At 35.9% G+C, this 57671-nt stretch carries 56 protein-coding genes and 1 rRNA gene (1 of these 57 running past the window's edge); 4 read left to right on the top strand and 53 right to left on the bottom strand.

Annotated features, from left to right (window positions below):
- The 18 genes from BKP45_RS08755 to BKP45_RS08840 all read right to left on the bottom strand — a co-directional run.
- Positions 1–397: ribosomal RNA gene (locus BKP45_RS08755) — 16S ribosomal RNA — on the bottom strand; the annotation flags it as partial.
- 1006 nt (positions 398–1403) lie between these two features.
- On the bottom strand, positions 1404–2900 hold the full coding sequence (gene lysS / locus BKP45_RS08760) for a lysine--tRNA ligase (protein ID WP_071389349.1): 1497 nt from the start codon (positions 2898–2900) through the stop codon (positions 1404–1406).
- 255 nt (positions 2901–3155) lie between these two features.
- Complete coding sequence (dusB, locus tag BKP45_RS08765) at positions 3156–4157, bottom strand: tRNA dihydrouridine synthase DusB (RefSeq protein WP_071389350.1); 1002 nt, start codon at positions 4155–4157, stop codon at positions 3156–3158.
- A 25-nt stretch (positions 4158–4182) separates the two neighbouring features.
- Complete coding sequence (locus BKP45_RS08770) at positions 4183–4389, bottom strand: helix-turn-helix domain-containing protein (protein ID WP_071389351.1); 207 nt, start codon at positions 4387–4389, stop codon at positions 4183–4185.
- A complete protein-coding gene (folK, locus tag BKP45_RS08775) occupies positions 4341–4874 on the bottom strand; it encodes a 2-amino-4-hydroxy-6-hydroxymethyldihydropteridine diphosphokinase (protein ID WP_071389352.1) in 534 nt (177 codons plus the stop codon). Before folK ends, BKP45_RS08770 begins: the two co-directional genes overlap by 49 nt.
- Positions 4867–5232 carry a dihydroneopterin aldolase gene (folB, locus tag BKP45_RS08780; RefSeq protein WP_071389353.1) on the bottom strand — a complete coding sequence of 122 codons (366 nt, stop codon included), beginning with the start codon at positions 5230–5232 and terminating at the stop codon, positions 4867–4869. The genes folK and folB overlap by 8 nt, the downstream gene beginning before the upstream one ends.
- 3 nt (positions 5233–5235) lie before the next feature.
- Positions 5236–6063 (bottom strand): dihydropteroate synthase, encoded by an 828-nt coding sequence (gene folP / locus BKP45_RS08785; RefSeq protein ID WP_071389354.1) that lies wholly within the window; start codon positions 6061–6063, stop codon positions 5236–5238.
- A gap of 4 nt (positions 6064–6067) precedes the next feature.
- A complete protein-coding gene (pabC, locus tag BKP45_RS08790) occupies positions 6068–6922 on the bottom strand; it encodes an aminodeoxychorismate lyase (RefSeq protein ID WP_071389355.1) in 855 nt (284 codons plus the stop codon).
- A gap of 1 nt (position 6923) precedes the next feature.
- Positions 6924–7502, bottom strand: a complete 579-nt coding sequence (gene pabA, locus BKP45_RS08795) for an aminodeoxychorismate/anthranilate synthase component II (RefSeq protein ID WP_071389356.1) — start codon at positions 7500–7502, stop codon at positions 6924–6926.
- Between the two features lie 12 nt (positions 7503–7514).
- Positions 7515–8861 carry an anthranilate synthase component I family protein gene (locus tag BKP45_RS08800; protein WP_084787777.1) on the bottom strand — a complete coding sequence of 449 codons (1347 nt, stop codon included), beginning with the start codon at positions 8859–8861 and terminating at the stop codon, positions 7515–7517.
- 290 nt (positions 8862–9151) lie between these two features.
- A complete protein-coding gene (gene cysK, locus BKP45_RS08805) occupies positions 9152–10075 on the bottom strand; it encodes a cysteine synthase A (RefSeq protein ID WP_071308252.1) in 924 nt (307 codons plus the stop codon).
- 184 nt (positions 10076–10259) lie between these two features.
- The gene (hslO, locus tag BKP45_RS08810; protein WP_071389357.1) at positions 10260–11138 is read right to left on the bottom strand and encodes an Hsp33 family molecular chaperone HslO; all 879 of its coding nucleotides are present in this window, start codon (positions 11136–11138) and stop codon (positions 10260–10262) included.
- Between the two features lie 78 nt (positions 11139–11216).
- A complete protein-coding gene (locus tag BKP45_RS08815; RefSeq protein WP_071389358.1) occupies positions 11217–11984 on the bottom strand; it encodes a type III pantothenate kinase in 768 nt (255 codons plus the stop codon).
- 479 nt (positions 11985–12463) lie between these two features.
- Positions 12464–14455 carry an ATP-dependent zinc metalloprotease FtsH gene (gene ftsH, locus BKP45_RS08820; RefSeq protein WP_071389359.1) on the bottom strand — a complete coding sequence of 664 codons (1992 nt, stop codon included), beginning with the start codon at positions 14453–14455 and terminating at the stop codon, positions 12464–12466.
- Between the two features lie 71 nt (positions 14456–14526).
- The gene (gene hpt / locus BKP45_RS08825) at positions 14527–15066 is read right to left on the bottom strand and encodes a hypoxanthine phosphoribosyltransferase (RefSeq protein ID WP_211272961.1); all 540 of its coding nucleotides are present in this window, start codon (positions 15064–15066) and stop codon (positions 14527–14529) included.
- 180 nt (positions 15067–15246) lie between these two features.
- A complete protein-coding gene (gene tilS / locus BKP45_RS08830; RefSeq protein ID WP_071389361.1) occupies positions 15247–16638 on the bottom strand; it encodes a tRNA lysidine(34) synthetase TilS in 1392 nt (463 codons plus the stop codon).
- A complete protein-coding gene (locus BKP45_RS08835) occupies positions 16622–17065 on the bottom strand; it encodes a threonine/serine exporter family protein (protein WP_071308258.1) in 444 nt (147 codons plus the stop codon). The genes tilS and BKP45_RS08835 overlap by 17 nt, the downstream gene beginning before the upstream one ends.
- Before the next feature lie 16 nt (positions 17066–17081).
- Positions 17082–17819 carry a threonine/serine exporter family protein gene (locus BKP45_RS08840; protein ID WP_407639588.1) on the bottom strand — a complete coding sequence of 246 codons (738 nt, stop codon included), beginning with the start codon at positions 17817–17819 and terminating at the stop codon, positions 17082–17084.
- Here BKP45_RS08840 and BKP45_RS23545 point away from each other — a divergent pair.
- Complete coding sequence (locus tag BKP45_RS23545) at positions 17760–17888, top strand: HNH endonuclease (protein ID WP_084787779.1); 129 nt, start codon at positions 17760–17762, stop codon at positions 17886–17888. The two genes, BKP45_RS08840 and BKP45_RS23545, sit on opposite strands and share 60 nt — an antisense overlap.
- Before the next feature lie 28 nt (positions 17889–17916).
- Here the strand turns inward: BKP45_RS23545 and BKP45_RS08845 are convergent, their stop codons facing one another.
- The 23 genes from BKP45_RS08845 to veg all read right to left on the bottom strand — a co-directional run bounded on the left by BKP45_RS08845 (position 17917) and on the right by veg (position 42328).
- Complete coding sequence (locus BKP45_RS08845; protein WP_071389363.1) at positions 17917–18879, bottom strand: protein kinase domain-containing protein; 963 nt, start codon at positions 18877–18879, stop codon at positions 17917–17919.
- A complete protein-coding gene (locus BKP45_RS08850) occupies positions 18851–19579 on the bottom strand; it encodes a VWA domain-containing protein (RefSeq protein WP_071389364.1) in 729 nt (242 codons plus the stop codon). Before BKP45_RS08850 ends, BKP45_RS08845 begins: the two co-directional genes overlap by 29 nt.
- Positions 19580–19741: 162 nt before the next feature.
- Entirely contained in the window at positions 19742–22180 is a 2439-nt protein-coding gene (gene spoIIE, locus BKP45_RS08855) for a stage II sporulation protein E (protein ID WP_245747415.1), read from the bottom strand.
- 441 nt (positions 22181–22621) lie between these two features.
- On the bottom strand, positions 22622–23095 hold the full coding sequence (locus tag BKP45_RS08860; protein ID WP_071308263.1) for a S1 domain-containing RNA-binding protein: 474 nt from the start codon (positions 23093–23095) through the stop codon (positions 22622–22624).
- 70 nt (positions 23096–23165) lie between these two features.
- Positions 23166–23546: an FtsB family cell division protein gene (locus tag BKP45_RS08865; protein WP_071389366.1), complete on the bottom strand. Its 381-nt coding sequence runs from the start codon at positions 23544–23546 to the stop codon at positions 23166–23168.
- A gap of 35 nt (positions 23547–23581) precedes the next feature.
- Positions 23582–24169 carry a spore cortex biosynthesis protein YabQ gene (gene yabQ, locus BKP45_RS08870; RefSeq protein ID WP_071389367.1) on the bottom strand — a complete coding sequence of 196 codons (588 nt, stop codon included), beginning with the start codon at positions 24167–24169 and terminating at the stop codon, positions 23582–23584.
- Positions 24166–24474 (bottom strand): sporulation protein YabP, encoded by a 309-nt coding sequence (yabP, locus tag BKP45_RS08875; protein ID WP_071389368.1) that lies wholly within the window; start codon positions 24472–24474, stop codon positions 24166–24168. The genes yabQ and yabP overlap by 4 nt, the downstream gene beginning before the upstream one ends.
- Positions 24475–24770: 296 nt before the next feature.
- Positions 24771–25046, bottom strand: a complete 276-nt coding sequence (locus BKP45_RS08880) for an RNA-binding S4 domain-containing protein (RefSeq protein WP_071308267.1) — start codon at positions 25044–25046, stop codon at positions 24771–24773.
- Between the two features lie 66 nt (positions 25047–25112).
- Positions 25113–26573 (bottom strand): bifunctional methyltransferase/pyrophosphohydrolase YabN, encoded by a 1461-nt coding sequence (yabN, locus tag BKP45_RS08885; protein WP_071389369.1) that lies wholly within the window; start codon positions 26571–26573, stop codon positions 25113–25115.
- A gap of 100 nt (positions 26574–26673) precedes the next feature.
- The gene (locus BKP45_RS08890) at positions 26674–28263 is read right to left on the bottom strand and encodes a putative polysaccharide biosynthesis protein (RefSeq protein WP_071389370.1); all 1590 of its coding nucleotides are present in this window, start codon (positions 28261–28263) and stop codon (positions 26674–26676) included.
- Between the two features lie 286 nt (positions 28264–28549).
- Positions 28550–29089: a stage V sporulation protein T gene (gene spoVT, locus BKP45_RS08895; protein WP_071389371.1), complete on the bottom strand. Its 540-nt coding sequence runs from the start codon at positions 29087–29089 to the stop codon at positions 28550–28552.
- 258 nt (positions 29090–29347) lie between these two features.
- The gene (gene mfd / locus BKP45_RS08900; protein ID WP_071389372.1) at positions 29348–32875 is read right to left on the bottom strand and encodes a transcription-repair coupling factor; all 3528 of its coding nucleotides are present in this window, start codon (positions 32873–32875) and stop codon (positions 29348–29350) included.
- A 161-nt stretch (positions 32876–33036) separates the two neighbouring features.
- Entirely contained in the window at positions 33037–33267 is a 231-nt protein-coding gene (locus tag BKP45_RS08905; RefSeq protein ID WP_071389373.1) for an anti-sigma-F factor Fin family protein, read from the bottom strand.
- 172 nt (positions 33268–33439) lie between these two features.
- On the bottom strand, positions 33440–33997 hold the full coding sequence (pth, locus tag BKP45_RS08910) for an aminoacyl-tRNA hydrolase (protein ID WP_071389374.1): 558 nt from the start codon (positions 33995–33997) through the stop codon (positions 33440–33442).
- Between the two features lie 240 nt (positions 33998–34237).
- The gene (locus BKP45_RS08915) at positions 34238–34870 is read right to left on the bottom strand and encodes a 50S ribosomal protein L25/general stress protein Ctc (RefSeq protein WP_071389375.1); all 633 of its coding nucleotides are present in this window, start codon (positions 34868–34870) and stop codon (positions 34238–34240) included.
- A gap of 243 nt (positions 34871–35113) precedes the next feature.
- Complete coding sequence (locus BKP45_RS08920; protein WP_071389376.1) at positions 35114–36064, bottom strand: ribose-phosphate diphosphokinase; 951 nt, start codon at positions 36062–36064, stop codon at positions 35114–35116.
- A gap of 28 nt (positions 36065–36092) precedes the next feature.
- Complete coding sequence (gene glmU / locus BKP45_RS08925; protein WP_071389377.1) at positions 36093–37463, bottom strand: bifunctional UDP-N-acetylglucosamine diphosphorylase/glucosamine-1-phosphate N-acetyltransferase GlmU; 1371 nt, start codon at positions 37461–37463, stop codon at positions 36093–36095.
- 641 nt (positions 37464–38104) lie between these two features.
- Positions 38105–38398: a septation regulator SpoVG gene (gene spoVG / locus BKP45_RS08930; RefSeq protein WP_071308276.1), complete on the bottom strand. Its 294-nt coding sequence runs from the start codon at positions 38396–38398 to the stop codon at positions 38105–38107.
- A 601-nt stretch (positions 38399–38999) separates the two neighbouring features.
- A complete protein-coding gene (locus tag BKP45_RS08935) occupies positions 39000–39374 on the bottom strand; it encodes a RidA family protein (RefSeq protein WP_071389378.1) in 375 nt (124 codons plus the stop codon).
- Positions 39374–40219 carry a pur operon repressor gene (purR, locus tag BKP45_RS08940; RefSeq protein WP_071308278.1) on the bottom strand — a complete coding sequence of 282 codons (846 nt, stop codon included), beginning with the start codon at positions 40217–40219 and terminating at the stop codon, positions 39374–39376. The genes BKP45_RS08935 and purR overlap by 1 nt, the downstream gene beginning before the upstream one ends.
- A gap of 57 nt (positions 40220–40276) precedes the next feature.
- Positions 40277–41140: a 4-(cytidine 5'-diphospho)-2-C-methyl-D-erythritol kinase gene (gene ispE, locus BKP45_RS08945; RefSeq protein ID WP_071389379.1), complete on the bottom strand. Its 864-nt coding sequence runs from the start codon at positions 41138–41140 to the stop codon at positions 40277–40279.
- A 549-nt stretch (positions 41141–41689) separates the two neighbouring features.
- Entirely contained in the window at positions 41690–41869 is a 180-nt protein-coding gene (locus BKP45_RS08950; protein WP_071389380.1) for a small, acid-soluble spore protein, alpha/beta type, read from the bottom strand.
- Between the two features lie 192 nt (positions 41870–42061).
- On the bottom strand, positions 42062–42328 hold the full coding sequence (gene veg / locus BKP45_RS08955; protein WP_071308281.1) for a biofilm formation stimulator Veg: 267 nt from the start codon (positions 42326–42328) through the stop codon (positions 42062–42064).
- Positions 42329–42644: 316 nt separating this feature from the next.
- Between veg and BKP45_RS08960 the strand changes: the two genes are divergently transcribed.
- A complete protein-coding gene (locus BKP45_RS08960) occupies positions 42645–43889 on the top strand; it encodes a PucR family transcriptional regulator (RefSeq protein WP_071389381.1) in 1245 nt (414 codons plus the stop codon).
- A gap of 115 nt (positions 43890–44004) precedes the next feature.
- Positions 44005–45135, top strand: coding sequence for an alanine dehydrogenase (gene ald / locus BKP45_RS08965; RefSeq protein WP_071389382.1), 1131 nt, complete (start codon positions 44005–44007; stop codon positions 45133–45135).
- Positions 45136–45253: 118 nt separating this feature from the next.
- Here ald and yabG read toward each other — a convergent pair whose 3' ends face one another.
- The 6 genes from yabG to metG form a co-directional block, all read right to left on the bottom strand.
- The gene (yabG, locus tag BKP45_RS08970) at positions 45254–46147 is read right to left on the bottom strand and encodes a sporulation peptidase YabG (RefSeq protein WP_071389383.1); all 894 of its coding nucleotides are present in this window, start codon (positions 46145–46147) and stop codon (positions 45254–45256) included.
- A gap of 396 nt (positions 46148–46543) precedes the next feature.
- Positions 46544–47419: a 16S rRNA (adenine(1518)-N(6)/adenine(1519)-N(6))-dimethyltransferase RsmA gene (gene rsmA / locus BKP45_RS08975; RefSeq protein ID WP_071389384.1), complete on the bottom strand. Its 876-nt coding sequence runs from the start codon at positions 47417–47419 to the stop codon at positions 46544–46546.
- Entirely contained in the window at positions 47412–47972 is a 561-nt protein-coding gene (gene rnmV, locus BKP45_RS08980; protein ID WP_071389385.1) for a ribonuclease M5, read from the bottom strand. Before rnmV ends, rsmA begins: the two co-directional genes overlap by 8 nt.
- Before the next feature lie 239 nt (positions 47973–48211).
- Positions 48212–49441, bottom strand: a complete 1230-nt coding sequence (locus BKP45_RS08985) for a G5 and 3D domain-containing protein (RefSeq protein WP_071389386.1) — start codon at positions 49439–49441, stop codon at positions 48212–48214.
- 230 nt (positions 49442–49671) lie between these two features.
- The gene (locus BKP45_RS08990; RefSeq protein ID WP_071389387.1) at positions 49672–50439 is read right to left on the bottom strand and encodes a TatD family hydrolase; all 768 of its coding nucleotides are present in this window, start codon (positions 50437–50439) and stop codon (positions 49672–49674) included.
- Between the two features lie 113 nt (positions 50440–50552).
- Complete coding sequence (metG, locus tag BKP45_RS08995; RefSeq protein WP_071389388.1) at positions 50553–52502, bottom strand: methionine--tRNA ligase; 1950 nt, start codon at positions 52500–52502, stop codon at positions 50553–50555.
- A gap of 886 nt (positions 52503–53388) precedes the next feature.
- On the opposite strand from metG, the gene BKP45_RS09000 reads away from it, so the two are divergent.
- On the top strand, positions 53389–53676 hold the full coding sequence (locus BKP45_RS09000; protein WP_071389389.1) for an AbrB/MazE/SpoVT family DNA-binding domain-containing protein: 288 nt from the start codon (positions 53389–53391) through the stop codon (positions 53674–53676).
- 201 nt (positions 53677–53877) lie between these two features.
- Here BKP45_RS09000 and rsmI read toward each other — a convergent pair whose 3' ends face one another.
- The 6 genes from rsmI to holB all read right to left on the bottom strand — a co-directional run.
- Entirely contained in the window at positions 53878–54738 is an 861-nt protein-coding gene (rsmI, locus tag BKP45_RS09005) for a 16S rRNA (cytidine(1402)-2'-O)-methyltransferase (protein WP_071389390.1), read from the bottom strand.
- Positions 54713–54994, bottom strand: a complete 282-nt coding sequence (locus tag BKP45_RS09010; RefSeq protein WP_071389391.1) for a GIY-YIG nuclease family protein — start codon at positions 54992–54994, stop codon at positions 54713–54715. The genes rsmI and BKP45_RS09010 overlap by 26 nt, the downstream gene beginning before the upstream one ends.
- A gap of 29 nt (positions 54995–55023) precedes the next feature.
- Positions 55024–55761 carry a tRNA1(Val) (adenine(37)-N6)-methyltransferase gene (locus BKP45_RS09015; protein ID WP_071389392.1) on the bottom strand — a complete coding sequence of 246 codons (738 nt, stop codon included), beginning with the start codon at positions 55759–55761 and terminating at the stop codon, positions 55024–55026.
- A 185-nt stretch (positions 55762–55946) separates the two neighbouring features.
- Positions 55947–56300 (bottom strand): DNA replication initiation control protein YabA, encoded by a 354-nt coding sequence (gene yabA / locus BKP45_RS09020; RefSeq protein ID WP_071308291.1) that lies wholly within the window; start codon positions 56298–56300, stop codon positions 55947–55949.
- Between the two features lie 7 nt (positions 56301–56307).
- Positions 56308–57141 carry a PSP1 domain-containing protein gene (locus tag BKP45_RS09025; protein ID WP_071389393.1) on the bottom strand — a complete coding sequence of 278 codons (834 nt, stop codon included), beginning with the start codon at positions 57139–57141 and terminating at the stop codon, positions 56308–56310.
- A 6-nt stretch (positions 57142–57147) separates the two neighbouring features.
- Positions 57148–57671, bottom strand: the 3' portion of a protein-coding gene (gene holB / locus BKP45_RS09030; protein ID WP_071389394.1) for a DNA polymerase III subunit delta'. The gene runs 463 nt beyond the window's last position; only the last 524 of its 987 coding nucleotides appear in the window; its start codon lies beyond the right edge, outside the window; it ends in the stop codon at positions 57148–57150.

The raw sequence follows: 57671 nt of genomic DNA on the forward strand, positions 1-57671 counted from the left end.
CGTCAGACTTTCGTCCATTGCGGAAGATTCCCTACTGCTGCCTCCCGTAGGAGTCTGGGCCGTGTCTCAGTCCCAGTGTGGCCGATCACCCTCTCAGGTCGGCTACGCATCGTCGCCTTGGTAAGCCGTTACCTTACCAACTAGCTAATGCGACGCGGGCCCATCCTGTAGTGTTAGGTAAACCCAACTTTCACTTTAGAACCATGAGGCTCCAAAGATTATCCGGTATTAGCTTCGGTTTCCCGAAGTTATCCCAGTCTACAGGGCAGGTTGCCCACGTGTTACTCACCCGTCCGCCGCTAATTTCAGGGAGCAAGCTCCCATCCATTCGCTCGACTTGCATGTATTAGGCACGCCGCCAGCGTTCGTCCTGAGCCAGGATCAAACTCTCCATAAAAGTGTTTGATAAAGCTCAAAATAAAACATTGACGAGATATTTACTATCTCTTTTAATTCGCTTGGCTGTGTGTTCAGTTTTCAAAGAACATTCTTCTAATTTCGACGTCACCCGACAGCGACTTAATTAATATATCATATCAACAACTCACTGTCAACAATTATTCAAAAACATTTTTTTGTAACTTTCGTTTAAAGCGACAAGTAATAATATAACATCATTAACCTATATTATCAACAACTTTTTAAAAAAACATTATTGATGAACTCATTATTTTTTCATCACACTATTTTTATAATAATAAAATCGTAAGCGCCACAGCTCTATACATATGGAAAAGGTACTTCTGCGTCTACTAACATCTCTTAAGTAGACTTCCTCCAACCAGCGTTATTTGCGATGAGTAATTAAGAGCAAAATTGCACGGAGCTACTCTAGGTTGTATTTCATGAAGTAAATAAAGCGGTAGCTCGACTGAGTCAAGCAAGAAAAGGATGCACCGAATGAAGATTGTCTTTCACTCCAGCACTACCGTATTCAAGCGAGGAATGCTTTTGGGATAGGGGCTGTAGATAGACAGCTTTCTAAATTCAAAACTTTATACTTTTCTTACAAGAAAAGCGCAAGCGCCTTGGTCACGAGCAGCTGCTCCTGTGCCACTCCGTTTGCGTCGCAAAGCAGCTTCGTAGTAATTCAAGTAGTAGCTTCACTGGGGCGACCTTTGACAGAAGTCGCTCTTTGGCTTCTTGCGTGCTTTCTGCGTCTTCTAGTAACGCTTCGTAGTAAGCTTCCTCGAAGCAGTGTTTTGTGCGACGAGTAACCGCAGGAGCAAAGCTGCATGTAGCTAATCAACGAAAGATTTCAAGAGGTAATTGAAGTCAGAAACCTGACTGAAGTGATCGAGCCGATGGCACCTGGAGCTAGACAGTTTCCAAGTTAGAAAGTTATAAATTCTGATACTGCAAAAAAGAGCAGACCGAAAATCGATCTGCTCTTTTAACACCAACTAGTCTATTTCTCTATGTCTCATTTGTGGGAATAAAAGTACGTCTCTAATTGACGGCGAATTAGTTAACAACATAACTAATCGATCAATACCGATACCTAAACCACCTGTTGGAGGCATTCCATATTCTAATGCTTCGACAAAATCATCATCCATCATATGAGCTTCATCATCACCTTGAGCACGTTCTACTAACTGTGCTTCAAAACGCTCACGTTGATCAATCGGGTCATTTAATTCAGTAAAAGCATTCGCATGCTCCCTAGCAACGATAAACAATTCAAATCGATCAGTAAATCTTTCATCCTCTGGATTTTTCTTAGCTAAAGGTGAAATCGCTACTGGATGACCATAGATAAACGTCGGTTGAATTAATTTTTCTTCAACAAAATGCTCGAAGAACTCATTCACCACATGGCCATATGACATCGTTTCTTTAATAGGAACATTATGCTGCCTAGCAATTTCCCTCGCCTCTTCATCAGACATTTCACGCCAGAAATCTACACCAGTGTATTCTTTAATTGCATCAACCATATGAAGTCTTTTCCATTCTGGCTTCAAATCTACTTCATATTCTCCATATTGAACTGTTGTTGTTCCTAACACTTCTTTTGCTATATGTGCGATTAAGTTTTCTGTTAGTGCCATGATATCCTTGTAATCTGCATACGCTTCATATAATTCAATCATTGTAAATTCCGGATTATGTCGTGTTGAGACACCCTCATTTCTAAACACGCGACCTATTTCATAGACCTTCTCTAGGCCACCAACTATTAACCGTTTCAAATGTAACTCTATTGCAATACGCATATAAAGCTGCATATCAAGAGCATTATGGTGAGTAATAAAAGGTTTAGCTGACGCACCACCAGCGATTGAGTGCATCATCGGCGTCTCAACTTCTAAATAACCTTGATTATCTAAATAATTCCTCATCGATTTAAGAATTTTACTTCTTGTTACAAATGTATTCCTTACTTCCGGATTCATAATTAAGTCTACATATCTCTGACGGTACCTCTGCTCAACATCTTTTAAACCGTGGAATTTATCCGGTAAAGGTCGTAGAGATTTTGTAAGTAACTGAAAATCCTTTACTTTTACAGAAAGCTCTCCTACTTTCGTCTTAAAAGCTACACCTGTAACCCCAACAATATCTCCAATATCAATACTATCAAAGATATCATATTGCTGGTCACCTACAGTATCTTTACGAACATAGATTTGAACTTGTCCAGTTAAATCTTGCAAGTGCGCAAATCCCGCTTTCCCTTTTCCTCTTTTTGTCATAATTCGCCCAGCAATAGTTACTTCCCTATCTTTGGCTTCTAGATCTTCTTTAGAAAGCGATCCGAACTCTAGTTCTAATTGGTTAGCTGTAAAAGTTCTCTCAAACTTTTTCCCAAAAGGATCAATTCCTTCATCAAATAAGCTTTTTAGTTTTTCTCTCCGCACACGTAACTGATCATTTAATTCTAATTCGTTTGCCATTCTTCTCATCTCCTATATTTGTATAAGTTCTCTACCTTACCAAAGTGGTGTATATGTATAATTGCTATTACTCTTTATATCCATTTATCACGAACAGTATAAGGTTCGCAATTAGAAATCGTATCAAAACTGAGGGGTCTCCATTGCTTTTGAGATAATGGTGAACCACTCAAACTATGAAGAAAAACTGCCAGCGTCTAGCTGGCAGTTACTAATCTCAGAGGTATTATAGGTTACATAGCGAAGATTGTCAAATTAACGGACTAATGTTTCTTCACCTTGTCTAGCTTCTATTTCTGCAACAAAACTTTCTAAAACTTCTTTGACTTTCTCTCTTGATTCAAATTGGTTAATTTGATCCTTAACCTTTGACGCCCCGTGCATTCCTTTAACATACCAAGCAATATGCTTTCTCATTTCTCGAACGGCTACCCTTTCACCTTTTAGATCAATTAAACGATCTAAGTGAATCATACAAACGTTTATTTTCTCTCGAGGAGTTGGTTCAGGGGAAAGTTGACCAGTTTCTAAATACTGTACAGTTCTATACAACATCCAAGGATTACCTAGAGCTGCCCGACCAATCATGACACCATCTGCCCCGGTTGTTTCAAGTAGACGCTTTGCTCCTTGTGGGTCTTTGACATCTCCATTTCCAATTACCGGTATATTAACAGCTTCCTTTACTTGTCTAATAATATCCCAATCTGCAGTCCCTTCATACATTTGTACACGTGTTCTACCATGTACAGCAACTGCTTTTCCGCCGGCCCTTTCTACTGCAAGGGCATTATTTACAGCATAAATATGCTCTCCATCCCATCCCATGCGCATTTTAACGGTAACAGGCTTTTGAACAGCATCAACAACGGCTGCTACCATTTCGTAAATCTTATTAGGGTCAAGTAGCCACTTTGCCCCTGCATCACATTTCGTTATTTTAGGTACTGGACACCCCATATTAATATCAATAATATCAGCATTCGTTTGCTGATCTACTACTTTGGCAGCTTCCACTAATGTCTTTTTATCGCCACCAAAAATTTGTAAACTTAATGGTTTTTCTCTTTCATCAACATATAGCATTTGTAGAGATTTCTCATTTTTATATAATATCGCTTTATCACTAACCATTTCAGCACAAACTAAACCGGCACCAAATTCTTTAGCTATTAAACGAAATGCCGGATTACAAACACCAGCCATAGGTGCTAAAACAACAGGATTTTTCATGGTAACATCACCGATTTTCAACATGGATGTCACCTCCAATCTAGATAAATTAATTAATTGAGTTTAAATCTTCTTTGGCAACATTTAAAACAACAGAAATTTGGTTTATTAATTCCTCTGAAGGAACACGGTTCCCTCGCTCAATTTCCCCTAAAACAGAAACTGATACACCTATTTGGTACGCTAGTTGTTCTTGAGTATAGCCTTTCAGCTTTCGGAATGCTCGAATTCTTCTTCCCCAAATGGTTTCTTCCATAAGTAAACACCTTCTTTATCTCTTAGTTCTTCGTAAACTGCATCTATCGATTTCTCAATTGACGGAAAGTAAAGAACTGGATTTACTTCCCTAAGTGGGATAATCACAAAACTTCGTTCAAACATCCTTGGATGAGGAACAATTAATTGTTCCATTTTAATATTTTCTTGATTATATAACAAAATGTCAAGATCTAATGTCCTTGGACCCCAACGTATATTGTATTCCCTGCCAGCATTGTCTTGGATTTTTTGCGTGCGACTTAACAATTGCAAAGGTGAGTAAGATGTCTTTAATTCAATCACCATATTCAAAAAGTTATCTTGATCGGTATAACCAATTGGAGCAGTTTCATAAATTGATGAATATCGAGTAATGGATATATTTACATCCTCTTTCATACTTTTCGCCGCATACTTTAAAAAAGACAATCTATCTCCCATATTTGATCCAATTGATAAATAAACAGTATTTTCGTTAGTCATTTTTACCTCTAGTAATTTCCACAGCTACTGAGTGATAATGACCTGCAATCGGTGGGTTAGGCTTTATTACTTTTACCGTACAACGATCAACGACAGAAAATTGACCAAGTACTTTATCTGCAACTCTGCCGGCTATTGCCTCAATTAATTTGAGAGGTGGGCCCTCCAGAATCTCTTTCACTATCTGGTAGACCTCTGCATAGTTGACCGTATTCACTAAATTATCTGTCAATCCCGCTTCCTTTAAGTCTAACTCTATTGTAAGATCAACAATAAACCTCTGCCCAAGCTTTGTTTCTTCCGGTAGGACACCATGATACCCATAAAACTCCATTTGATTTATATATATTTTGTCCATTTTTTATTCCCTTCCAACTAGAGCGTCCATCATTTTGGCTGTTCTTGATATTTGTAATATGTCATGAACCCGCATCATTTGACACCCTTTCATGATGCCGTAGCAGACAGTTGATTGCGTTCCCTCTAGTCGTTCATCAGCCGGTAAATCTAAAGTTATACCAATGAAAGATTTCCTTGATGTCCCTAATAAAACTGGATATCCTAGTTCTACAATTTTATCTAAATTTTGCATCACTTCAATGTTTTGCTTGTATGTTTTAGCAAAACCAATACCCGGATCTAAGATGATTTGCGCATCTTCAACGCCAACCCGCTTACAAAGAGAAATACTTTCATTTAGGTCATCGATGACCTCTTCAATTAAATTGTTGTAGTCTTTGTTATGTCGGTTATGAGTTAGAACAATGGGTATATTATGATTAGCAGCAACCTGCGCTATACCTGGTTCTTGTTTAGCTCCCCATACGTCATTAATCATTGTTGCCCCAGCTTCAACCGCCTGCCTAGCAACCGATTGCTTATAGGTATCAATAGAGATTGGAACATCTACAACCCTTGAGACAGCTTCAATTATCGGGAGTACACGCTCAAGTTCTTCTTCCTCACCTACTACTTTGGCACCAGGTCGAGTCGATTCCCCACCAATATCGATAATATCGGCACCTTCCTCAACCATTTTTACAGCCCTACTTACCGCCTCATCTAACACAGCATATTTACCACCATCAGAAAAAGAATCTGGTGTTATATTTAGAATACCCATAATAATTGTTTTTTTTGAAACATCTATTTCCTTTGTTCCACATTTTATTATATTCTGCCTAAGCATACGGTCACGTCCTTTCTTCGATCGACCAAAGGCGTTGATATATATGTTTTTGATATAGATCTTGCAATAAGGTTGTCACTTTCTTATCTTTTGTATATTCATGTTTATCAACCATACTAATTGCTACAACTTCTTGTATCGAATTAGTAACAAATACCTCATCTGCCTCTAACAATTCATGGGCCATGTAGTATCCTTCGCGACACGGCATCTTATTATCTTTTAGTATCTGAATAATAAACTGTCTTGTTATTCCATTTAAAATGCCAGTATTCACAGAGGGAGTGAATACTTGTCCATTTTTAACCCAAAAAACATTAGAAACAATCCCTTCCGCTACATAACCGTCTATCGTTAGGAAAATTCCTTCTTGATCACCGTTAGGAACTTCACGTTTCCCAACTATATTGTTTAAATAATGATGTGATTTCAAACGTTCTTTTCCTTCAGGTGTGTTTCTTGGAGTATTTAACAGAACTGCTTGTTTTGTTCTTACTAACTTACCATAAATAGGCTTGATAAAAGCAATTATATTAGGAGAATTGTAAGCTTCAGTACGCAAACCAACAGGCGCCTCACCCGCAGAAACATTAAAGCGAACATATGCATCCTCAAGATCATTTATAGTTAAAAGATGATTAACAATCTCTCGTAAATCCTCTTTCTTTAAATCAAATATAATGTTTAACTCTTTTACACTTCTTTCTAATCGACGAAAATGGTCATCCAATAAAAATGGATGACCATTATAAATACGAAATGTTTCAAATACACCAAGTCCATATAAAAAACCATGGTCAAAAGGAGAAATTCTTACTTTTTCTTGTGAAACGTACTCTCCATTAAAATATATATACATTTTATTTTACCCTCGAATAGGTATTGATGAAATTTCTTAACATTCGTTTGCCATCATTAGTCATGATCGATTCTGGATGAAATTGCACTCCTTCAATCGGCAACTCTTTATGGCGAATGGCCATTATCTCTCCTTCATTTGTTTCAGAAGAAATCTCAAAGCAATCAGGAAGCGTTTCTCTTTTTACAATTAATGAGTGATATCTAGTCGCTGTAAGCGGAGAGGATATACCTTCAAAAATTGTTTTCCCATCATGGAGCATTGCAGAAGTTTTCCCGTGCATTAAACGTTCCGCTCTTACAACATCTCCACCAAACACTTGCGCAATTGATTGATGACCTAAGCAAACTCCAAAAATAGGAATTTTCCCTGCGAAATACTTAATTGCTTCCATGCTAATTCCTGCTTCATTAGGACTACATGGTCCAGGAGAAATCATTAAATAACTAGGATTTAATTGTTCAATTTCCTCGATTGTTATTTTATCATTTCGTCTTACTAATAGCTCTTGACCCATTTCTCCTAAATATTGAACTAGGTTGTACGTAAAAGAATCATAATTATCAATCATTAAAATCATTTTTTCTCCTCCTCAGCTCTTCACTTGACTTTTCTCTTCTTCACTAAGCTCTTTGGCTTTCCATAAAGCCATTGCCTTCTTAAGTGATTCTTTGTATTCAGCTCTAGGGTTAGAATCAATAACAATTCCCGCTCCAGCCTGAACATAAGCATAACCATTTTTGGAAACCATTGTTCGAATAGCTATATTTAATTCCATATTACCATTATAACCTATCCAACCGATAGAACCAGTATAAACCCCTCGACGAACAGGTTCAAGTTCTTCTATTATTTCCATAGTCCGAACTTTAGGTGCACCTGTAATTGTTCCACCTGGAAAAGTCGCTTCCACAACATCATATACATCATATGACGAATCAAGTTTTCCTCTTACATTTGAAACAATATGCATTACATGAGAGTATTTCTCTATTACCATTAACTCATTAACTTCTACTGTACCAAAACGACTTACTCTGCCTAAGTCATTTCTTTCTAAATCAACCAACATCACGTGTTCCGCTTTTTCTTTCTCATTTTCAATCAGAGTTTTAGCTAACTCTTCATCCTCATAAGGATTTTTACCTCTTGATCTTGTCCCAGCAATAGGACGAGTACTAATGTCATCTCCCTGCTTTTTAACTAAAAGTTCTGGTGAACCACTAACTAATTGAAAATGAGGAGCTTGAAGATATGCCATATAAGGAGAGGGATTTATTTCTCTTAACTTATCGTAAATCTCCATCGGATGAGTTTTTAATTTCTTCTCTTGCCGAACAGATAGGTTCACTTGAAACACATCGCCCGCCGCGATATAATTTTGAACTCTTTCTACGGCGTTCTTAAAAGCTTCTTCAGAAAGAGATGTGTTCCAATAGTCCTCTTCTATTGTTGTATCGCCACTAAAATCATAAGTTGGTTCAATTAAAGGTTCAAACCACATTGTTGCAAGCTCGTTTAGTCTTTTTTCTGCTTTAGTCTTCTGACCTTCACTGTAGTGAGTAATAATCCAAAATAAATCTTTTTGGTGATCAAAAATAAAGACATCGTCAAAAATGTAAAAAAATAAATCTTCTGTTTCTAAATCATCTTCACTAAGCTGCGGTAAGCTTTCGATTTGCCTAATTAGATCATAACTTATAAATCCGACTGCCCCACCTTGAAATTCTGGCAAATTACCTATAACGGTTGTTCGGTAACGATTCATCCACTCTTTCATCGCAGTAAGAAGTGGGCCTTTTTTTGTTTCTGTTTGATTATCTATTGTAATTTTTAATTCATCGTTTTTACCAGACAAAATCGCCCAAGGGTCTAACCCGATGATACTATATTTACCACCGCGACCACTTTCAAGAAGGATATGGTTTTTTTTATTCATTGAAAGTTGTCTATATTTATTATACCAATCGAACCCTTTTGCTTTAAACGATTTACCTAATGGCAAACGTTGAATGTTTTCGTTAGTTTCTCGCAAAATAACATTCACACTCCAAATAATACTTTTTATAATTTAGTTTCTCTGACTTGTCCTATTTTTATTTTATCACTAATCTATATAAGACATAAAGAAGTTGATAAATATCATTGAATAATACGAGTTGTTAATTATTTTTATCGCCTATAAAACCATATACAAAAAGCAGCCCAAGGAGGACTGCTTTCAAAAAATTAATCTTCAAATTGATATAATGGTGTACTTAAATATCTTTCACCGTTACTTGGAATAATTGCGACTACTTTTTTACCTTTACCAAGTTTTTTCGCTAATTTTAACGCAGCTGCTATTGCTGCTCCTGAAGAAATTCCACCTAGTACGCCTTCTTCTTTCGCTGCACGACGTGCGTGTTCGAAAGCTTCTTCCGTAGTAATTTGAATAACTTCGTCATAGATCTCAGTATTTAGGATGTCAGGAACAAACCCTGCTCCAATTCCTTGAATTTTATGTGGACCTGGCTTTCCACCTGATAAGACAGGTGAATCAGTAGGTTCAACTGCTGCAATGTGTAAATTAGGGAATTTCTCTTTTAACACTCCACCAGCACCTGTGATTGTTCCCCCTGTACCAATTCCTGAAACAAAACCATCTAATTGGTCACCAACTTGCTCTAATAATTCTTTACCAGTCGTCAAACGGTGAACTTCTGGATTTGCTTCATTTTCAAATTGTTGCGGTATGAAATAACCATTTTCTTTAGCTAATTCAGTAGCTTTACGAATAGCACCACCCATTCCTTCTGGGCCAGGTGTTAAAACTAATTCAGCTCCATATGCACGAAGTAGGTTACGACGCTCTAAACTCATTGTTTCAGGCATAACTAAAATTGTACGGTAACCTTTTGCAGCTGCAACCATTGCTAAACCAATCCCAGTGTTTCCACTAGTTGGTTCGATAATGGTGTCACCTTCTTTTAATCTACCATCTTTTTCTGCTGCTTCAACCATCGCTAGTGCAATACGATCTTTTACACTACTTCCTGGATTCATGTACTCTAACTTCAAGTAAACATCTGCATGATCTTCTGAAACAAGGCGATTTAATTTCACTAAAGGTGTTTGACCAATTAATTCTGTAATTGAATTTGCTACTTTCATAAATAAAATCCTCCTCGACGCTATTATTTTAATACCGAGTAAATTCATTGGTTTAATTACTATTAATTTATCAGAGGATTGTTAAACTGTCAATATATTTCTTTGTAAAAAATTACCCATTTGTAGACTTCGTTTATGAATCGTACCTTTTTCATTTTCAGTGCACCCAAGTAAAGGTTATCTCTTAATTTGAATCTTCTCTTAACTCTTGAAGTTCCGCTTTTGTAAACATATATTTCTCGTTACAGAAATGACATTCTGTTTCGGCTTGGCCATCTTTTTCAATTATATCTGAAAGTTCCTCTTTACCTAGACTAATTAACGCACGCGCAATTCTTTCCTTTGAACAATTACATTTAAAAGTAACATCCATCTTATCAATTATTTTTACATGATCATCACCTAAAAGAGCCAACAGTAATTCTTCAGGGGGCATACCAGCCTCTATTAATTTAGATACAGGCGGTAAGGTGCTAAGCCTTTTTTCAATAAAATCAATAGTTTCATCATCAGCTCCAGGCATCAACTGGATAATAAACCCTCCTGCGGCAAGGATACTCATATCAGGGTTAACTAATACACCTACACCTACAGATGATGGCGTCTGCTCTGAAGAAGCAAAATAATAAGTGAAATCCTCACCTAATTCTCCTGAAATAAGTGGCACACTTCCAGTAAAATGATCCCTCATACCTAAGTCTTTCACAACCGCAAGCAAGCCATCTTTCCCCACAGCACGGGCCACATCTAACTTACCATGCTGATTTAATTCAAAATCAACCTTAGGATTCGCTACATAACCTCTCGTTTCACCTTTAGCATTACTATCAACGATAATAGGTCCGATTGGGCCACCGCCCTCTATTTTAACAGTTAGCTTCTCTTCACCCTTTAACATCGCTCCCATCATTGTTGCCCCAGTCATTGCTCTTCCTAAAGCGGCAGATGCTGTCGGCCACGTTTCATGACGTCTAACTGCTTCTCCGACCATATTAGTCGATTTAATAGCATATGCTCTTACTTTCCCTTCAAAACCAATCGCTTTTACTAAATAATCACTCATATTATTCACCTCATAATAGTACAAAGAGATGGAACAAACCTCATCCTTAGCAGGAGTTGAATTGTCCATCCTCAAATTTTACTCAATATTTTTTTGATAAATTAACTTTAGTCCTTTTAGTGTTAGAAATGGATCGACAACGTCAATCATCGCTGATTCATTGGCAATTAAAGAAGCCAAACCACCTGTTGCTATTACTTGAGGATTGCCTTTTGATTGCTGTTTCATACGATTTACAATTCCCTCAACCTGTCCAACATATCCATATAAAATACCAGCTTGCATTGCACTTACTGTATTTTTACCAACAATATCTTTAGGTTTGACTATTTCAATTCGTGGTAATTTAGAAGCTCTTGTATACAATGCTTCAGTTGAAATACCTATTCCCGGGGCAATAGCTCCACCCATATATTGCTTTTCTTCGTTAATGTAACAGTATGTAGTTGCAGTACCAAAATCAATAACAATTAACGGGCTGCCATAAAGTTCAATAGCTGCTACAGCATTTACAATTCGATCAGCTCCAACCTCTTTAGGGTTATCGTACTTTATATTTAGTCCTGTTTTAATTCCTGGTCCAATAACCTTAGGCGTAACCGAGAAGTATTTTTTACACATTTGCTCTAGTGCATACATAATGGGTGGAACTACAGAAGAAATAATGATTCCGTTAATATCTCTTGTCGTTAACCCTTCGTATGAAAATAATTGTTTTACCATCATTCCATACTCATCTTCTGTTTTATGACGGTCAGTTCCTATACGCCAATGATACTTAAGCGTATCCCCATCATATACCCCTAAAACAATATTCGTATTTCCTACATCTAAAACCAATAACATTTTATCCACCTACTTTTAAGGTTTTTCTATTTGTACCATATAAGTATAATAGTTTAAAAAGAAAAATGAATAACAAAAATGTGTATTTTTAAGAAAAGCACGAGCGCTGCAGCTCTAGACAAAAAAGCATTTTCGCATCTGCGTCTTCTAGCAAAGCCCTGAAGCAGTGGTATGTGCAATGAGTAATCGTTTGCGCTAGACAGCTTTCTAACTTAAAAAATTTTATACTTTATCTTTTAAAAACCTTAGAACTTTCTTCAAAAGAGAACTCGTTCTAGCTTCGCTAGAACATTGGAAATTCAGATGAAGTCTCACTCCACCTGAATGGAAGTTCCCACCTACGCTACGCTTAGAGGTGGGGGCCTATGACCCTTGAGTTCAAATCAGTTTGATTAACTTAGTTTTACTTTCGATATAAAGCCTAGCAAAATGAAAAGTAGAAAAAAGGTGTCTTAGTGTAGACACCTTTTTAATTTTTGTTATTCTTTTTTGTTGCCTTCTTCATTCTTATCTTCTGAGTTGTCAGTTGTTACCTGTTCTCCTTCAGCATTTGATGGAGGAGCTTCATCTTTTTTAGCGTGAATGTTTACTTTCACATCTTCTGCATTCTCAGTTGACCCATTATTATTTGAATGATGCTTCTCTGGTAGCTTTCCATCATTCATCAATGATTTAATTTGTTCGGCATCTAGAGTTTCTACGTCCATTAACGTTTTTGCAATAAGCTCAAGCTTATCTCTATTTTCAGTTAATATCGTACGACAACGCTCATAGGATTCCTTAATAATTCGTTGCATTTCCTGATCAATTTCATAAGCAATCGCATCACTATAATTTTGATCATTATTAATATCTCTACCAAGGAAAACATTGCCGCCCTGAGATGTCCCAAATTGCATTGGACCTAACTTGTCACTCATTCCATACTCTGTAACCATTTTACGAGCTATACCTGTCGCCCGTTGGAAATCATTATGTGCACCAGTACTTACTTCACCAAAGATAACTTCTTCAGCAACACGACCACCTAAAAGCCCAACGATCTTATCTAATAATTCTGGCTTAGTCATAAAGTAACGATCTTCTTTCGGAAGCATTACAGCATAACCACCAGCTTGACCACGTGGGACAATGGTTACTTTATGTACCATATCAGCACTTTCAAGTTTCACTCCAACAACGGTGTGACCAGCTTCGTGATAAGCTACGATGTTTTTCTCTTTTTCAGAAATAACTCTGCTCTTCTTCGCTGGACCAGCAATAACACGATCAATCGCTTCTTCAATATCGTTCATATCAACTTTCTTCTTATTACGACGAGCTGCCACTAAGGCTGCTTCATTAAGTAGATTCTCTAAATCCGCTCCAGAAAAACCAGGTGTACGAGTAGCAATCGTTTTAAGATTGACATCTTCAGCAAGTGGTTTATTTCGAGCATGAACTTTCAATACTTCTTCACGACCTTTAACATCAGGTCGTCCAACTAAAATTTGACGGTCAAAACGTCCCGGACGAAGTAATGCAGGATCTAAAATATCTGCTCTGTTTGTAGCAGCAATAATAATAATACCTTCATTAACTCCGAAACCATCCATTTCAACTAGCAATTGGTTTAGTGTTTGCTCACGCTCGTCGTGCCCTCCACCTAAACCAGCCCCACGTTGACGACCAACTGCATCAATCTCATCAATAAAAATGATACAAGGAGCATTCTTCTTTGCATTCTCAAATAAGTCACGAACTCGAGATGCACCAACACCTACAAACATCTCAACAAAATCTGAGCCACTTATTGAGAAAAATGGAACTCCGGCTTCACCAGCTACCGCTCTAGCAAGTAACGTCTTACCCGTACCCGGTGGTCCAACCAATAGAACACCTTTTGGAATTCTTGCTCCGATAGCTGCAAATCTGCGAGGATCCTTTAAAAATTCTACGACTTCAACGAGCTCTTGCTTCTCTTCATCAGCACCAGCTACATCCTTGAACTTCGCTTTCTTTTTATCGTCATAAAGCTTTGCTTTACTTTTCCCAAAATTCATAACACGGCTCCCGCCACCTTGTGCCTGACTAAGTAGGAAAAAGAATAAAATAAAGATAATCACAAATGGAATGATAGATGTAAAAAACGTTACCCAACCACTTGTTTGTTCGGCCTTTAATACTTCTAACCTTGTATCACCCAGTTTAGCAGTTTCGAGAACTTGTTCAATGGCAATATCAGATATAGGTACGTTTACAATGAAGAATTCATCCTCAGCCATTGTTCTCAATTGACCACGAATTACGTATACATCTCGTTCTGGCTGCATTGTAATGTTGGCAACCTCACGATTTTCTAACCTTGTTTGAAAATCACCATAAGTCATTTCCTCTGTCTCTGTTGGTGGTCCATTAAAAAAGCTTACGATCCCAACAATGACTAAAAAGATTAATAAATAAAAGATTGTATTTCGAAAAATTCGATTCATCCTTTACCTCCTCCCGCTGACAAATAAAGCTTAGATAATATTACCATAAAAGTATAGTTTTTCACAATCAATTACCCTTGATAAACCTCTGGTTTTAATACGCCGATATACGGCAAATTTCGATAACGCTCTGCAAAATCTAGTCCATACCCAACAACGAACTCATCAGGTACTATAAACCCGGCCAAATCAGGTGTTAAATCTACTTTACGACCTTCTGGCTTATCTAACAATGTTACAACCTTAACAGATTTTGCTTTACGATAATGAAACAATTCAACTAAATAGTTTAATGTTAGTCCACTATCGATAATATCTTCAACAATTAGTACGTCTCTTCCTTCTACGGATGTATTTAAATCTTTTATGATTTTAACCTCGCCTGATGAAACCATTTCATTTCCATAACTAGAAACATCCATAAAATCCACCTCTAAGTGGATGTCCATTCTTTTAATAAGGTCGCTCATAAAAGGCATTGCTCCTTTTAATACACCAACCACTAGAGGAAAACTATCACTATATTCTTTAGATAAATTAGCACCTAACTCTCTAACTTTCGTTTGAATTTCCTCTTCGGATATCAATACCTCTTTAATCTCATCTTTCATCATGACTAAAAAATAACCCCCTAAAATAAATGTAAAATAAAAACATTTCACCAAGTTTTCAATGCTGTAGTAGCCTTACGTTGTCTTACCAGTTTACCTTTTGGCCTTCATTAAGAGTAATAAGGATAACCAAATAGCAATGCCTTTATCATTCAACTTAGTATGTAAAATTATATAACCTCAATTACTTTCTTTATAATATACCAAAAGAAATTTCTTTGTCTCGCTAGAAATAGTTGCGATCGTGGACCTCTTTAAACCTGGTACCCAAATAATCTCACCATTACCATCTACCAAAATTGGCCAATCATCTCTTTTCTCTCGTTCAACTTTATTATCAATAAATAGACTTTTCAATTTTTTAGTTCCTTTTAGCCCTTTATATGAGAGACGATCACCCTTTTTACGTGTACGTATCGTTAGAGGAAGGGTTAACTTTTCCAAATCACATACTATGGCATTCCCATTAAGGTTAGCATCAGGGAGAGCTTCAAGCACTTCTCCAATTATATTACCCTTTTTCACTGTAACAATCCCTGGTATCGGGAAATCCAATTGATAACTGGTAGTCTGTGTTATTCGGTTGAAAGTAAACGTGCATTCGTCATAAGATTTCTTTATGATTAATCCTTTTGGAAATTGTATTTGTCCAGAAGGACGAGAATTTTTCAAGAATGATAAAAACTCCTCAATATGTATAGTGGTAATATCTAGCATGTTCGTTTTATAAAGATAATTTAATATTAGTTGAAAGCCTCTTCTTTGTAAAGGGACAGCAATATGATTGAAAGTAGTTATAGAAAGTACTAGCTCCTTGTCCCTTCTGCGAATGATTGCTTTACTGATTTCCTTTTCAGCAAGTTCTTCTAATAATAATTGATCCTCTAACATTAACTCACTTTGCTGTTGAAATCTAAGATGTACTGATGGGTTTTCCTCTTTTAATATAGGTAGTACTTTATTTCTTATCCTATTTCTTAAGTATTTTGATGATAGGTTACTTTGATCAAGACGTGCAGCAAGGTTTTGGGTTTCACAATAAGTATTAATTTCATCTTTACAAACACATAAAAACGGCCTAATAATTTCACCAGTGGAAAACCGTCGTCTTACAGGTATACCAGCTAAACCGGCTCCATATGCACCTCGTACTTGCCTCATGAGAATAGTCTCTACTTGATCATCACCGTGGTGTGCTAAAGCAAGCTTATCTGCAGCATACTTTATCATAATTTCTTGAAAGAAACGGTATCGACACTCCCGTGCAGCGACTTGAGTACTAACATTATGCGTACGTTGATATGATAAAACATCTATATTTGCACCCTCAAAAATAATACCACTTTCAGCACAAAATTGCTGAACGAACATATAATCTAGCTCCGCTTCTTCTTTACGGAGCATGTGGTTTACATGAGCTGCAACTAAGGTGAGGTTATAACTATGCTCCTGTTCTTTTAAGAAATGAAGGAGAGCAATAGAATCTGGGCCCCCAGAAACTCCAACGATAACTGTCTCGCCATTAAGTAGTAGCGAATGTTTCTTTATGAAACGATTAACGATTTGCCTCATAACGGTAACTATTCCCCTTCCCTAATGAAAATACAGATAAGGCAAATACTACGCCTGCTGCTATCGCTCCTGCTTGTAACATCGTCTCAATCCCTAATTGCAAACCACCTAAATAATCCCCTTCAACAAATGCTAACATTGTATAATACGCTCTACTTCCGGGTACTAATGGTATAATCCCCGGAATTGTAAACGCGGTAGCCGGAATCCGAAATTTTTTTGCAAGAAAGTGGGCTAATGTCGCCGCAGTAATAGAAGCAATACTTGTTGCGAATATTGCGGTAACACCATACTCCGGAAGTGTACGAGAAATACCAAAGGCAAGCATCCCAATAAATCCACCTACTAAAAGTGATTTTCTAGGAACACTAAAAATAATTCCAAAGGAAACAGTAGCAAAAAAACAAACAATCAATTCTATTATCATTGTATACACCTAGCTTTTACAGAAATAATGTTATTGCCAAGGCAATACCCGTGGCAATAGATAGGGATGTGATGGTTGCTTCAGCTCCGCGACTAACCCCAGCAACAAGATCTCCACTCATTAAATCTCTTACTGCGTTAGTTAATGGAACTCCAGGGACTAGAGGCATTAACGTTCCAATAATTATTTGATTTAAGTTGGTACCAAGTCCAAAGTAAACGAGACCAATCGCAACTGTTCCACCCATAAAAGCAGCTATAAACTCTGCAAAGAACTTCACCTTTAAATATCTTTCAACCTCGATCAGACATACGCTTGCCGTTATCCCAGCAATAAAAGCAGGAAGGGAATCTTTGATACCACCACCAAATAAATAGGAAAATCCACCCCCTGCAATTCCAGAAGCTATATGTATAAGCCAAATAGGATATGCGAGCCTTGCTCTTGCGATATTTTTAAGCTCTAAATAGGCTTGTTCAGTAGTTAGTTTACCAGTAACAAATTCACGAGAAACTTGATTGACAAGTGATACCTTATTTAAATCATAATTCCTGTCATCAATACGAATCATCTGCATAATGTCGCCTCGTCCATCTTCTTCAAAAGAGAGAAAAATACCTGTTGTTGTAACAAAGCTATGTACATTTTTTAAATTAGCGGCATTAGCCATTCGTTCTAATGTTTCTTCTACCCGATATGTCTCTGCCCCGTACGTAAGCATTATTTCACCCGCAAGCAAACACACGTCCATCATTTGATCAGCCTTGCCCATTCCAATCCTCCCTTATTTAAAGAAAATGTAGAATTGTTATGTAAAGATTAAACATCCTACGCCACTTAAAAACACAATTCTACATCATTTGTCCAAATAAGTATAGGATATATGCTAATAGAAGGAAAGAGGCAAATAAAAATGTTTCGATAAGCCCATTTGATTTTTCTCCTCTTGAATCTTTGTTTGTGGTTGTTGGCTTTTTAGCGTGTTTCGTCGGGGATTGGGTAAAAGATGACTTACTTTTACTAATTGCACTAATAACATCTTTTTTCATTAGCTGCGCATTGCTGTATTTACCCTGTAATCCGTTTAAAAGAACAAAATCATACTGCTTTAAAGTTGGATGCTTTTCAATTTTTTCCTTTAGCTGTTTCAAGCCTTCACCGTTTTTTTCAAAGCGCTTAGGGTAACATATATTGATGATGATCATAGAGACACTAAAAAGATCATACGTAATCTCAGCTCTACGTGTCCCTAATCCCCAGTAACCACGATCAAAAAACTCCGTATACTCCTTAATCGATCGCCCTAATAATGTTGTACCACCTACATCAATCCAACGCACTCGTGCTGGCGGTCCGATAACAATTAAATTATCAGGCTTTAAATCACCAAACACCCAACCAGCTTGATGTAGACGATCTAGATCACCAAGAAGTTGTACAATAAGAATTCCAACCCACTCGCTTCCTTTCCCTTGCATAAAAGGAATAAGTCCTTGTCCCTTTAGATACTCCATGACATAAAAAGGAAAGGTCCCTTCTTGAGTTACCCAGTCATCGACATCGATTAAAGAAGGCCCAAGGATTTGCCCTTGGACCTTGGAAAAATGCTTGAGGACATTTACCTCTGAAGTAATTGCCATACTGTTTAAACCTATTTTCAAAGCGACCAACCCTTTTGGCGACTCTGCTAAGTAAACAGAACCTGTCGCTCCGTTACCAAGCTCTCTTACTATTTTGTAAGGCTGCTTGTGCCATTTCCCTAAAATTTTTGTATCAGGAGATAAATTACATACCTGACTCTTCTTGATACTCATCAGAAATCAGACTCCTTCTACTTTTTCTTGGAAACATGGAGATAGCTTCTTGTAATGCCGGACCTGTAGGTGTAATACCACCTAGAGATAGCTTATGGAATACACCAGTTAGAGACTCAATTTTTGGTGTCCAACCGACTAACTTGTCAACAGCTTTTCGTTTCCCTGGAAATGAATACAATGAAAAATGATTTGTACCAACTCTCGAATTGAGACTAATCGATAGGTCAGTTAGAGCTTCTTGAACCATTACTAGTTTATTTTTCATACTAGCACTAGTATCAACTAATATTAACAGCTCTAAGTCCATTGTTTCCCCTAGTTCATCAACGACTTCCATAACCTGTCCTCTTTTTTCCGGTGGCAGATCTTCTATTTCTTGGTTTTGTCCTAGTATCTGAGTAAGCTCTCTATTAACAACCCCATGAATAGTTTGTGTCATAGCTTTTCTTGTCACCATTTGAACAGTCTTTGCTAACTGCTTTGCATAAACAACTTGACTAATTCCACCACCACTCATAGCTATCGATTTAATTTCTTCTATCCCTTGTTCACTGATTTGGTCATCTTCAACTACACCAATAACATTAACAGTTATTCCTTCCTCTTTAGCCAAGGCCGCAATAGCAATTGGATCTTCCCCTTGATTTGAGCACCCATCGGTTAATAATAGTATTTGCTTTAACGTTCCTTTTCTCATAAGCTATTTCCCCTCCAATTTTATGAATGTTACCATCATTCACTCTTTTAGGAGGGAATATACTTTAATATTCAGAATTTAAGTATTAAATGTTATCTTAACATCTTTAACAACGATTCACCTACCTTCTCACCTTATTCATTCTAAAGTAGCTTTAAAAGCCTACAGTGCTTTCTTCTTTCTATTTAATCCAACTGTCTGATACATAGGTATTGTCGCCCATCTCGGTAAATTTCTTTTCACATTCGCTACAACAACAGTCATATCATCGTCTATTTTATTATCCCCTGTACGAATTACTTGTTCAATTATTAAATCAGCAACTTCTTGTGGTTCTGTTGCTTTAATTTCTTTTATGATACGTTTCATCCAAGCTTCACTATTCTCAACATGCTTTGGACCATCAAAAATTCCATCACTCATCATAATTAACAAATCTCCAGCCTTTAATTGCTCACTGACAACATCAACATCAAATTCATTTATAATTCCCATTGGTAGATTACTAGCTTCTACCATAAAAACTTTATCTCCCCTTTTTATAAAACTAGGCGTAGAGCCGATTTTCAGGAATTTTGCCGAAGCATCTTGCAAATCAATCATCGCTAAATCCAATGTAGAGAAAATTTCATCGGTAGAACGTAAAGATAGAACTGAGTTCACAGACTTAATAGCCACTGTTTCTTCTATGCCAGACTGTAATATATTTTGAAGAAGCTGCAATGTTTCATTACTTTCTAAATGAGCTCTCTCACCATTTCCCATTCCGTCACTTATTGCAACGGCATATTTACCAGCCCCAATCTCCATCGTTGAGTAACTATCACCAGAAATCCACGCACCACCTTTAGCAACTGTCGCAATACCAGTCTCCACAACAAATTGTTTAGCAGAACCAAATGATACATTCGTATAACCGTTAGGGTAGTAGTTTTTATCAGCTTTCTTTACTACAATCGTTTCTTCTAAAATATGGGACAACATCGGAGCAACAATTTTTTCACATTCACCATGTTCATTTGTAGGTACACTAATTTCAATATCTACATTCCCCTCGTCAAGTTGGAATATCTCTACATGTCCAATATCTACCCCTGCATCACGAAGGGCATCAAGTATTTGCTCCTCTTGAATTTGGAGATTTTCCCTTTCTTTTTGTATTTCTTTCGCAAAATCGCCCATTACCTTTGAAACTCCTAAAAGTTGGTCTGCAACAAGTTTTCTACTTTCTAGTAACTGCCTTTTTAATTTTTTTCCTGCATGATACTGATTCAATTCATGTTGAATCACATGAATTACTTTCTCTGCCTTCAAACAATACCTTTCCCAATCAACTTTTAACCGTTTATTTACTTGGTGTTCATTTTCGTAACTAACCATAATTTCTTGCATATGATTATACGTTTTATCAAAATTTTTCGTCCAACACTGCTCCTTTCGAAAACACATTTGGCATGTTTTTTCCGTAACGTTACTTAAAAAGTAATCAACTTCTCGCTCTGGGTCTTCCTCATCAGTATCTACTTGGGCGCTAGAAAAACTGTTTGATAATGTTTGAAATAGGGTTGAGAATTGTTCAACCTTTCCAGCTGTTACATCTCTAAATTTTCGTAAATATTGTTGTTGCTCCTTCCAATATTCTGCAGTACCTGGAATATACTTAGAGATCCTCATAATTAAATTTCGTGGGGTTATTATAAATATAAGTATAGCTACTAGTGATTCCATTACTGTTAATGTGATGGTTCCACTCCCGTCCCCATATAAGCCTATTAATAGTGTTCCAACTAAGAGTCCAATACCAACGCCTATTTTTTTCCCATCTTTTAATAGGCCACCTAACAAGCCTGAGAATGCTAATAAACTCATTTGGTAAAGACTTGCAACACTCGCTAAACTTAAAATTAGCCCTGTTACCACTCCAACTGTTGAACCGATAGCAGCTCCACCGACAAAAGCAAAAATTAACACTAAGTATCTAGCTAAGATATTTTCAGCAGCCATACCGTAAAAAATCCAACCGATCGTACCTGTCATAACTGAAGCAAGTAAAATAATTAAGCAAATGATTTCTTCATTTTTCAAAGAATGTTTGCGCTTTCTCTCCGTAATAATTGGAACACTTTGAATAAAAATCATCGTCAGAATAAAACTTAGACCACCCTCAACAACCGATACTAACCAAACATAATTCGTAATTGTTCCTTCTAAAACATACGCAAGCAACGTTTTAGAAATAAAAATAGCAGCAAAGACTAAAAATGGTAATAACCTTGATTTGTTGTCATATAATCTATTGAATAAGCGATATAAAAATAAAAATGTTAAAATAGAAACAAAAGCATAACCACCATTCATAGGATCAATTGTGATTGCACCGGCTATTAAAGCTAACATAGCAATAGTAGACTTTTCCCGTTTTAATAGAAAGATTGCTGCAAAAAACGGCAAGATAAAAGGTAGCATTTCTGATAAAATGATTGCCCGTCCAAGTAAAAATCCAATAATGAAAATTAAAAATCCCCATTTATAGAAGATAAGTGAAAATAGTTTGCCAAATCGATCCGTCTCACTTTCCTTTAGGTAGTTATCCCCATTCATTGAATTTGACAGTACCGTTCCTCTCATTGGTTCAACTGCTTTCAGTACTTTTCGAAACACTTATATCCACCACCCGTTTTTTTATCGTGTTTCTATTATAAGCAGATCTTTCTTTCAATTTTTGTCAAAACAACAGAGCTTGTCTAAAAAAGTGTTCGACTTGTTTCTAGTAAGCTAGTCAAAAAAACACTCAAAGACCGTACAATAATTTTAGTCTATGTAAAAGCATCTCGAATTGTACTACAAAACCAATTCCAAAAGGCGAAATTTGGAAAAAGGTTTTTCCTTAAGAAAAGCGCAAGGCGGGCACCTTGCGCTAGACAGTTTCCAAATAAGAAATTTTATACTTTCTTACCTTAAAACTAAAACACCCTTCTATCCGAAGGGTGTTTTATTATATATTAAAGATATTTATTATGTTCAATTGTCAAATGCAGCAAGTTAGCCTCGTCTAGCACCTCGACCTCCGCGTTTTGATTCTGTGTTACGCTTTAAAGAAGTAAGTCTTTCCTCACTATCTTTTAAAAAGCGATTCATTTTGTCCTCAAAAGAAAGGGATGGACGAGCTTGGTTATTCCTATTGCCATTATTACGAGATCCATATTGTTTGTTTCCTGGTCTTTCTTGATCACGATCACGTGGCGGCCTTTTTTGAGGTCTTGGTTGCTCTTCTTGTGGACGCTCTTTAGCCTTTCTTATTGAAAGTCCAATTTTACCGTCCTTTTCAACTGCAATAACTTTAACCTCAACTTCATCACCAACTTTTAATATTTCATTGATGTCTTTAACATAATTATCCGCTACCTCACTAATGTGAACAAGCCCAGTAATACCACCTGGCAGCTCAATAAATGCTCCAAAATGGGTGATACCTGTTACCTTCCCTTGTAACTTGCTGCCTACTTCGATTGACATGAAAAAAATGCTCCTCCTTAAAAACATAATTATAATACTATCTAATTATACATGATAAAAAAAACAAGTGTCAATCTGAAGTAATAGTTGGAAGTTTAAAGATAATCTCTCCTGGTTTAGTTAAGAAATAATCTCTTCTAGCAATTTCTGCAATGTACTCAAGACTATTTAAATTTTCGATTTCGTCTATGAGATCTCTCTCCACTAACTGTAACTGAACTAGTTCATTCTCTAGATATTGTTTTTTCTCTATTTTCTGACTAAGAACAGTATGTTGTGATTGTAGAGTTATTACTGTAGCTACCATTACAGTCGCAACAAATAAACCTAAGGCACTAAGGCGACGAACAAGTCCTTTATTACTTATTGACTTCTGCTCTATTTTCTTATCATGCTGTTCAATGTAATGAGAGTTCAGCTCTCTTACATTCCTTTGTTGTGCGCTATTCATCCTCATCACCCTTTTACGACCCTTATTTTAGAAATTTACTCTTTTTTATTAAGCCGTTGTTTTATATAGTTCTTTATTTTGCTTAAAAATCCTAGTTTACTTTTATATTTTTTGATTTTTTCCTTCGGCAAAAGCCTCCAAATTCCTTTACCAATCCAAACGAAAGGTGTATAAATGACTTCCAAAAGGAAAAATATGACTGATATTGTAAAACTTATTACCATCATACACAGCTTGTATAAAAGTTTCAACAACTCTTTCGTAGGATTTATAATAAGCATAAATAAAGCAGCTTTACAAAATTTATAGGTTTTAATAATTGTTGAGATAAGTGCTTCTAAAATCTTTAGATATATACTAAATAAAAGAGCGCGATAGCAAGAATAACCACACAACAGAGCAAGCAAAATATAAAATCTCATTTCTCCTTCATTTACTTGCAATAAAATATAAAATACAAGAAGCCCTTGTAAAACCCAAAACAAACTATCATTAATGACTGTAATCCATTTTTTCCAATTACGACCTCTAATTAAGCGGCTATAGGTGTCGATAGCCATACCTAGCCACCCGCCCATAGCCACCATAATAAGCATGGTTTGAAGTTGAACTGTTAGACTCACTTGAATAACTTCCCAAAGAAGCCTTTAGCCTTATCATTCTGTTGCTGATCTAAATATACAAGGTCGTAAATTTTTCCTTCAATAGAAACAATACCTTGATCTACATCTAGGTTTTTCATGTGAAGATTGTGCCCCCGAATTGCTAAAAACCCTAATTCTGTTTCCATTAAGAACTCTTCGTTATCAAAGCTTTCCACTTGCTTTACTCCTGTAATATCTAAGTGTTTTCTCCCCCGCATAGTAATATTATGTTCCTTCATCTTTCTATCTCTCCCCATTGGAGTGCCAAATTCATACTGATCCATACTAAATTCCTCCTCGTATCCTCTATTTACGCTTATATTTATGTAAACGAGTTAAAGATTAGAACAAGCCTTTTTACAAAGCGGTGTTTTGTAAAAAGTGTAACCTAGAAGCAGGTTTTGCGAGGGCGAGTAATCGCGCATAAGGGCTATCAGAGATGTATTTCATATAGATATTAAAGCAGTTGTATGACTGAAGTGACCGAGCTCGTAGGCTGCTTGTGCTAGACAGTTTCCAAGTTAGAAATTTATAAATTCTGATTATTAGAAAAAGGAGTGACCGAGGTCATCTCCTTTTTCTAAAATTGATTTTCTGTTGTATGAACTGGTTCCTCTTTTAATATCGTGTACATGGTTGCTGCTTCATCTTTTTTAGATGTTTCCTTAATATCATCAATTCTAACAGTTACCATCTTTTGGCCGAAGCGTACTTTTAATTCATCACCAATTTTCACCGTTGAACTTGCCTTTGCAACTTGCCCATTTATCGAAATTCTTCCTTGATCAGAAACCTCTTTTGCTAGAGTTCTACGCTTGATTAAGCGTGACACTTTCAAAAATTTATCTAACCTCATTTTTATCCCCCCAAATTAACTAAATTACAGTTGATTAAAATAACTTTTTGTATGCTAGCAACCAAATTACATCTTTTTCGCGTCTTCCCATATGGCATCTAAATACGCCAAGTCCACTTCAGCAAAGGTTAGCTCACGTTCTTGTAGTGTTTTTTCAATATAAGCAAATCTGTTAAAAAATTTCTCGTTTGTTGAGTGGAGCGCTAACTCAGGATCGATCTGATAATATCGAGCCAAGTTAACAAAGGCAAACAATACGTCACCAAACTCTTTTCTTGCTCTTTCTGAATTATTTTGCTTTGTTTCAATCATAAATTCAGCAATTTCTTCTTGAACCTTCATCCAAATCGGAGCTACTTCATCCCAATCAAAGCCAACTTTTGCAGCCTTTTTTTGGAGATTACTTGCACGAGATAAGGCGGGCATACTTTTAGGAACTCCCGATAAAAACGAATGATCACTTTGGCCACTTGTTTCTTTTTCCTGTCGCTTAATTTCATCCCACTTCTTAATAACTTCGTCTGAATCAGGTAAATTTCCTTCTCCGAAAACATGTGGATGTCTTCTAACCATTTTTTCCGTGAGAGAAGAAATAACATCGTCTACCGTAAACATTCCTTCATCTTCACCAATTTGAGCGTGCAGCATAACCTGCAGCAGAACATCACCTAGTTCTTCTGCTAAATGATCCTCATCCTCTTCATCAATAGCATCAAGAACTTCATATGCTTCTTCTAATAAATATTTTTTCAGAGAGGTATGAGTCTGCTTTTTATCCCAAGGACATCCGTTAGGGCCTCTTAGGTGAGCAATTACTTCTCTTAGTTTATCAAAATCACGATAAAGAATTGTTTCGTCTTTAACCGGTGGTACATAAACAGCTGTTAAGTTATTTAAAGTAGCTACACGATCTAACTCATATAGTGGTACCTTTTTGATCTCTTCTTGGCTACTCCCTGCTGCAGTGACGATCGTAACTTCATATTCATCAGGTAATAGATCCATTAAAGTTAATTTCACTTCACTTGCAATAAATGCATCGTAGACTTGGCAAATAATAATATGGTGCCTTACTTGTATTTCCGCTTTTAAAAGCTCCGTCCCATCAACAATTTGACAGCCTTCAATAGGGTCAATTTGTAAAGCTTGAAACATATTATCTAGAAAGCTTTGACCACCAACAATCTCTAAAGTAATATTGTGTTCCTTTGATTGTTGTACTAGTAACTGTACGGTACTTTCAGCAACAAAAGGGTGACCTGGAACGCCATAAACAATATCTTTTTCCTTTGCTTTTTCTATTAGTTCGGATGTGATTTCTTGATAAACATCTTTAAATTGATCATTATTTTCATATATGTGGTCAAATGATTGATAAGTAAATCCTTCAGCTTCAAGTTGTTCGACAACTGGGTGTTCTTTCGTTCGGAGATACACATTTTCAGATTTCATTAATGTATGGTATATACCTAAAGGCATTTGATTAAGGTCTCCAGCCCCTAAACCTAAAATAATAATTTTCCCCATTACCTTACCCCTTCCAGGTGTATATTAAGTTTATAAGTTAACATTTCTATTGAATTTAACAACATAAGCCTGATGAACATTTTTAATAACAATAACCTAGTTATGTACTATTTTTTGACTGCATAAACGCTGCAAGCTTTCTAATTTTCGGTATATGTTCTAACTCATCTTCTGAAAATAGCTTATTTATTATCATCAATACTAATAATATAAAAACTCCAATGGTTACACTACTTATAGCAATAAAAGCATTACCAATCCGACTATAGACTAAATCACTAAAAATAATAAAACTACTTTGCTTCCATATAAAAGTAACTAACCCCATAACCACTAAAGAAAAAATTGTCTTTATTGCTCTTGGATACTGTATCGCCGGCAAAACATTGATCTTTCGTAACACATAGAAATTTAAACTTGCACAGATAGCACATGAGATTACCGTAGCCATGGCTGCACCCAATGTACCGTGTACAGGAATTAACCAAAGATTAAGTATTAATTTAACGAGTAAACCAACTATTACATGAACAACAGTAACATAAACTTTGTTTAACCCGTGTAAAATAGCTGATGTAGTTAGAAAAACGGATGTAAAAAATATCGCTATGCCCATAGTACCAAGGACAACATAATCTTTATTGTCTTTAAAAAGCATCACGTTAGTAGGATCTATAATGACTGCAAGACCTATTGAGGCCGCTGCACCTATGAGAAAGCTAATACGAAAGGCAAGGCCACTATACTTTTTGACTAAATCTTGTTTTCCCTCTAAATTTACCTTCGCAATAAGCGGTACGATTATTAAAGAGAAAGACGTTGTAATTACTGTACCCATCTGCACAAGAGGTTGTCCACGATCAAAAACTCCTTTAGAGATCTTTGCAACTTCTAAGGCTACCCCATTTTCGAGTAAAATTCTTAATACAGTAATTGAGTCAATAAGTTGAAAAATAATCAATAAAAGACTACTAAGACATACCATAATCCCTTGAATAAAAATGATTTTTACTATGTCCATACTTATTCGTTTATTGTATAGAGGCGGATCAGTTTTTTTATATTTTTGATAATAAAATAAAAGAACAAAAAAACCAATAACCCCTCCAATAATTGAAGCTATTGCCGCCCCAGTTCCTGCAGCATAGGGTCCATAACCATTTATGATAAAAATATAGGTTACAAATAAAATGGCACATACTCGAGAGAATTGTTCACTAACTTGAGAAACAGCTGTTGGCAACATTTCCCCCTGACCTTGAAAAAAACCTCGCAATACAGAAAGAAAAGGGATGATAAAAAAGATAAACGAAACGGCTCTTAAAGGGGTTTCTAAATTTTCATCGCCCATATATTTAGCTAACGTTGGAGTAGTAAAATAAATAAGGATAAAGCCTAAAAAGCTGAATGTTAGTAAGCTCCAAAAAGCACTCTTAATAATTGTATGACGCTCATTTTTTCTTTCTGAAATCAACCTAGAAATAATGATCGGAAATCCATATGTAGATAAAGCAACCGCAACTCCATAGATAGGATAAATTTGTTGATAAACATAAAACCCTACATCTCCAACGATGTTTTGAAATGGTACCCGATAAATCGCACTTAAAATTTTTATCACGACCGCTGCGAGGGACAAATACAATGCACCCTTCCATAGCTTCTTGCCTTTATTCAATTCGCTTTGCATTTTATTCCACCTAAACCTTTCACAAAACTCTTGCTATTATAGCATACAGTTTCAACTCCAAGTATTTCTAATCTTTTATCAAATGAGCGGATTCCATAATTATACTCCCCCCATCACACCAGTCCATATCGAAACATTTCAATTTCACTAAATATAGTCAATGCTCTTCAAACTTGTATGGTGAAACCAGTAGGAAATTTATTGATATTTATTTTGGGTAAATAGAAAAAGAAGGGTCAATAACCCTTCTAAACGGCTCTTATATTAATTACTTTTTTTATTACTTTTATTGCTCCATTTGTCTTGCTAAAAATCCAGCTGCTGTTTCAGACAATTTTTGTTCAACGTCGCCCATTGTTCGATCATTTTTTGATAGCATAACTACAGCACCAATTGGGTCACCATTTGCTACAATAGGGGCAACTACATATGATGTAACCTCTTCGGTAGAATCCCCTACAATGTTATATTCACCCTGGCTTGTTTGAACGATAGACTGTCTGTCATTCATAGCAGTCTCAACAATTTCACCAATACTTTTGTTAGAGTAATCTTTCTTTGAACCGCCCGCAACAGCTATATATGTATCGCGATCAGCTATAAGAACGACATGATTTAAACTTTCAAAAAGCGCTTCCGCATATTCTTTGGCAAAGTCACCTAACTCAGAAATTGGGGAGTACTTCTTTAGGATTACTTCTCCGTCTCTATCGACAAAAATTTCTAATGGATCGCCTTCACGAATTCTTAGCGTTCGGCGTATCTCTTTTGGGATTACTACACGACCTAAATCATCAATTCGACGTACAATTCCAGTAGCTTTCATTTCTGATGATGCCTCACTTTCTTTGTTGTAGTTACTTGATGTTAAGGAATCAATTTCTTTAGCTTAGAACTAAGAAATTAATACTTAATTCTTAGTCTTATTATCCTTCTTTAAGTAAGAACTATTCACCATTTCTTCAATTATTTGCTTAATTGTAGTAACTGGCTTTTACCATTTTTATCACGGCAAGCTTAGTTTTTCTTTTTTAGTGAACATTATTCAAAAAGGCATCGTCAAATGACGAAATAGGTCGTTTACTTACTCTTCTTTTTTCACTGTCCAAATTTTTGTTACTATTTCTTCAATAATCTCCAAATATCGTATTGATGTAAACGATTTTGTCTTAATGTTTATTTTTATTTTTTGTCCAGATGTTCCGACTGAAAACTCACGGCCCATTTTACTTATCATTTCAAAAAGCTTCACTCCATCAATACGTTGACTTTCTTCTTCTGTTAAGACAATGGAACATTGTTGAGGGTCTTCTGTTATCGATTCTACTTGTTCCTTTTGAGCTAGCAATTTGATAGAAGCTATTTTTAATAAATAATTTACTTCTTGTGGGAAATCGCCAAAACGATCGATCATCTCACTTTGAAGATCTTCAATATCTTCTTTTGACTCGATGGACTTAAAACGCTTATACATATCAATCTTTTGCTTTGAATCATTAATGTATGACTCTGGGATATAGGCATCGACGTTTAGATCCAGTTCTACTTGGTTTCGAACAGCTTCTGTTCGATTATCTCCTTTACGTTCCTCGATTGCCTCTTTTAGCATTTGGGAATATAAATCAAAACCTACAGAAGCAATAAAACCATGCTGCTGCGCTCCTAATAAGTTTCCTGCTCCTCGGATAGATAAATCTCGCATGGCAATTTTAAATCCAGATCCTAGCTCGGTAAACTCTTTAATTGCTTGTAACCTTTTTTCTGCAACCTCAGATAAAACTTTATCTTTTTGATACGTGAAATAAGAATAGGCTACGCGATTGGAGCGCCCTACCCGTCCTCTTAACTGATATAGCTGTGACAAGCCCATTTTATCAGCATTATATACAATTAACGTATTAACATTTGGAATGTCTACACCAGTTTCAATGATCGTTGTTGTTACTAAAACATCACTGTTCGCTTCTAGAAAATCAATAATAATAGACTCTAACTCAGTTTCATTCATTTTTCCATGGGCAAATGATACTCTAGCATCCGGCACGAGCATAGCAATTTTATCAGCCATTTGAGCAATATCTTCTACTCTATTATATAGGAAGTATACCTGCCCACCTCTACTTAACTCTCTTTCAATTGCTTCACGTACTAGACCTTCGTTATATTCAACAACATAGGTTTGAACCGGAAAACGGTTTTCTGGTGGAGTTTCAATAACCGATAAGTCACGAACCCCTAACATCGACATATGCAATGTTCTTGGAATCGGTGTGGCTGTCAATGTTAATACATCTACATTCGCTTTTAGTTGCTTAATTTTCTCTTTATGTGTAACACCAAAACGCTGTTCTTCATCAATAATTAGCAACCCTAAATCCTTATAAATAACATCTTTAGATAAGAGACGGTGTGTTCCAACCACAATATCTACCGCACCTGACTTCAACCCTTTAAGGGTCTCATTTTGCTCTTTTCTTGTTCTAAAACGGCTCAACAGGCCAATATTAATTGGATGGTCACTAAAACGCTCACGGATCGTCTCATAATGCTGTTGCGCTAAAATAGTTGTTGGAACTAAGAATGCAACCTGCTTTCCATCCATTATTGCTTTAAACGCAGCACGAATTGCTACTTCTGTTTTCCCATACCCAACATCACCACAAAGTAGGCGATCCATTGGCCGTTGTTTTTCCATATCTTCTTTTATTTCCTGAATACAACGAAGCTGATCTTCGGTTTCTTCATACGGGAAAGATCCTTCAAATTCTCTTTGTTCGAGACTATCTTTTGAGAACGCATAGCCGACACTAGCCTCTCTTTCTGCATAAAGCTTAATTAAGTCATCAGCAATATCCTCAACTGAAGATTGAACTTTTTTCTTAACTTTTTTCCAATCAGTGCCGCCTAAAGCGTAAATCTTAGGATCTTTATCCTCTTGACCAACATATTTTTGAACTTGATCAATTTGTTCAACTGGAACATATAACTTGTCATTCCCTGCATACGTAATATGGAGGTAGTCTTTATGAATTCCATTAATCTCTAAGGTTTGAATACCTAGATACTTTCCGATCCCATGATTAATATGAACAACCAAGTCTCCAACTTTTAACTCAGAATAATTTTTAATTCTTTCGGCATTTGAAAGCTTTTGTTTTCTTTTTGGTCGTTTTGTTTTTTTCGTAAATATCTCTTCTTCTGTTATCACAATTAGCTTTTGTAGAGGCAACTCAAAGCCACCTGTTAATTGGCCCACAGTAATTTGACATGAACCACCAACAAGTTCAGAAGAACTTTCTAATAAGTTTGCACCAATCTTATAATCTTCCAAAATATCTTCCATTCGCTTAGCGCGCTCTAGATCAACTGAAGTAATCACAATTTTGTACTCTGCTTTTAACCATCGATCTACTTCGCTTTTTAAAAGGTTTAATTGACCATGGAAGTTTTGCATTGTTTTACAGTTGAAATTAACTATATTTTTTGGACTCGTATGAGGAACGTGCCGTAAGAAAAGTGAAAAATAAACAAATGGAACGTTTGTCTGTTGAATCATTTCATCCAAATTTTTTGACATCGTAAGTTCAGAAATAATAGCACCTTGACTTAATAATGTTGTTTGCCATTCGGCTTCTTCTTTTTCAAGATTGATACCCATTTCTTGTACACGACTAATTTCATCTATGAAAACGACACCATTTTCTGGCAAATAATCAATAAGGGTCGTTACTTTGTCATAGTACAGAGACATGTATTTGTACATACCTTCAAATGAACTTTTTCTATTTAATAGCTCGACTTCGTAATTTATTTGATCTACTAATGCTTCTTTAACTTTTGCATTTTTTACTTTTGTTAATGTAGTAGATAAACCTTCCTTTAATCTTTTCGCTCCTAACTCATAGTTTTTGTCTTCTAAAATAACTTCTTGAGCTGGTCCTATATTTATATGGTTTAACTGTTTTTGAGATCTTTGAGAATCAACGTCAAAAAATCGAATCGAATCTACTTCTGTATCAAATAATTCAATTCTTAAAGGCATTTCTTCTGTTAAAGGATAAATATCAATGATCCCGCCACGTAAACTAAACTGCCCCGGACTAGAAACCATATCAGATCTTTGGAAACCAGCTTGCACTAATTTTTTTAGTGTTTGCTCAACATTAATCTCATCGCCCACTTTAAATACTATTTGAGACTGTTCCCAAATATCTTTAGGTGGTAACAAACGTCTTAAGCCAGAAATTGGCGCAATTACAATTCCTGTTGATTGTTGTTTGCTTAAGAAATTTAAAACTTCTATTCGTTGCCCTCTCATTTCTGGACTAGCAACAGCAATTTCAGACGAGATTAACTCGTTAACAGGATATAGATAAACTAGCTCCTCTCCCACAAGACTAACTAAATCATCATATAACTTTTGTGCTTGAAATAGATTATTGGTAATTATTAATTGTGGTCGCTTCGATTGTTCAAATATGGAAGCTAGCAATAAAGTTCTTGCTGAGCCTGTTAGCCCTGATATCATCTGTTCAGTCAACTGAGCTTCAATACCATCTAAAACTGCTCTTACATCATCATCTTGTAAAAAAAACTTTTTCAAACCGAACAAAGCCTTTGCCTCCCCCTTTATATACATAGTAGCTCTCTATCTTTTAAAAATGTTTTTTTCAACTTCCGCTCACATATTCAATGACTTGTCTTAACCAAAGCGAAAATGCTTTGGTAGGCACCAAAGCTAAGCGTCTCGTACAAAATATTAACTTACCTGAATTATTGAATAAACGTTTGATTTTCGTGAAAATGTGGATTTCGCTCTAATGCTTCCTGGCAGTCTTCACAAATCGTATCAACGTGAATATCTCCTGTTTCATCATATTTGATCATTTCAGTTCTCTCAGATTGATCTAACTGATGAAATCCTAATTTTTGAGCTTCTATTTGCTTTTGTTCTATTTTCCCTACAGAAATCCCACAATGGCGACACTGATAATGGATAGTCATAAATATTCCTCCCTAATCATAACATTTTTCTCTCGTCTTTAGTATGTAAAAGTCTCTTTTCACTCTTCTTAGTAAGGTGAGGAGAATCACTTTGACTAAAAACCACACAAAGTAAAAGACATGAAAAATTCTTATTATAGTATGAACGATAGGGAGGTATTCTATGCAGTTATTAATTAAAACTATTCATCACATTCAGGAAGTCTTTACTTAACCAACTTTCACAAGCATTCGCTGCATGTTGAACAGATTCATGAACATCTTGCTTTTCGGATGGGGGGAAAGTACTAAGGACATAATTAGCCACCGCAATTCCAGGTTCAGGCCTTCCAATACCAACTCTAATCCTTTTAAAATTTTCGGTTCCTAAATGGGCTAGCATTGATTTTATACCATTATGTCCACCATGACCACCTTTTTGCCGTAGGCGTATTTTTCCTGGTGGTAGATCTAAATCATCATAAACAACTAGTACATTATCGATTTCAATTTTATAAAAATCGATTAAAGGTCGAACTGCTTCACCTGATAAATTCATATAGGTAAGCGGTTTTAATAAAAATACCTTTTCACCACCAATGGTCTCATAGCCAAATAAACCTTTCCACTTTTCTTGATTCAAGGTAATGTTTAGGTTTTTGGCACACTGGTCTATCACATGGAACCCAACATTATGTCTAGTATCCTCATACTTTTTTCCTGGGTTACCAAGTCCAACAATTAACTTCACCTATATTTCCTCGCTTTCCTTCACTAACACATGAATATCTTTCTTCCCTACATTCGCTAAAACTTTATGAATCCCTTTAATGAATTTCATCATTCATTATTTTCACTACTTAAGATACTATATCTAGTTTCGTTGAAATATCGGTAACTAGATATAGGTTTATGTAGCTCATTTTTTGTAATGATGAAATTCACTCAATTAAATAAAAAGGCATAACCAAACGGCTATACCTTACAAATTTTATTCTTCTTGCGCTGAATTTTCAGCTTCAGCTTGGACTTCTTCTTTATCAGCTTTTTCTTGCTGTTCGTCTGGCTCATTTGCTAATGTTGGTGCTAAGATTGACATGATCCCTTCTTCTGGCTCATTGTTAATTTCATATTTATTACTAGCTGGTAAATCCCTAACTTGCAGGGAGTCCCCAATCATCATATGAGAGATATCAACTTCAATTGCTTCAGGTATATCAGCTGGTAGCGAGCGAATAGAAACTTCATAAAGAGTTTGCTGAATGATACCACCATCTGCAATTCCTGCTGCTTCACCAACTAAATGAACCGGTACATTAGCATCCATCTTTTCCTTCATGTTAACTTTATAAAAATCAACATGGATAAGATCACCTTTTAAGTCATCGACTTGAATATCATTAGCGATTACTTCGTGAGTCCCACTATCTGTTGCCAAAAAGATAATCCCATTTTTACCAGTAACCTTTATTGTTTTTAAAAAGTCTATCCCATTCACAAAAACCGCTTCACTAGGGAGGTCTTTCCCATAAACAACTGCAGGGACATTTCCTTCTTTTCGAAGTGCCCTTAACTCAGATCCTTTTAGTTCATCTCGATTACTAGCTTTCAACATAGTTCCCATTGTTTTTTCACCTCATAATTTTTCATTACTTTATATGGTGTACCCATTACCGAGGCTTTTTAACCAATAATTACTATGAAAAATTTCATAATCAAAATTATTGTACATTTGAAGTTCCCTAAAAGGCTGAACTTTAAGCTACATCTAGTCAAGAACCATGCCACTCGACTAAATGTAGCTTCTAAAAGCAATAACTATAGTAAATGTTATTTAGTAAACTATTTTGTTCATTGAATGATGAATTTAATCAAAAAGTACACTTACAGATCTTTCTTCATGAACATGAATAATCGCTTTTGCTAATAACGGAGCAACAGACAACGGCCTAATCTTATCAATTAATTTATCTTCACTTAATGGAATTGAGTTTGTAACAACTAACTCTTTAATTTTTGAGTTTGCAATTCTTTCAATCGCCGGACCAGAAAGAACTGGGTGTGTACAACATGCATAAACTTCTTTCGCTCCGCTCTCTACTAATGCATTTGCTGCTAGAGTAATTGTCCCAGCAGTATCAATGATGTCATCAATAATAATAGCTGTTTTACCCTCAATATTGCCGACAATGTTCATAACTTCTGATACATTTGGCTTTGGACGACGCTTGTCGATGATTGCAATCGGAGCCTTTAGTCGATCGGCCATTTTTCTTGCTCGAACTACACCACCATGGTCTGGTGATACGATTACGATGTCATCAAGTTGCTTTTCTTTAAAGTAATCCGAAAGAAGAGGCACAGCTTGTAGTTGATCAACTGGAATATCGAAAAAGCCTTGAATTTGCGTAGCATGTAGATCTAATGTAATAACACGAGTTGCACCTGCTGTTTCCAGTAAGTTGGCAACTAGTTTAGCTGTGATCGGCTCACGAGCTCTTGCTTTACGGTCTTGACGTGCATAACCATAATAAGGTAATACAACATTTATCGTTTTTGCCGATGCACGTTTTAATGCATCGATCATGATTAATAATTCCATAATATGTTCATTAGCAGGTGCTGAAGTCGATTGAATAACGAAAGTATCACAACCTCGAATACTTTCTTCAATGTTAATTTGGACTTCACCGTCACTAAATCTTGCTACTGAGCTTTTTGATATTGGAACACCAATCTTTTCTGCAATTTGTTCTGCTAGAATTGGATTTGAATTTAACGTTAATACTTTTAAACTTGGATCATCATATTTGACCATTATCGGACTTACCCCCATGAATAATTACTTATTTTTTTCCTAACTTCTTGGCATAATCAGGTTTGTTTGTTTGTCTTTCTCGCGCAACAGCTAATGCATCTCCTGGCACATCATGAGTAATTGTAGAACCTGCTGCCACATATGCGTTAACACCAATTGTCACCGGTGCTATTAAATTTGAGTTACAACCAATGAATGCTCCATCTTCAACTTTTGTTAAATGTTTATTAATTCCATCATAATTAACAGTAATAGATCCGCACCCTAAATTAACATCATTGCCTATGTCGGCATCACCAATGTAACTCAAGTGAGACGCTTTACTCGCTTTACCAAATTTAGATTTCTTAACCTCTACAAAATTCCCTATTTTCACTTCATCACCAATTTGTGATTCAGGTCTAATATGTGCGAAAGGACCGATAGTAACATGATTTCCAATTTCACTATTAGATACAACCGATTGTTTAATAAAAGTTTGGTTACCTATCGAACTATCATTTAGTTCTGTATTAGGTCCAATTTGGCAATCTTCACCTACAATTGTTTTTCCTTTTACCATTGTCCCAGGAAGAATAATAGTATCCCTCCCTATAGTAACATCAGCCTCGATATACGTATTTTGAGGGTCAATGAGTGTAACGCCATTTCTCATATGCATTTCATTAATGCGCTTTTTCATGATTTCTTCTGCATTTGATAACGCAACACGATCATTAACTCCTAATGTTTCATCAAAGCTGCTCGTTTGGTATGCCGCAATTAATTGATTCTTTTTTTGTAAAATTTCAATAACATCTGGTAAATAATACTCACCTTGTGCATTATTGTTTCCTACTAATTTTAACACCTCAAAAAGTGCCTTATTATCAAAACAGTAAGTTCCTGTATTAATTTCAGTTATCAAAAGTTCTTCTTCTGACGCATCTTTTTGTTCGACAATTTTCTTCACTACCCCACACTGATCTCGTACTATTCTCCCGTAACCAGTAGGGTTATTAGCTTCTGCTGTAAGGATAGTAGCTTTTGCTCCAAGTTCTTCATGGTAATTTAGTAACTCTTCCATCGTCTCTTTCGTAATGAGAGGTGTATCACCGCAGAGTACCATAGTAACTCCATCTTTATCCTTTAACAAAGACTCCGATTGCATAACTGCATGACCCGTTCCTAACTGTTCTTCTTGTAATACGTACGTTACTCCGTTACCTAATTGTTCTTTTACTTTTTCGGCACCATGTCCAACAACAACAACAGTTTCTTCAACCCCAATTTGGGAAACTTGATCAACTACATGCTGTACCATAGGTTTACCGCAAACAGAATGAAGAACTTTATAAAGTCGGGATTTCATTCTAGTCCCTTGACCAGCGGCTAAGATTACCGCAAAACGATTGTTCATATCTATCCTCCAACGGTTCTTTTTTTCCATTACGAATATATCTTAAAACGGTTGTCTTTTCAAGCTAACATTAACATTTCGTTAAAAACGTTTTTAGAATATGTGTACATTTACTTATTAGATTTTGATTTATTACTAAAAATATACATTTTATATAGAATAAGGACAAACGATTTTACAGGAATTTACAAATCCTATTCGCGCGTCTTAGATTTATATACCACCGAAAAATTTGTGCAAATAAGAAAAGCGCAAGCGCCTTGGTCACGAGCGAAAGGCACTGGAAGGCCTTTGACAGAAGCCGCTCTTTGGCTTCCGAAAAGGACTGAAGTGACCGAGCTCGTAGGCGCTGAAGCTAGACAGTTTCCAAGTTAGAAACTTATAAATTCTGATACTGTAAGAAAAGCGCAAGCGCCCTTGCTCATCGACGTAATAAGCTGGACTGAGTCGAGTGAGATATAGGAGAGTCGAAAGTCGTTAGACTTTCGTTCTCGACTTATCGTAGACGAGACGAAGGAAGCTTTCTAGTCGATAGGGCGCTGTAGCTAGACAGTTTCTAAGTTAAAAACTTTATACTTTCTTACCTTGAAAAAAAAATGACTAAGGATTTTATAAATCCTTAGTCATTTCGGTTTTTGTTGTTATGAAGCACCTGCTTCTTCATATTCAACTTGTTCTATATCTCCAGCTTTTTCATATTCAGCTAATACTGCTGATTGAATTTTTTCTCTCGTTTGAGAGGAAATTGGATGTGCGATGTCTCTAAATTCGCCATCTGGAGTTCTTTTGCTTGGCATTGCTACAAACATACCATTATTTCCGTCAATCACTCGGATGTCATGGACAACAAATTCATGATCGATCGTAATGGATGCTATTGCACGCATTCGCCCTTCCGTATTAACACGGCGTAGTCTCACGTCTGTTACTTCCACTTCTGCCACCACCTTTTTCCAGTTAAGTAAGTCTTTTAATAAATTCAACACGTAATCTTCATTTCCTTCTTAAAAAAACGAAAAATTTTAAAAATAAACTTAGTTTCTTTGATTTTTAAGCAACGTTCACAAAATTTCCAAATCCAATAAACATATGTGCCTACTTATTAACAAGAAAAGCGCAAGCGCCTTGGTCACGAGCAGCTGCTCCTGTGCCACTCCGTTTGCTCAAGAGCAAAGCCGCTTCGTAGTAATCCAAGTAGTAGCTTCACTGGGGCGGCCTTTGACAGAAGCCGCTCTTTGGCTTCCTACGTGCTTCTGCGTCTTCTAGCATAGCTTTGGAGTAGGCTTCCTCGAAGCAAAGTAGCATGGAGCATATTCAAGAAGTAATCCAAGAAGACATTGAAGTCAGTAACTTGACTGAAGTGACCGAGTTCGTAGGCTGCTTGCGCTAGACAGTTTCCAAGTTAGAAATTTATAAATTCTGGTTATACAAAAAAGCTAATATTAGGGTAGTGGTTATTTATCAAATATACCATCCAAAATATTAGCCATTTCGTTTTTATCATTCTCTTAATACTAGAAATTGCTAAAAGCAAGCTTACTTAACTAAAGCAATTACCTCTATTTCAATTAATACATCTTTCGGTAATCTGGCTACCTCAACACAAGATCTAGCTGGTTTATGGTTCGAAAAGTATTTTTCGTACACTTCATTAATTAAAGGAAAATCGTTCATATCTTTAATAAAAACTGTAGTTTTTACAACTGTTTCAGATGTTGCACCAGCTTCCTTTAACACAGCATCGATATTTTTTAGCACTTGCTCCGTTTGCTCTTGAACATTTCCCTCAACCAATTCGCCATTAGGCTTTAGCGGTATTTGACCCGAACTATAAAACAAATTATTAACAACTACTCCTTGTGAATAAGGACCAATAGCAGCTGGAGCTGCAGACGTTTGTACAATCTTCATTACTCATTCTCCTTCATTTGTTTTAGTTTTTCAAAGAAGTTTCCAAATTCTACTTTCACTAATTTATCTTTAGTATTAACTTCTGACAGTTTGGTCATTGAGATATATTGATCAACAAGCCTTTCCTCTTGATGATTAGCCTCAACTAATACACCAGTACCAACAACATTTGACTGGAATTCATCTACAAGATTTATCATCCCTCGTACCGTGCCACCAGCTTTCATAAAGTCATCGATTATTAAAACATTTGAACCTTCTTTAAGGCTTCGTTTAGCTAAAGACATTGTCTGAATCCTCTTTGACGATCCAGATACATAATTAATACTAACAAGAGAGCCCTCTGTAATACGATGTTCATGTCTAACAATACAAACAGGAACGTTTAAATAAGTAGCTACTGCATACGCTAAAGGTATTCCCTTAGTGGCCATTGTCATAATTACATCGACTTTCTTATTTGCAAACATAGTGGCAAAATATCGACCAATTTCATTCATAAGCTTTGGATTTCCTATGATGTCCATCATGTATAAATAACCACCTGGCAATACCCGATTAGGGTCCTCTAACTTTTGACACAAATCTTCGAGAAATACCACTATTTCATCATTACTAGCTGTAGGGATATACTTTACTCCTCCACTAGCACCCGCTACTGTTAATAACAGACCAATCTCTTGATCTTCAAACATTTCTTTAATAATTGTTAAATCTTCACTTATAGACGATTTTGCCGACTCATATCGATCTGCAAAATAAGTTAACGGTATTAACTGATGTGGATTATGTATTAAGTAATTGGTCATGTCTACTAAACGGCCACTTCGACGAAACTTCTTCATAACTACCTCCAAAACCCGAATATTTAACAGTAATACTACACTTTTGTACGGATTTTATCAATAGTAACGTTCTCCCAGTAATCGTACAGCGTATACGTCATTACAAAAACCCCTTAAACCATTATAAATGCGCGCGGCTCTCGATTCGTGCTTGACGAGGGCAAAAACAGTTGGACCACTCCCACTCATTAATACACCATCAGCGCCAAAGCGGATCATCTGCTCTTTAATTCGTTGCACCTCTGGATAGAGTTTAAACGTTACCGACTCTAGTACGTTTCCTAATTGTTTACAAATCTTTTCATAGTCACTGCTGTTAATTGCTGATATCATCTCATTTATATCAGGGTGTTCAATCTGATCTACCTTTAAGTTCCGATATATTTCTGCAGTAGATACACCGATAGGAGGTTTCGCTAATATTATCCAACAAGGAGGTGGGGGGGTAATATGTTCAATCCTTTCACCTCTACCTGTTGCTAATGCCGTGCCACCATAAACGCAGAAAGAAACATCTGAACCGATGTGTGCCCCTAGAGTTGCTAATTCATCAATACTTAAATGTAAACTCCAAAGTTTGTTTAAACCTCGTAGAGTAGCAGCTGCATCACTACTACCACCTGCAAGTCCAGCTGAAACCGGAATGTTTTTCTTAATTGAAATATGTACCCCTTTATTAATTTGATAGCGGTCCTTTAATAACTGAGCTGCTTGATAAGCTAAGTTTCTACTATCATTTGGGACAAAACCCTCAGAAACATCAACGATAATACGATTCTCTTCTAATAAAGTTAATTCAATACGATCTGCTAAGTCAACTGTCGTCATGATCATCTCAACTTCATGGAAACCGTCTTCCCTTTTATGGAGAACATCAAGAGATAAGTTAATTTTCGCAGGAGCTTTTATAGATATCTTCATCTTAAATCACCTTCTACTGTTCCATATGCTTAGGTTATTTTATCATTTGTTGCCTCTACAAACCACAAAATTCATGTAAATCATGACAAAATTTTCTAGCGCTTACTGCTATTAGATTTTATCAGCATTACCTAGTAGAAAGAAGTATATAACCTTTGAATTGTGATTCAATTTATATTTCTCTTAAACGTCCATTAGAAAAGACAAGCTTTACAGCTCTAGTTCGTAAAAAGAAATTATGCCACTGTGTTTTCTAGTAATGCTCTGAAGTAGGCTTCCTTTCATGTAGTAATTGAGGTCAGTAGCTTGACTGGGGCGAGCAAACTTTAAAGTCGATAGAACGTTGGAGCTAGACAGCTTCCTAACTTCGAAATTTTATACTAAACTTTCAAAAAAACCGAGCACTTTGGTTACCCACTACAGTTTTTAAAATAGATACTCATGCTTCCTTAGGCGAAAAATCTTGTTCACATCTTATAGCAGTAAAAAACTGGCTCATTTAAGGGGCATCCCCTTACGAGCCAGTTATCGTAACAAAACTAGTTATTGCTATTGCCTTTTATTAGCAAGCTGTTGTTCAGCAATTTCCACGGCGCGCTTGACCATATTTCCAGCATCACGCGAACGTATTCCGCCCCATCCTTCTTTTTGGACAACATCGTAAAACCCAAGCTCTTTAGCTAGTTCTTCTTTAAATTGCTGAGACATAACTCCTCGCCTTCTGGCCATAAAAACAACTCCTTTTTTGTAGACATGTTACGACATTAATAGTATAACCTGCTGATAACTAATTTTATCAAAACAAAAAGAGGTATACTCACATGTCTAAATTTGGCACCTCCATTAAAAAGTATTTTTAATAAATACTTTCCTAGGGAGAAGTCAAACCTCATATGAGCATACCTCTTTTCCAACTAATAACTATTCAACCTCTACAGCTGTAGGGCTTTCATCCTCACACACAGTTAATTGTACGGTCTCTGTTAAAACGTCTGTATAGCTGTAAGACACTCTTTCGAAGGCGTTTTGCTCTTCATCTAGCTTAATAATAAATACAGACGGGTATGTTTCTTCAAGTAAACCAGAACGTTCAACAGTCTTTCTGCGGCCACCATTCGCTTTTATTGTAATCCTCTTTCCAATATTAGCGTCTAACGTTCGCTTAATATCAACTAACGTTTTTCCCATTATTGAAACCACCTCACTTATCTAAAGTGTAACATAATCGAGCAATAATGTCAAATAAAATTAAAATTATAGCAAGGAAACAAATCGATTGTCAATACTATTTTTTCAACTTTTTTTGACTAAATATCACAAATTTTAGTATGGCCTAGATTTTTTATATTATGTAAATGAATTTTTATTCATTCAAGTTGCGGTGACGAAATGTACAATTACTAACATGACTAGCAGATAATCTACCAAAGCGAGCCCCAATATCCATCAAGGTTTGATACAATTAGCATCAAAAAAGATTTACTACTTAAGGGAGTAGTTCGCAATGACGATAATAAATGATCCTTTCAAAGGTACTTTTGGAAATTTAGAAAATTTAGTAGATAAAATCACTGAAGTGCTAGGTTGCCCGGTTACGATTGAGGATGCCAACCACCGCCTTTTAGCTTATAGCTTACATGATGATCGAACGGATCCTGTGAGAATCTCTACGATTATAGGTCGACGAGTTCCCGAAAAAGTTATTAATAATTTATGGAAAGATGGAGTGATCCCTAGATTAAATCAAAGTGATGAACCTCTTCGAATTCCTAGTGTGTCAGATATGGGATTTAGTGAGCGAGTCGCCATTTCTATTAGCCAAAAAGGTGAAGTACTAGGGTATATTTGGGTACTAGAAAATGATAACTGGTTATCTGAGGAGCAGTTATCTTTATTAAAGTTAGCTGCTCAGACTGCAAAAAATCAGCTACTACAGCTCCAAGTTCGAAAAAAGAAAAAGGAGGAAGGGTACCAAGAGTTTTTTTGGCAACTTCTTACTGGACACATCAAATCACATAATGAGATTAAAAGAAAGCTTGAACAATTAAGTATTATCCCGTCCTTTCCAATAGCGATCCTTGTTTTTCAATTCAATGAAGAAATTAATCCAAAAAATGAAAAACATATCACGTACATGATCACCACAACACAACAAGTAAAAATTCCTTTACACGTAATTGACCGAAATGAATTAATTTTATTAGTAACACCACTCACAGCTAAAGACCTTCAAGAAAGTATTGATAAATTTATTACTAATTTTATATCGCATATGGAAAAGCGATATAAAATTCAACATATTAAAGGCAGCTGCGGAAATATATATGATAACTATGAAAAAGTGGAGGCAAGCTACCAAGAAGCTCTAACGGTGTTACGATTAAAAAATAAGTTCCCTGCGGAAATTGGAGAAATCCACAACTATCATCAGCTTGGAATTTTCCGCTATCTAGACGTCATCCTTGAAAAAAATAGGCTTGATAAGTATAAGAACCCTGTACTTATTCAACTTTTAGAGTACGATAAAGTAAACAAAACCCAATTTCTCGAAACACTTGAAGTGTTCTTAAATAAAGATAGTAATATACATGAAGCAGCCAAGGAGCTTCACGTCCATGCCAATACATTAAATTATCGATTAAAAAGAATTTCAGAAATTTGTGGAGTTGATTTTAAAAATCAAAACGAAAAATTGACTTTGTACGTCGATATTAAAATAAATAAACTATTAAAAGAAGAGCATTTGTAGAATTTCACAAATGCTCTTTCTTTCTTTCTCATTTCTAAACAAAGAAAAAATTAAAATTTAAAATTATACTTTGCTTATCAAATAAATTGATTGTTACTAAAGGGAGGATTTTATCATGTTAATAGGGATTCCTAAAGAAATTAAAAATAATGAAAATCGTGTTGCGATTACTCCAGCTGGTGTAGACACATTGATTAAAGCAGGTCATGAAGTGATTATTGAAACGTCAGCTGGAATTGGAAGCAATTTCACTAATGAAGATTATATCCAAGCCGGGGCAAAAATCGTTGATACTGCAGCTGATGCTTGGTCTGCAGAAATTGTAATGAAGGTAAAAGAGCCATTAGCTTCTGAATATGGCTACTTCCGTGAAGGCTTAATCCTTTTCACATATTTACACTTAGCAGCAGAGCCTGAACTTGCTAAAGCGCTAACTGAAAAAGGTGTAACAGCGATCGCTTATGAAACAGTTGAAGTAAATCGTACATTACCACTTCTTACACCAATGAGTGAGGTTGCAGGACGTATGTCTACCCAAATTGGTGCTCAATTTTTACAAAAATCAAATGCCGGAAAAGGAATTTTACTTGCAGGTGTACCAGGAGTAAACCGTGGTAAAGTAACTATCATCGGTGGTGGCGTTGTTGGAACGAACGCTGCAAAAATGGCTGTTGGACTTGGTGCGGATGTAACAATTATTGACTTAAGCCCAGAGCGCCTTCGTCAATTAGATGACATTTTCGGAAATAGCATTAAAACATTAATGTCAAATCCTTTAAATATTGCTCAAGCTGTTGCCGAGTCTGATTTAGTAATTGGCGCTGTATTAATCCCTGGTGCAAAAGCTCCTCGACTAGTTACAGAAGAAATGGTTAAGACGATGACTCCAGGTTCAGTTATTGTCGACGTTGCGATTGATCAAGGTGGTATCTTCGAAACAATTGACCATATTACAACGCACGATAACCCAACATACGATAGACACGGTGTTGTTCACTATGCTGTTGCTAACATGCCTGGAGCAGTTCCAAGAACGTCAACAATTGCTTTAACAAACGTAACAGTTCCTTATGCACTTCAAATTGCTAACAAAGGTGTTGTGAAGGCAGTTACTGACAACCACGCCCTAAAACTTGGTGTCAACGTTGCTGCTGGACACATTACGTATGAAGCTGTTGCTAGAGACTTAGGTTATGAATACCTAAGTGTTGATCAAGCATTAGAAAAAGTTGTTGAAACAGTTTAATTAGTAACACACTGGCGCTAGCACCAACTAAGATGTTTTTACTTTCATTATCATTCTTAACGTAAAATAAAGCCAAGCGATAGCTTGGCTTTGATAAAAAGTGTGTTCGTCAAAATACTTACTTCCCGATTTTTCTGTCGTTATTAATGTCTTCATCACTTTTAGTTGGCATCCCTCTTCGTAAAAGCCCTCTCGTTTCAATACCACCTAAACCTTTTTCTCCGGTTAGTGTATTTCTTAACAATTCCCAGACACTTACACTATCCATAAACGACGTTAAACTAACTTTCGCTGCAATGTATACTGGATCTAAGGCATGAATGTTTATTCGATCAGGAGAACTCGCAAAATTAGCCCCAGCTCTTATTAAAGTTTCAAAGTAAGATTGACAAGCGCCTGCAAAAATAACCAAATGATCAATATGCGGTTCAAATTTTCTAGCTTCTCTTACAGCTTCTGCGAAATATTTCGTATTTCTATAAGCTTTCATTTCATTTTGATCACCTTTACTACGCATGTAAGCGTCATGACCAGTAACCACAAGGATATCCGGTCGGACCATTTCTAATAAAGAGGTAATTTGTAAAGGGATCTCTCTTTCTTCCATATGAACACCATAAATAGGGACACCTAGTTTCTCATACAAATCTGTACACTTATTCAAATAAACAGGATCTCCATCAATGTGCAAAATCCTTCCAGGAAGTTCAAAATAGGAACTATTTGATCGATATCCACCCGTCATCACATATTCGCTCTTTTGCCTTAGCAAACGACTATCTTGTCTAAATAACCGATAGCAACTTTCTTGTTTCTTCTTTTCTTCTTCATTTCTCAATTTTCTATCTTGTTCATTGACTAAAACTAAGTCATTTATTGGAGCGTCTGCAATGAGTCTCATTTCTTCGCCTACAATTGTGACAGTTTTGTCATTATCTATTTGATAAATACGGAATAATATATCATAATCATATGATTTTCTCAAAACAAAATCGCCGACTTTGAATTTCATAGCACACCTCCTCATCTACAGCCTATGAGAGAAGGTGTAAAACAGTGCGGACACTAAGTACTAATTAAAAAAATTTTTAAGTTATCTGAGTGAATTTCATAATGTCAATATATTAGCCACATCAAGCTACATCTAGTTGAGAACGATTTAACTCAACTAGATAAGTGGCGTTGAATCTGTATTATGAAATTCATTGTATTTCACGGTTAGTATTTTTTACGATTTTAATCATAAAAACTGGTCTCCATCAAAGTATAAAAGCACTTGAGATTTGTCCAAAATTCGCAACAGTTAAAAAAAGCATCGATAAAAAAACGTACAAAGTCTGTACGTTTTTTGCTGGTTATCTAAATTCTTGTTTTTCATCACTGAAACATTATCGAATATTTACAACTTTTATATTTCCATGTCTGCGAGGGCATTTGCTAACAACGCAAACTCTTCCATACTTAACGTTTCTCCTCTTCTGGTAGGGTCAATATCACACTCTAGCAAAACTTTTTCTAGTTTTTCTCTTTCATTTTTTGTATATAAATTGTTAGTAAGGTTATTCATTAACGTTTTGCGACGTTGGGCAAAACTTGCACGAATAAGTTTAAAGAAAAATCCCTCATCTTTAAGCTTCACTGGGGGTTCAGTTCTTAATGTAAGTTTTAATACAGCCGAATCAACATTAGGTTGAGGTACAAATACTGTTTTAGGAACAATCATCTCTGTTCGTGCCTCTGCATAGTATTGTGCAGCAATTGATAATGAACCATAATCTTTTGTTCCTGGTTTTGCAGCAATCCTCTCAGCAACTTCTTTTTGTATCATTACAACAATCCCACGAATTGGCAACTTTTCTTCAAGAAGCTTTAACAGAATAGGTGTTGTCACGTAATACGGTAGATTAGCTACAACCATTAAATCTTGATTTTCTTTAAAGTTCTCACGTATAACTTTATGTATATCAGCCTCTAACACGTCGGAATGAACCACCGTAACGTGAGGGTACGCAGAAAGCGTTTCTTTTAAAATCGGTAATAATCGTTGATCGATTTCAAAAGCAACTACCTTTTCACATCTTTTCGCTATTTGCTCTGTTAAAGCTCCGATACCAGGGCCAATTTCTATTGCTCCTGATTCATTGTTAAGATCTGCACAATCAACAATATTATTTAATATGTTAGTATCAATTAAAAAATTTTGACCAAGACTCTTCTTAAAAGTAAACCCATACTTTTTTAAAATATCCTTCGTTCTATTGGGTGTCGCTATATCCTTACTCATTTTCTTCCTCCTTTAACACTTTACGAATTGCTTCTGAAAATTCATCTTTTGTTATTTTAAACATAAGTAGTCGTTTATAAAGCTGTTTTCCATTAGTAAAACCAATTTTTAAAAGATCGCCTAGCCGTTCTCTTCGTTTTCTAGCATTTTTCCCACCGATTAACCCAAAGGCCATTAAATCATCTGAACTAATTTGTTCTCTCCATTCATCCGACTCTTGTTGAGCATCCTTCAGCGCTAACCTAATTGCATCAGCTGTAGCATTTTCCACACCAAGATTATTGCCCTTTTTTGAAATTGCTTCTTTTTTAGGCAAAAATGCATGTTTACAACCAGGAACCTGCTGACTGATTATTTTTCTAATTCTTTCACCTGGATAGTCAGGGTCTGTTAGCACAATAACGCCTCTACGGTCCTTTGCAAGCTTAATTTGCTCAATAACCTTCTTACCTATGGCGGAACCACTTGTTTCGATTGTATCGGCATCTACGGCGTTTTTTACGGCAACAGTATCATCCTTACCTTCGACGACGATAATTTCTTTTATTTTCATATAGCCTCCATTTACCCATTTACTTAATAAGTGAATTTCATAACGCAATAATCGAGTCACATAAAGCTATAAAACTCCATTACAAAATCATTAATGCATCACTTTAAAACACTTCAAAAAATTTTCGTGATTTTTCTCTTATTAGTGAAACTAATTCATAGTATATAGCGTCTATATATACGATACAAGAAAGGCCATAAAGAAAGAGGATGACTTATAGTCACCCCCTAATTAGAAATCTAATTATTTACTACTCTTACTTGTACGTTTCGACGACCCCAATTTATGGCAGAGTTTTGGCTAGGCATAAAAATATCAATTTTCCGCCCAACTATAGCACCACCTGTGTCCGCCGCTTTATATCGACCTAATAACCTTCCGTTATGTTTTATTTCAACAACTGACCCTAACGGAATTACATTCGGATCAACAGCAACTACGTTACTATTAGGATTCGCTTTTAGGTTTACCCCTGTACTAGTAATTCCTGAACAACCGGCACAATTGGCAGTATACGCTGTCGACTGAAATGTAACCCAGTCTCCTTGTGACCCACTACTCGTACTAGTAGGACTGCTACTACGAGAAACAGATTGTGTCACTTGTTTTGTTCCGACAGCTACAATTCGATCACGACTATCTTGAATTGTTTCAGTTTTTATCAACTCTCGCGAAACTTCTTTTCCATTTTCGATAATAACTTCATAATGTTTTGCAACTTTTCCTTTTTGACCACTTTGAACTTCACGCTCATTTCCTCTTGTAATCGAGTTGTCATTTCTCGTTACAGTGGCAAAGTTTATTGCTTCTTCCACAACATCGGTGACCTTTTCTACTCTGATGACATTGATTTCGGTATTAGCTTTTACAATTTCTTCTTGCTCTGGCTCTACTCTATCAAGCTCTCCTAGAATGACCTGTTCTGCTTCTAAAAAATCAGCGACAGTTGTCGAAGTCGTCCATACTTCTATTTCCTCACCGTCACTATTTAGCGTGACAGTAAAAGCGGACTCATAATTAATTTGCATATCTTCAACAAGAGCTTTTTCTAGACTTGGCTCTACCCTATCATGACTGCCAATGTCTATATTTAATTCGTTAAACAAATCTTTTACCGTACTCGATGTGGTCCATATCGGTGTTTTTTCACCATTGTTTGTAAAATGGACTAGCACTGCAGGAATCCAAACAACATTGACATCGTTGGTTAACTCAGTCTCTAACGACGGTTCAATGTAATCATGTTCTCCTACTAAAATTTCATTTTCCAACATTAGTTCATCTACAGTTTTGGCATGAGTTTTCAGGGATCTTTCTTCCCCGTCTATTACTAGAGTAACCGTGTTTTTCGTAAACTCGTGTACCGAGAAACTAATAACACCAACTAGTAATATCATACTAACGATGGACATGATTAACCCTTTTCCAGATGTAGCAACGGAAAAAAGTTTTTTCATGCTTGCTGTCATGTTAAAAACTCCCCTCTCTACGGACCGAATTATATAGAGTTACAACAGTATTGTCAATGGCAATAAATCCCTCCCTTAATTGTCATATGTTGAATTATCCATAAAAAAAGAAAAAAAAGGAACAAAAACCTTTCGACAAGACTAGCATATGTGCGGTCTCCTTCGTGTAGAACAAAAAAGAAGCTAGGTTTTGATAGACATGATTACGCATAAATTGACTAAATTCGATATCACTTTATGGAAAAAACTCTCTTTGCATTTTCATTTGTCTTTTCGATAACTTCTTCATAAGTTATTTCTTTTAGTTCAGCAATTGCCTGTGCTACTAATGTAACATAGCTTGGTTCATTTCTTTTTCCTCTAAAAGGGTGTGGAGCTAAATAAGGACAATCCGTTTCAATTAATAAACGATCTAGGGGAATTTCCTTGGCTACTTCTTTCGGTCGTTTAGCATTCTTAAACGTAACAGGACCACCAAAGGAAATATAAAAATTCATATCAAGGCACTGTTTGGCAATTTCTAAACTACTACCAAAGCAATGCATAATACCCCCAACTTCATTAGCGTTCTCTTCTTTTAAAATTTTTACAATGTCTTCATGCGCATCCCTATTATGAATGATAATAGGAAGCCTCACTTTTTTTGCAAGATGAATTTGCTTACGAAATACTTCCTGTTGTATTTCTTTAGGAGATTTATCCCAATAATAATCGAGACCCATTTCCCCTAATGCAACAACTTTCGGATGACTTGCTAATTCTTCAAACCAAATTAAATGGTCATCTGTCATATCAATAGCATCGACTGGATGCCAACCAACTGCCGCATAAATAAATTCATACTTTTCAGCAATTTCAAGCGCCCCCTTGATTGTCTTTTCATCAAAGCCGACAACAACAATGTTGGATACACCTTGCTTTTGCGCCCTCTCAATTACTTCTTCAACATCTTCCTCAAACTGATCCGCATTTAAATGAGCATGCGTGTCGAATAACATCGATAAAAACCCCCACTTAATTATTAAAAACTGAAAATGTAGAATGTCGAATATTTCAGTTATACATAGAGTATAGACCGGTAATTCGACATTCTACATTCTAAAAACTTTATTTACTTAACTTGTGAACCATTTGGTAGTGATTGTTCTATTGTCGCTAATGTTAATTTTCCACCGTGGGAAGCTGCTAAAATCATCCCCTGTGATAATTCTCCTCTGAGCTTAATCGGCTTTAAATTTGTCACACAAATCACTTTCTTCCCAACTAGCTCCTCAGGCTTATAATATTCGGCTATCCCTGAAACAACTTGACGTTGTTCATAACCTAGATCTAATTGAATTTTCAAAAGCTTATTTGCCTTTTTTACTGGCTCTGCTTTTAAAACTTGGGCAACTCTTAAATCAACCTTGAAGAAATCATCAATTGTAATTTCATCAACCTCAGGTGCTTCTACTTGAGGCTCCTCAACTACAGGCTTTTGCGAAGGTCCTTCCATCATTTCAACGATTTTAGCGACTTCTTCAGCAACATCTAACCTAGGAAAGATCGGTTCTGCTTTCGCCACTTTCACCCCTGAATGAAGTACACCAAATTCATTCATACTATCCCATTTCGTTTGATCTTCAGTAATAGATAATTGATCCCAAATTTTCTTTGGAGTAGTTGTCATAAATGGCTGTATTAATATAGAAGTATGACGCAATGCTTCGGCTAAATGGTAAAGAACAGACCCTAATTCTTTACGATTTTCTTCTGATTTTGCCAATACCCACGGCTGTGTTTCATCAATATATTTATTAGTTCTGCTAACAAGCTGCCAAATCGCTGATAATGCTACGGAAAACTCCATATCTTCCATTGCTTCTTCGACTTTAACTTTTGTTTCTTCAACAAGTTGTACAAGACTTGCATCAAATTCAGTAGTATCTTTCACGTATTCTGGAATTTCTCCATCAAAATATTTATGGACCATTGCTATCGTACGATTTAGTAGGTTTCCTAAATCATTTGCTAAATCAAAGTTTACTCTTTCGACAAAACTCTCAGGAGTAAAAACCCCATCAGAACCGAAAGGAACTTCACGAAGTAAGTAGTAACGTAATGCATCTAAACCGTAGCGGTCAATCAATGGTACTGGATCAACGACATTACCCTTGGATTTCGACATTTTTCCATCCTTCATTAAGAGCCATCCGTGACCAAAAACTTTTTTCGGCAAAGGTAGATCTAAAGCCATCAACATAATTGGCCAATATATTGTATGGAATCGAACAATTTCTTTACCTACTAAATGAACATCTGCCGGCCAATATTTTTCATACTTCTCTTGATTTTCAGATCCATACCCTAAAGCTGTAATGTAGTTTGATAAAGCATCAATCCATACATAAACAACATGTTCTGGATCATTCGGAACTTTTATTCCCCACTCAAATGACGTTCGAGAAACAGCAAGATCTTCTAATCCTGGTTTAATGAAATTATTAATCATTTCGTTCTTTCTTGATTCTGGTTGGATAAATTGAGGATTTTCCTCGTAATATTTTAATAACCTATCTGCATATTTACTCATTTTAAAGAAATAAGATTTTTCTCTTACTTTTTCAACAGGTCGGTTACAATCCGGACAGTTACCTTCCTTTAATTGCCTTTCTGTGTAAAAAGACTCACAAGGGGTACAGTATAACCCTTCATATTCATCTAAATAGATATCCCCTTGTTTCACTAACTGATCAAAAATTTGTTGAACAATCTTTTTATGCCTAGATTCAGTTGTACGAATAAAATCATCGTAAGAGATATCAAGCTTTTCCCATAAATCTTGAATACCATTAACAATCGTATCAACGAACTGTTGAGGACTAACACCCTTCTCCTCAGCTTTTCGTTCAATTTTTTGTCCATGTTCATCAGTTCCAGTTAAAAACATAACGTCATAGCCACGTAAACGTTTATACCTTGCCATAGCATCACCCGCAACTGTTGTATAAGCATGACCAATATGCAACTTATCACTCGGGTAATAAATTGGTGTTGTAAGATAGAATGTTTTCTTCGACATTATTTGATTTACCTCCTAAAAAAATATAAAAAACCCCCGCCCTTATAAAGGGACGAGAGTTAGTTTTCTCACGTGTTACCACCCAATTTCCCTTGCTTCTTACGAAAACAAGGCTCAAAAAGTTACTACTTAAGAAAAGTTCCAAATCGTTATTCTCACATAAAAATTTCTTTAACGACTAGCTACAATAGTAACTATACTTTAATAACGCCAAGTATGCGTTGTCCCCTTATTGATTAACAACTCGAAGACAAATCCTCCAAGACCATTTTCAAAAGTTCATCCTATACCAGTTTTCAGCTCCCCTGGCTCTCTGCATCGACTAAGAACTCAGTGCTCGCATGGATATGTTAGCGAAAGCATAGGTTCTTTAAGTTTCCAAATAGGACTTCCTTTTTACTTATCTTTTCAATGGAAGCGTATGAATTTTTTGGGTTATCTTTACGTTTTAAAAATACTACAGTTCCCCTGGCAAAAATATACCTAAACAACTGTACCATTGTCAAGTTTACCCAAAAAAAACAATGAAAAAACCTGCCTGCATAAAACAGGTTTGTTGAAAATGTCGAACGCATATCATCGATAGTAGTATTTTGTCGAAATAACAATTGGTGATTCCTTAAAGATCATCAAAATAATGTAAAAAACATATTCGTATTTGCTTTCAAAAATTTACTTTTAAACCAAAAGTTTTTTGGATAAAATATTGTTAAACCAATACTTTACCATTAGTCGAGATTAAAAAAATCTACAAAACTTGTAAAAATTTGAATAAATTAATTGACTTCTTTTGGAAACACTGGTATTCTTAGTTTACAGAGAAAAATGTCGAATTTTGAAGAATTAGACGATAAATAAAGGATAATTTTTTTTGGGAGGTAAATTTATGAAATCTACAGGAATTGTTCGTAAAGTTGATGAGTTAGGTCGTGTGGTTATTCCAATCGAACTTCGCCGTACACTTGATATTGCAGAAAAAGATGCTTTAGAAATCTATGTTGACAGCGATAGAATTATTTTAAAGAAATATAAACCAAATATGACTTGCCAAGTAACTGGTGAAGTTAACGATGAGAATCTATCACTTGCTGGTGGAAAAATTATCTTAAGTCCAAATGGCGCAAAGGAAATTATTGCAGAGCTTCAGAACTACGTTGCTAATACAACTAAATAGTTATTAGCGAAAGCGCTTTATATTTGATTATATCATAATACTTTTGGATAGTAAGTAATTGTTTTAACCAGATCGAAGAAATAGCACTTATATCAGTAAAAAATATAGGGCGATTAATCATCACCACGTCAGTGGATCAAACGACATATACCAAAAAGGCTGACAATTGTCAGCCTTTTTTTCTTTGAAAAATCTTCTATCTTATTTATGATATAATTGATAAACTTCTCTCTTTTGTAATCCGCGATCTTTTGCAACTTGCTTTATTGCTTCTTTTGAAGAAAGCTTTAATGCAATATAATGATCAATATGTTGAATAATAGTAAGCTCCGACCACCACTCATTTTCATTATATTCTTCAACAGAACCTTCAACAACTAAACAGTATTCTCCTCTTGGATCCTCCTGTTCATAAAATTCAATGACTTCACTTATTTGACCTCGAAGAAATTCCTCGAATTTTTTTGTAAGCTCGCGACACACTGATATCTTCCTATCACCAAGTTGGTCCAATAGTATTTGTAACGTTTCTTTCAAACGGTGGGGAGATTCATAAAAGATAATCGGATTTTTTACTGTTGTAATTTCCTCAAGCTGTTTCTTTTTCTCTTTTTTTTGTCTATGTAAAAAACCATAAAAGAAAAAACGTTCTGTTGGTAGTCCTGAGGCTACTAGTGCTGGCAATGCCGCATTTGCACCTGGTAATGGTATTACTGCTATTTCTTCTTCTATACAACTGACAACTAGCTCGTAACCAGGGTCAGAAATTGCCGGCATCCCTGCATCACTAACTAACGCCACTTTTTTTCCTGTTTTTATTTCTTCTAATAATTTATTCCCACTCGTTTCCTTATTGTGCTCATGGTAACTAACTAATTTTGTTGGAATTTCAAAGTGGTTACATAATTTTTTTGTTTGTCTTGTATCCTCCGCGGCTATTACATCGACTTCCTTTAAAATAGTCAATGCCCGGTACGTTATATCTTCTAAATTTCCAATAGGCGTAGGAACTAAATATAGTGCACCTTCTTCAATATTACGGAAACTCTGTTGAATCCTCATTATTCATGCAGCCCTCCTTTTTAATTAAACGTTCCTTTTTTTGCCTCGTTAATTTCTTTATCGAATATTCAGCTTGTAACGCTTCTTCTTTCGTTTCGAACCCTTTTTCATAAACAAGGCTTAAAGGAGTTCTTCCACGTGTGTATTTTGCACCTTTTCCTTGTAAGTGCTTTTTTAAGCGAGCTTGAACATCATTTGAATAACCAGTGTAATATGTACCATCTCCACACTCTAATATATATACGAAATGCTTCAAGCCGTTCTCCCCCAGCTTATTTACTTTTATTAACCGAAGTATATCTCCTTAAAATGCTCTGTATATGTACCTTCATTATTATAAACAAGGATGGGCTCTAATATCTTTACTCCTGAATTACCATTCTTTATTCCTTCAATAAGTAAAATATTTGCTTCTTTTTCTTTTTTGGGATGGATAAACTGAATACGTTTTGGTTCGATTTGATATTTTTGCATCAAAGAAATGATATCTATTAAACGTTCTGGCCGATGAACGAGTGCTACTTTTCCTTTTTGTTTTACAAGATCACTACTTATCCGAATAACATCTTCTAGGCTACAATATATTTCGTGTCTAGCAATAGCAAAGTGTTTATTTTCATTCCACTCTTTTTCAGTAACTGTTTTAAAATATGGTGGATTACAAGTTACTACATCAAAATGGCCTTTTTCAAGTTTAGGTACCACACTTTTAATATCCTCATGAAAAAAATGTACTTGTTCTTCTAAGTTATTTAGCTTAACATTTCGCAAAGCCATATCGTATAGGCGATCTTGAATTTCAATTCCTACAATTTTTGCTTTAGATCTTTCGCTTATTAGTAATGGAATAACTCCATTACCACTACACAAATCAACAACTTTTCCTTTTTGAATCGGTAAATAGCAAAATTTTGCGAGTAGGACTGCATCCATAGAAAAGGAAAATACAGTGGGACTTTGAATAATTTTTAATTTTTGGTTTGGTAAGTAATCTATACGTTCATCATGCTCTATTTTAACCATAATAGGATCCTCTCATTTATAACTCCTTTAGCTTGTAGACGGTAAAAAAGCTAATTTTCTAACAGTCGACATGTCTTTACGTCTAGATTATACTTTATTTTTAATATGAGAAAAAGCTAGTAAATTTGACAATAGTTTCTACCCACAAAAAAAGAGACAGACTTTAAAGTCCACCTCTATGCACATTACTTTTTATTTAAGAACGACAAACAGAAGAGACAGTCTCCTTCTTTACGAATACTTCCGTAATGAAGATTACAAATGTGAAATCCTTCTTGATAAAGTCGAGCTAGATTATCATATCCTTCACCTATATCGACCTTTTCATTTTTTTCTTTTACTTCTTTTAGTTGCTTTTTTGGTTTCTGTTCCGTTTTTACTTCAATCCGAGAACGTAGATGGTCGTTTTCAATCTTAAGATGCTGATTTTCCTCTAATAGGAGTGCTAAATGTTCTTTCAACTCCCCTAGTTCACGGTAAAGGCCACCTATCTTTTCTTCCATAAGACTTACTCGCGAAAAGACCTCTTTTTTATCCACGTTAGCTTTACACCTCAATATTTGTGGTATGAGTAGTTATTGCTCCATTATTCATCAGCTCGTCGATTGTATATTCCATAATTCGCTCATCAACCAGCTCAACTTGCACCAATTGTTCCAAAATATTTAGACCAATGACCCGACCTTTTCCATGGACAGTTTGGATTGTTTTACCGATATCCGGAAGTTCTTGCTTAGCATTTTCATAGTTGTCATTTTCATACTTTAAACAACACATTAATCTGCCACAAAGACCTGATATTTTTGTTGGATTTAAAGACAAACTTTGATCTTTAGCCATCTTAATTGACACCGGTTCAAAATCACCTAGAAAAGATGAACAACATAAAACCCTTCCACAAGGACCAATTCCACCTAGCATCTTTGCTTCATCACGTACACCAATTTGTCTAAGTTCAATTCTTGTCCTAAATATTGCTGCTAAGTCTTTAACAAGCTCTCTAAAGTCTATACGACCGTCTGCTGTGAAATAGAATAATACCTTATTGCGATCAAATGTATATTCAACATCGACTAACTTCATATCTAAAGTATGCTCTTCGATTTTCTCTAAGCATACTGTAAAAGCTTCTTTAGCCGCTACTTTATTTTCTTCTACTGTAGTTTTATCTTTTTCATTTGCGATACGAACTACTTTTTTAAGAGGGAAAACTACATCTTGATCGTCAACAATTTTCTTACCAATGACGACTTTTCCGTACTCAATGCCTCTAGCAGTTTCAACGATTACTAGCTCACCTTTTTGTACGTCTATATCTTCAGGGGAGAAATAATATATTTTTCCCGCTTTTTTAAATCTGACACCTACTACTTGATGCACTATACACTATCCCTCCTGTAACCTCATCATTAATTGTTCCATCAGTAGTTGAGGATTTACATTTGCACTTAGACGTCTCTTCGCTTCTAAAATAGCAGCCATTTGCTGGCTAACTTTTCGCTGGGAGCTATTTAAAGCTTGTCGTTCTAATTTATCGGTATGATCAACAAATATGAGTTGATCTTCAGTTGCTATTAAGGTACGTAATACATCCCGATACCAAAGTAATAGTAGATCTAACCCTAAATTTAATTGGTTTTTCTCCTTAAAGTGGGGAAACCAATTTTCTTGTAAAGTGAGCAAAACCTGATGCGGTCTTGCAGACACTTCTTCTACTAATTGTATCATTATGGATCGAGCTTGTACAATCCAATCATCATGGTAAAGCTGGTAAGCTTCCTCAATATCATTTGTTAGCTGACCTAAAAGCCTTGTAATTGGCCTTGTAACACCATTTTTTTCAAGGGTTTCCATTAATTTTAATGGTGTTAGTGGTGTAAAGGAGAGGATTTGTGTTCTCGATAAAATTG

Source organism: Anaerobacillus alkalidiazotrophicus (genome assembly GCF_001866055.1).

Excerpts from the sequence above, each read along its gene's own strand:
- tilS (WP_071389361.1), bottom strand. The coding sequence starts at position 16,638 with ATGAGGCAAATCGTTAATCGTTTCATAAAGAAACATTCGCTACTACTT.
- hpt (WP_211272961.1), bottom strand. The coding sequence starts at position 15,066 with ATGAAAGATGAGATTAAAGAGGTATTGATATCCGAAGAGGAAATTCAA.
- BKP45_RS08800 (WP_084787777.1), bottom strand. The coding sequence starts at position 8,861 with ATGAATAAAAAAAACCATATCCTTCTTGAAAGTGGTCGCGGTGGTAAA.
- cysK (WP_071308252.1), bottom strand. The coding sequence starts at position 10,075 with ATGAAAGTAGCAAATTCAATTACAGAATTAATTGGTCAAACACCTTTA.
- rsmA (WP_071389384.1), bottom strand. The coding sequence starts at position 47,419 with ATGAGTAAGGATATAGCGACACCCAATAGAACGAAGGATATTTTAAAA.
- BKP45_RS08935 (WP_071389378.1), bottom strand. The coding sequence starts at position 39,374 with ATGAAGATTGTACAAACGTCTGCAGCTCCAGCTGCTATTGGTCCTTAT.
- ftsH (WP_071389359.1), bottom strand. The coding sequence starts at position 14,455 with ATGAATCGAATTTTTCGAAATACAATCTTTTATTTATTAATCTTTTTA.
- dusB (WP_071389350.1), bottom strand. The coding sequence starts at position 4,157 with ATGTTGAAAATCGGTGATGTTACCATGAAAAATCCTGTTGTTTTAGCA.
- metG (WP_071389388.1), bottom strand. The coding sequence starts at position 52,502 with ATGTCGAAGAAAACATTCTATCTTACAACACCAATTTATTACCCGAGT.
- BKP45_RS08815 (WP_071389358.1), bottom strand. The coding sequence starts at position 11,984 with ATGTTATTGGTTTTAGATGTAGGAAATACGAATATTGTTTTAGGGGTA.
- yabN (WP_071389369.1), bottom strand. The coding sequence starts at position 26,573 with ATGGGGAAAATTATTATTTTAGGTTTAGGGGCTGGAGACCTTAATCAA.
- BKP45_RS08860 (WP_071308263.1), bottom strand. The coding sequence starts at position 23,095 with ATGTCAATCGAAGTAGGCAGCAAGTTACAAGGGAAGGTAACAGGTATC.
- BKP45_RS08770 (WP_071389351.1), bottom strand. The coding sequence starts at position 4,389 with ATGGAAGAAACCATTTGGGGAAGAAGAATTCGAGCATTCCGAAAGCTG.
- BKP45_RS09015 (WP_071389392.1), bottom strand. The coding sequence starts at position 55,761 with ATGGTTAAAATAGAGCATGATGAACGTATAGATTACTTACCAAACCAA.
- BKP45_RS08920 (WP_071389376.1), bottom strand. The coding sequence starts at position 36,064 with ATGGTCAAATATGATGATCCAAGTTTAAAAGTATTAACGTTAAATTCA.
- BKP45_RS09000 (WP_071389389.1), top strand. The coding sequence starts at position 53,389 with ATGAAATCTACAGGAATTGTTCGTAAAGTTGATGAGTTAGGTCGTGTG.
- spoIIE (WP_245747415.1), bottom strand. The coding sequence starts at position 22,180 with ATGAATGGGGATAACTACCTAAAGGAAAGTGAGACGGATCGATTTGGC.
- ald (WP_071389382.1), top strand. The coding sequence starts at position 44,005 with ATGTTAATAGGGATTCCTAAAGAAATTAAAAATAATGAAAATCGTGTT.
- BKP45_RS08880 (WP_071308267.1), bottom strand. The coding sequence starts at position 25,046 with ATGAGGTTAGATAAATTTTTGAAAGTGTCACGCTTAATCAAGCGTAGA.
- BKP45_RS08990 (WP_071389387.1), bottom strand. The coding sequence starts at position 50,439 with ATGTTATTCGACACGCATGCTCATTTAAATGCGGATCAGTTTGAGGAA.
- BKP45_RS08960 (WP_071389381.1), top strand. The coding sequence starts at position 42,645 with ATGACGATAATAAATGATCCTTTCAAAGGTACTTTTGGAAATTTAGAA.
- BKP45_RS08850 (WP_071389364.1), bottom strand. The coding sequence starts at position 19,579 with ATGAGAAAAGGAACGTTAAAGCAAATACTATTATTAACCGATGGGTGC.
- BKP45_RS08950 (WP_071389380.1), bottom strand. The coding sequence starts at position 41,869 with ATGGCCAGAAGGCGAGGAGTTATGTCTCAGCAATTTAAAGAAGAACTA.
- BKP45_RS08905 (WP_071389373.1), bottom strand. The coding sequence starts at position 33,267 with ATGACTATCCATTATCAGTGTCGCCATTGTGGGATTTCTGTAGGGAAA.
- folK (WP_071389352.1), bottom strand. The coding sequence starts at position 4,874 with ATGACTAACGAAAATACTGTTTATTTATCAATTGGATCAAATATGGGA.
- glmU (WP_071389377.1), bottom strand. The coding sequence starts at position 37,463 with ATGAACAATCGTTTTGCGGTAATCTTAGCCGCTGGTCAAGGGACTAGA.
- BKP45_RS08840 (WP_407639588.1), bottom strand. The coding sequence starts at position 17,819 with ATGATGGACGTGTGTTTGCTTGCGGGTGAAATAATGCTTACGTACGGG.
- spoVT (WP_071389371.1), bottom strand. The coding sequence starts at position 29,089 with ATGAAAGCTACTGGAATTGTACGTCGAATTGATGATTTAGGTCGTGTA.
- purR (WP_071308278.1), bottom strand. The coding sequence starts at position 40,219 with ATGAAGAAGTTTCGTCGAAGTGGCCGTTTAGTAGACATGACCAATTAC.
- BKP45_RS08845 (WP_071389363.1), bottom strand. The coding sequence starts at position 18,879 with ATGAGTATCAAGAAGAGTCAGGTATGTAATTTATCTCCTGATACAAAA.
- BKP45_RS08915 (WP_071389375.1), bottom strand. The coding sequence starts at position 34,870 with ATGGGAACTATGTTGAAAGCTAGTAATCGAGATGAACTAAAAGGATCT.
- pabA (WP_071389356.1), bottom strand. The coding sequence starts at position 7,502 with ATGATTTTAATGATTGATAATTATGATTCTTTTACGTACAACCTAGTT.
- hslO (WP_071389357.1), bottom strand. The coding sequence starts at position 11,138 with ATGAGTGATTATTTAGTAAAAGCGATTGGTTTTGAAGGGAAAGTAAGA.
- rsmI (WP_071389390.1), bottom strand. The coding sequence starts at position 54,738 with ATGAGGATTCAACAGAGTTTCCGTAATATTGAAGAAGGTGCACTATAT.
- yabP (WP_071389368.1), bottom strand. The coding sequence starts at position 24,474 with ATGGATCAGTATGAATTTGGCACTCCAATGGGGAGAGATAGAAAGATG.
- ispE (WP_071389379.1), bottom strand. The coding sequence starts at position 41,140 with ATGAAGATATCTATAAAAGCTCCTGCGAAAATTAACTTATCTCTTGAT.
- lysS (WP_071389349.1), bottom strand. The coding sequence starts at position 2,900 with ATGGCAAACGAATTAGAATTAAATGATCAGTTACGTGTGCGGAGAGAA.
- pabC (WP_071389355.1), bottom strand. The coding sequence starts at position 6,922 with ATGTATATATATTTTAATGGAGAGTACGTTTCACAAGAAAAAGTAAGA.
- BKP45_RS08985 (WP_071389386.1), bottom strand. The coding sequence starts at position 49,441 with ATGACAGCAAGCATGAAAAAACTTTTTTCCGTTGCTACATCTGGAAAA.
- BKP45_RS08865 (WP_071389366.1), bottom strand. The coding sequence starts at position 23,546 with ATGAATAGCGCACAACAAAGGAATGTAAGAGAGCTGAACTCTCATTAC.
- veg (WP_071308281.1), bottom strand. The coding sequence starts at position 42,328 with ATGGGAAAAACGTTAGTTGATATTAAGCGAACGTTAGACGCTAATATT.
- BKP45_RS08835 (WP_071308258.1), bottom strand. The coding sequence starts at position 17,065 with ATGATAATAGAATTGATTGTTTGTTTTTTTGCTACTGTTTCCTTTGGA.
- folB (WP_071389353.1), bottom strand. The coding sequence starts at position 5,232 with ATGGACAAAATATATATAAATCAAATGGAGTTTTATGGGTATCATGGT.
- yabG (WP_071389383.1), bottom strand. The coding sequence starts at position 46,147 with ATGAAATTCAAAGTCGGCGATTTTGTTTTGAGAAAATCATATGATTAT.
- rnmV (WP_071389385.1), bottom strand. The coding sequence starts at position 47,972 with ATGAAAATAAAAGAAATTATCGTCGTCGAAGGTAAGGATGATACTGTT.
- BKP45_RS08890 (WP_071389370.1), bottom strand. The coding sequence starts at position 28,263 with ATGCAAAGCGAATTGAATAAAGGCAAGAAGCTATGGAAGGGTGCATTG.
- folP (WP_071389354.1), bottom strand. The coding sequence starts at position 6,063 with ATGCTTAGGCAGAATATAATAAAATGTGGAACAAAGGAAATAGATGTT.